Origin of the sequence: Teichococcus aestuarii, from assembly GCF_042651065.1 — a bacterium.
Lineage (GTDB): Bacteria > Pseudomonadota > Alphaproteobacteria > Acetobacterales > Acetobacteraceae > Pseudoroseomonas > Pseudoroseomonas aestuarii.
This window is the reverse complement of record NZ_JBHSCH010000015.1, coordinates 1-55,730: the sequence shown is the minus strand read 5'-3', so window position 1 is coordinate 55,730 and position 55,730 is coordinate 1. Positions and strand designations below refer to the sequence as shown.

Here is a 55,730-nt window from a genome sequence, read left to right as displayed (position 1 = left end):
TCACCAGCCCGTCGGCGATGTCCCGCGCCACCAGCGCCGGGTCGCGCGTGGCGGGGTCGCCCATGCCGCCGCCGCCGGGCAGCTTCAGCAGCAACCGCCGCCCCTTGGGGATGACCTGGAAGCCCTTGGTGCGCAGCAGCGTGCCGTCATCCAGCCCGACCCAGCCCGCCGCGCCGTCGCCGCCGCCATCGCGGCCGCGCGGGGCATTGGCCACGCGGTCGAAAATGGCGTTCACCGCGAACTCCGCCTCGCCCTTGGTGCCGATCTCCATGATCTGGCCGAAGCCGCCGCGGGTGCGGCCCGGCCCGGCGGAATCCGGCCGCAGCTCCTTCTTCCAGAACACCACGGGCGCCACGTTCTCGGTCGCTTCCACCGGCATGGTGCGCACGCCGGAGGGGAAGGCGGTGCCGTCCAGCCCGTCCCGCGCCGGGCGGGCGCCCGTGCCGCCGGAGTTGAAGGTGATGACCTCGAAATCCGGCAGCTCGGCCTCGCCGCCCGAGACCTGGGCGCCGCCGCGCAGCGGCGGGTTCCACAGGCAGGAGGAGCCCTCGGCCGTCACGCGGTCCGGCACCGCCTGGTGCAGGCAGCCCATCATCAGGTCCGGCAGGAGCTGCCCCACCACATGCCGCACACTGACCGGGAAGGGCCGCGGCGCGTTGAGGATGCAGCCCTCGGGGATCTCCATGCGGAAGGGGGCGAGGCTGGCCCAGTTGTTCGGGATCTCGGGCGCCACGACGCATTTGATGCCGAAGCAGGAATAGGCCCGGCAATAGGGCGCCGGCACGTTGATGCCGCGCCCCGAGAGGCCCGAGGTGCCGGCGAAGTCCACCGTGATGTGGTCCTCGTGCAGCGTCATCGACGCCTTCAACGTGACGGGCGCCTCGTAGCCGTCGCTGCGGATGCTGGCGGCGTAGGTGCCGCGCGGCAGCTTGGCGATCTCCGCGATGGTGGCGGCCAGCGAACTGTCAAAAATGTACTCGGCCAGCGGGTCGATGCTGTCCATGCCGAACTCGTCGAGCATCTCGACCAGGCGCTTGATGCCGGCATCGTTGCAGGCGCAGAGGGAATAGACGTCGCCCTCCAGCTCGACCGGCGTGCGGGAGCCCGCGCGGATGAAGTCGAAGAAGGTCTCGTTGGCGCGGCCCTGGTCGAAGCATTTGACGATGGGGATGTACATCCCCTCCTCGAAGACGCTGCGCCCCTCCGGCCCCATGCCGAGGCCGCCCACATCGATGACATGCGCGGTGTTGGCGAAGAGGCCGACGATCTTGCCGTTGCGGAAGGCGGGCGAGACGACGGTGAGGTCGTGCAGGTGGCCGGTGCCGAGCCAGGGGTCGTTGGTGATGTAGTGGTCGCCGGGCTTCATCGTCTCGGCCGGGAACTTGGCCAGGAAGTGGCCGACCGATTCCATCATCGAGTTCACGTGGCCCGGCGTGCCGGTCACGGCCTGGGCCAGCATCCGGCCCTTGAGGTCGAAGATACCGGCGGAGAGGTCGCCCGCCTCGCGCACCGTGGTGCTGAAGGCGGTGCGGATCATGGTCTGCGCCTGCTCCTCCACCACCGCGATCAGGCGGTTCCACTGGATCTGGCGCTGGATCTTCTCGAGGGCGTTCATCGGTTGCGCGTCCATGTCACGCGGCCTCCTTGGTTAGTTCCAGGTATCCGAGGGCATCCATGCGGCAGGTCCAGCCGGGGCCGACCAGGGTGCTGGTCTCCGCCTCGGCGACGATGCAGGGGCCGGGCAGCGTGGCGCCGGGCACCAGATGCTCGCGGTCATACACGGCCCAGTCGGAGACGGTGCCATCGGTGGTGTCGCGCACCGCCTGGGTGCGGATGGGGGCGGGTGCCGCCGCCCCGGCCACCGCGCCGGCGGGCGCCACCTCGGGCAGTACGGTGGCCACCGTCACGGCGAAGGAGAGGATCTCCACGTCGCTGCCCGGCACGGGGCGGTCGTAGAAGCGGGAATACTCGGCATCGTATTCGGCGCGGATGGCGGCGACATCGGCCTCCGTCAGGTCGCGCGCCGGCAGCGCCACCGAGATCTCGTGGCCCTGGCCGACATAGCGCATATAGGCGATGCGCGTCTCGGAGAGCGCCGCGCCGAAGCTGCCCTGCGCCACCACGCCGCGCGCCTCGGCCGACATGGCGGCGAGCAGCCCGTTCACCGCCGCCACGTCGAAGCTGCGGAAGCGCTGGTAGAGGCTCTTCACCACCTCGTAGCCGACCGGCGCGCGCAGGAAGCCGATGGCGCTGCCGACGCCAGCGCCCGAGGGCACCAGCATCCGCGTCACGCCGATCTTCTCCGCCACGCGGTAGCCATGCACCGGCCCGCCGCCGCCGAAGGCGATGATGGCGCGCCCCTCATAGCCCTTGCCGCTCTCGATGGCGTGGACACGGGCGGCGTTGGCCATGTTCTCGTCGACCATCTCGACCACGCCGAGCGCCGCCATCTCCGGCGCCAGCCCGAGCTTCTGGCCGACATGCTCCTCCAGCGCGGCGAGCGCCGGCGGCACCTGGAGTGGGAACTGCCCGCCGGCGAACAGCGCCGGCTCGTAGCGGCCGAGCGCCAGGTTGGCATCCGTCACCGCCGGGTGGCTGCCGCCGCGGCCGTAGCAGGCCGGACCGGGGTCGGCGCCGGCGCTCTCCGGCCCCACCTGGATGCGGCCGAGGCTGTCCACCTGCGCCAGGCTGCCGCCGCCGGCGCCGATCTCCACCATCTCGATGACCGGGATGCGCAGCGGCAGGCCCGAGCCCTTCTTGAAGCGGCCGACGCGCGCCACCTCGAAGCTGCGGCTGGCCTGGGGCTGGAAGCCGTCGATCAGGCAGACCTTGGCGGTGGTGCCGCCCATGTCGAAGGAGAGCACCTTCTCCAGCCCGCGCTGGCGCGCGACGTAAGCCGAGAAGATAGCGCCGCCGGCCGGGCCGGATTCCACGAGACGGATGGGGAAGCGCGCGGCGGTTTCCACCGTGGTCAGGCCACCGCCGGAGAGCATCATGAAGAAGGGGCAGGCGAAGCCGCCCTCGGCCAGCCCCTGTTGCAGACGGCCGAGATAGCTGGCCATCAGCGGCTGTACATAGGCGTTGGCGACGGTGGTGGAGAAGCGCTCCCACTCCCGCATCTCGGGCGAGACCTCGGAGGAGAGGGAGACCCGCACCTCCGGCCATTCCTCGGCCAGGATCTCGGCGGCGCGGCGCTCATGCGCCGGGTTGACGAAGGCGTGCAGGAAGCCGATGGCGACGCTCTCGATGCCCTCGGCCTTCATGAAGGCGATCCGCTCGCGCAGCGCCGCCTCGTCCAGCGGCAGCAGGACCTTGCCTTCGTTGTCCAGCCGCTCCGGCACGGGCAGGCGCCAGCGGCGCGGCACCAGCGGCTCCGGCAGGGCGATGTTCAGGTCGTACTGGTCGTAGCGGGATTCGTTGCCGAGGGCGAGCACGTCGCGGAACCCCTCGGTGGTGAGCAGCGCCGTCCGCGCGCCCTTGCGCTCGATGACGGCATTGGTGGCCAGCGTCGTGCCGTGGATGAACAGCGCCACGTCGGCGGGCTGGATCCCGGCCTTGTCCAGCACCACGCGGATGCCTTCCAGCACGCCCAGCTCCGGCGCGTGCGGGGTGGTGAGCACCTTCGCGGTCCAGCGCTCCCCGCCGCGCTCCAGCGCGAGATCCGTGAAGGTTCCTCCGATGTCGGAGGCCAAACGAGCAGAAGGCATCAGTCCAAACTCTCCCGGTCCGTGGCGGCCGGGGAGTGTTCACCGCTTCAGCGGTGGTGAAAAGCCGTCTTCGGCTTTTAATCGGGTTGGGCTGCCCGCGCCTGCCTCTCCCGCGCGCACTCTCTGGCGAAGCCTGCGGCAGCCAGACAGAAAGAAGATGGGCGCCAACATATATGTTGGCGGGGGAATTCCTTCCCCTGGCCTTGCCCCGTCAGACGGGTTCCTCGCTCCCGAAGGCGACGGGCGGCGTCCACCCCTGCCCCGGAATGGCCGCCATCAGCGCCCTCGTGTACTCGTGCGACGGCCGGGCGAAGACCTCCGCGACGGTGCCGTTCTCCACCACCTCGCCCTCGCGCATCACCGCCACATGGTCGCAGAGCTGCGCCGCCACGCGCAGGTCGTGGGTGATGAAGACGATGGAGAGGCCGAGCTGCACGCGCAGCCGCGCCAGCAGCTTGAGCACCTGGGCCTGGACGGAGACATCGAGCGCCGAGACCGGCTCGTCCGCCACCAGCACGCGCGGCCGCATGGCGAGCGCCCGCGCCAGCCCGATGCGCTGCCGCTGGCCGCCCGAGAATTCGTGCGGGAAGCGGTCCAGCGCCGCGGGGTCGAGCCCCACCAGGGCGAACAGCTCGCGCGCCCGCTCATAGGCCTCGGCCTTGGGCGTGCCGTGGATGATGGGCCCCTGCGCCACCAGTTCGCCCACCCGGCGGCGGGGGTTGAGGCTGGCATAGGGATCCTGGAACACCATCTGCACCTGCGGCGCGGCCTTGCGGAGTTCCTCCCGCGAAAGGGCCAGGCGGTCCTGCCCCTCCAGCCGGATCGCGCCGCCATCCGGGTCCAGCAGCCGGACGATGCAGCGGGCCAGCGTGGACTTGCCCGAGCCGCTCTCGCCCACGATGCCCAGCGTGCCACCACGCGGCAGGCTGAGGGAGACATCCTTCACCGCGTGGGTGACGCGCCGGTTGCGCTTCAGCCAGCCGCCCTTGCGGTAGGTCTTGGAGACGTGGTCGATCTCCAGCACCGCCTCGGCCGAGACGGGCTGCGCCGGCGGCGGCGCCAGCGGCGGCACGGCGGCGACGAGAGCGCGGGTATAGGGGTGCTGCGGCCGGTTCAGCACCTCCTCGGCCGGCCCCTGCTCCACCAGCAGGCCGCGGCGCATCACCGCCACGCGGTCGGCGATATCGGCCACCACGCCGAAATCATGGGTGATGAACAGCACGGCGGTGCCGGTGCGGCGCTGCATGTCGCGGATCAGGTGCAGGATCTGCGCCTGGGTCGTCACGTCGAGCGCGGTGGTCGGCTCGTCGCAGATGAGCAGCTTCGGCTCCAGGGCAAGGGCCATGGCGATCATGGCGCGCTGCCGCTGGCCGCCCGAGAGCTCGTGCGGATAGGCACGCGCGGCGCCCTCAGGGTCGGGGATGCGCACATCCGCCAGCAGCGCCAGCACGCGCCGGTCGATCTCGGCGCCGGAGAGCTGGGTGTGGATGCGGAACATCTCGGCGATCTGGCTGCCGATGCGGCGCAGCGGGTTCAGCGCCGTCATCGGCTCCTGGAACACCATGCCGATGCGCGCGCCGCGCAGCCGGCGCATCTCGGCCGGCGGCAGGGTCAGCAGGTCCCGCCCCTCGAACAGGATGCGCCCCGCCGTGGCGCGCACCCCCTCGGGCAGCAGCCCCATCACCGCGCCGGCGGTGAGCGACTTGCCGGAGCCGCTCTCCCCCACCACGCAGAGGATCTCGTTGGGCGCGAGGCGGAGCGAGACATCCTCCAGCGCGTGCGGGCGGTCGGCGCCCTTGGGCAGGGCGACGGTGAGGCCCTCGATCGAGAGCAGAGTGTTGTCGCTCATCGGCCCTTCAGCCTCGGGTTCAGCGCGTCGTTCAGCCCCTGGCCGACCAGCGAGACGCCGAGCACGGTGAGCAGGATCACCACGCCCGGGATGGCCGAGACATACCATTGCACGCGCAGCACGCCGCGCCCGGCGCCGATCAGGTTGCCCCAGCTCGGCACGTTGGGGTCGGAGAGGTTGAGGAAGGCCAGCGCGCTCTCCAGCAGGATGGCCACCGCCATGATGACGCTGGCATAGACGATGACCGGCGGCAGCGCGTTGGGCAGGATCTCGCGGAAGATGATCTGCGCGTCGCGCATCCCCAGTACGCGGCAGGCCTGCACGAACTCCCGGTTGCGGAGTGTCAGGAACTCGGCCCGCGTCAGCCGCGCCGAGGGCGGCCAGGAGACGATGCCGATGGCGATGGTGACGAAGGTGATGTCCGAGCCGAACACCGCCACCAGCACCAGCAGCAGGATGAAGTTGGGCAGGGTCTGGAACGCCTCGGTGACGCGCATCAGCACGTCGTCCACCCAGCCGCCGTAGAAGCCCGAGATGGCGCCGATGACGATGCCGATGGCGATGGCAATGACCGTGGCGACCAGCCCGATCAGCAGCGAGACGCGGGCGCCGTGGAAGATCTGCGCCGCGATGTCCCGCCCGGTGTTGTCGGTGCCGAGCCAGAAGCGCGGGTTGTCCATCGGCCATTGCAGCGGCCGCCCCGCCAGCGAGAGCGGGTCGCGCGGGAAGACGAAGGGCGCGGAGAGCGCCATGCCGATGACCGCCAGCACCAGCAGCAGGCCGACCACCGCCGCCGGGTTGCGCGCGTAGCGCCTCAGGAATCCGAGCATCCCCTCAGCGCCCCGACGCGATGCGTGGATCGAGCTTGGCGTACAGCATGTCTACGATGAAGTTGATGGCGATGACCAGCAGCGCCGAGACGAAGACGATGCCGAGCAGGGTGTTCACGTCGCGCTGCACCACCGATTCATAGGCCAGCCGCCCGAGGCCGGGCAGCGCGAAGACGCTCTCCACCACCACCGAGCCGCCGAGCATGGTGCCCGCCTGCAGCCCCATCAGCGTGACGCCGGGCAGCAGCGCGTTGCGCAGCACATGGCGCAGCACCACCGCCGTCTCGCCCAGCCCCTTGGCGCGGGCGGTGCGGACGAAATCCAGCGTCAGCACCTCCAGCATCGAGGCGCGCATGATGCGGAGGTAGGTGGCGAGGTAGGTGAGCGCCAGCGTCGCCACCGGCAGGATGAGATGCCAGGCGATGTCCAGCACCCGCGTCAGGCCTGTGTTGCCGCTGCCGATCTGCTCGAAGCCGCCGGCCGGCAGCCAGGCGAGGCGGATGGCGAAGACCACGATGCCCATCATGCCGAACCAGAAGGAGGGGGTGGCGTAGAACACCAGCCCCAGCGTCGAGATCAGCGTGTCCGGCCAGCGGTTAACGCGGCGCGCGGCGAGCACGCCGAGCGCCATGCCGGCGGCGAAGGCGAAGCTCAGCGCGCTCACCATCAGCAGCAACGTCACCGGCAGCCGCTCCAGGATCACCTCGGCCACCGGCTTGCCATAGATGGCGGAGAAGCCGAGGTCGAGCGTCACCAGCCGCAGCAGGTAGCGGCCGAGCTGTACCACCACCGGCGCGTCCAGCCCGTAGAAGGTGCGGAGCTGCTCGGCCATGGCCGGGTCGCCGCCGCCCATCTGGGCGATCAGCGCGTCCACCGTGTCGCCCGGGGCGAGCTGCAGCAACAGGAACAGCCCGACCAGGATCAGCAGCAGGGTCGGCAGGCTGGCCGCCAGCCGGCGCAGCGCGAGCAGCAGGATCTGCATGTCAGGCGGGCAGCAGCCAGGTGTCGTGCCAGTCGCCCGAATCCCAGCGCGGCACGTTGTGGTGGTTCTGCACCCGCTTGCTTGTCGCGGCGTAGAAGGGACGCTCGGTCATCATCCACACCGGCAGCGCGTCATTCACCTCTGCCACGAACTCGGCGTAGAGGGCCTTGCGCTTCGCCGGGTCCAGCTCCGTGGCGGCCTGGTCGATGAGCTGGTCCACCTTGTCCGACTGCCAGCCGAACTGGTTGGTCCAGGGCGAGCCCTTCGGGCTGCCGGAGCGGTACCACACGGTGGTGGAGACCGCCGGATCGCCGCGATACTGGTGCCAGCCCGTCGCGAGGTCGAAGTTCCAGTCGCGATAGACGGCCGAGAGGGCGCCGGCGATGTCGAGCTGCACGATCTCGACGCGGATGCCCACCTGCTGCAGCGACTGCTGGATGAAGGTGGCCAGCAGCGGCACGTCCTCGCCGTTCATGATCGGCACGATCTTCAGGCTGAAGCGGATGCCGCCGGCGCCGCGCCTGAAGCCGGCCTCGTCCAGCAGCTTCTCGGCGCGCGCCTTGTCGTAGGGGTAGGGCACCGGGTTGTTGGGGAAGAATTCCTTCGAGGTGGAGGGAATCGGCCCCGTCGCCCGCTTGCCCAGGCCGTAGAGGAAATTCTCCAGGAAGAAATCCACGTCGATGGCGTGGGCAATGGCCTGACGCACGCGCTTGTCGGAGAGTTCCTTGCGGCGCGTGTTGAACTCCAGCGTGTTGTTGAAGACATTGCCTTCCACGCCGCGCGTCGAGACCTCGAAGCGGTCATCCTGGCGCAGCCGGTCGAGATCGGCCAGCGGCAGGCCGTTGTAGGCGGAGAGCTGCACCGCCCCCGTCTCCAGCGCGGCGGTGGCCGCCGAGCGGTCGGTGATGAAGCGCCACACCACACGATCGAGATAGGGGAAGCCCTGGCGCCAGTAGTTCGGGTTGCGCTCGGCGATGACGTACTGGCCGCGCTGGTACTCGACGAACTTGAAGGGGCCGGTGCCGATCGGCGCCGTGTTGGCCGGGTTCTCCAGCACGTTGCTGCCCTCGAAGACGTGCTTCGGCACCACGTAGCCGAGGTCGCAGGAGGCGCGCAGCAGCAGGTCCAGCGGCATCGGGCGGGAATAGCGGAACACCGCGGTGTGCGCGTCCGGCGTCTCCACGGCATCCAGGTAGAGCTGCAGGGTGGTGCCGTAGTTCAGGTGCTTCTTCCACAGCTCCATGGCGCTGTACTGCACGTCGGCGCTGGTGAAGGGCTTGCCGTCATGCCACTGCACGCCCTCGCGCAGCCGGAAGGTGATGGTCTTGCCGTCCGGCGTCGACTCCCACGCGGTGGCCAGCACCGGCACGATCTTGCCGCCCTCGCCCAGATCGACCAGCGGCTCGATGATCTTGCTGGTGATGATGTAGACGCCGGTGGAGGCCCGCAGCGCCGGGTTCAGGATGCGCTGCTCCGAGCCGACATGCACCGTCAGCACACCGCCGCGGCGGGGCTCCTGGGCAAGGGCGGGGCCAGGCAGGCCAAGGGGCAGGCCGCCGGCCATGGCGGCGAGGCCGGCGCCGGACAGCAGCAGATGGCGGCGGGAGAGGCGCATGGTCTGAAGCTCCGTCGGCTATAATGAACGCAGAACGTCCGCAGGATTCAGGCAACCACTAACGCAAATCGTCGAATTTATCCAGGGTTCGGCGCAGCCTCGGGCTGCGCCTTTCCGCATTGCAGCGAAGGCTGGCCCGAATGATGCGGCTCCGCAAGGGGGCTGTTCCCCCCTACCCCTCAGGCGCCGATGCGGGTGAGCACAGGCTGTGCCGGGGTGGTGGACCAGCCGGCGAGGTCCTCCATCGCGGTGCGATCCAGGATATCGAGCCGGCCCTTCTGGAAGGAGGCCACGCCGTCGCGCCGCAGCGCCGCCAGCGCGCGGTTGGCGTGCTCCACCGAGAGGCCCAGCGCATCGGCCAGATGCGCCTGCTTCAGCGGCAGCGGCGCGCCGGTGCGGTCAGCCCCGCCGCGGCGGGAGAGGCGGCCATGCAGCTCCAGCAGCAGGTGCGCGACGCGCCCCATGGCATCGCGCCGGCCGAGGCTGGTCAGCCGCTCGCGCAGCCGGGCGCGGTCGCGCACCAGCCCGTCGGCATAGGACAGGGCCAGGCCGGGATCGCGGCCCATGAACTCGCAGAGCCGATCCTTGGCCAGCACGCAGAAGCTGGTATCGGTCAGGGCCGAGACCTCGGCGCCGTCCTCGCTGCGTTCCACCAGGTCGCCGGGCAGGTGGAAGTCGAGGATCTGGCGGCGGCCATCCGGCGTCGTGGTCCAGGAGAAGGCCCAGCCGGCATAGAGGGTGAAGACGGAATCGCGGATCGCCTCATTGGCGCGCACCAGCCGCACGGCGGAGCGCACCCGCGCGATCTCGCCCACACGCGCCTGCGGCACCACCCGGAACAGGGCGAAGGGCCTCACGGCACAGGCCGCGCAGGAACCGGGCAGCGGAATAGGGCTGTTCTTGGCGACCATGACGCCGGTTATACGATGCCGACGCACGCGAAACAAAGGCGGAATCGGCCATGGCCGAAGCGGCCGGGAAGCCAGGGCCGGGGAAAGCACCCGCTTCCCCCGGCCGCGCCGGCTACTTCTGCAGGGCCTGCACGATCTGCTGCGTCACCTTCTTGGCGTCGCCAAACAGCATCATGGTGTTGTCGCGGAAGAACAGCTCGTTCTCCACCCCGGCATAGCCGGAGGACATGCCGCGCTTGACGAAGAACACGGTCTTGGCCCGCTCCACGTCCAGGATCGGCATGCCGTAGATGGCGCTGGACTTGTCGGTCTTGGCGGCCGGGTTGGTCACGTCGTTGGCCCCGATCACATAGGCCACGTCGGCCTCGGCGAATTCGGGGTTGATCTCCTCCAGCTCGTGCACCTCGTCATAGGGCACGTTGGCCTCGGCCAGCAGCACGTTCATGTGGCCGGGCATGCGCCCCGCGACGGGGTGGATGGCGTAGGAGACCTCGACGCCCTCCTTCTTCAGCAGGTCGCCCATCTCGCGCAGCACCTGCTGCGCCTGCGCCACCGCCATGCCGTAGCCGGGCACGATGATGATCTTGCCGGCATTCTTCATCAGGTAGGCGGCATCCTCCGGGCTGCCGGCCTTCACCGGCCGCGCCGGCCCGCCGCCCCCCGCGGCCGAGGCCGCCGCCGGGTCGCTGCCGAAGCCGCCCAGCAGCACGTTGACGATGCTGCGGTTCATCCCCTTGCACATGATGTAGGAGAGGATGGCGCCCGAGGCGCCGACCAGCGCGCCGGTGACGATCAGCAGCAGGTTGCCCACCGTGAAGCCGATGCCCGCCGCCGCCCAGCCGGAATAGCTGTTCAGCATCGAGACGACGACCGGCATGTCCGCGCCGCCGATCGGGATGATCAGCAGGAAGCCGAGCCCCAGCGCCAGCAGCGCGATCAGCCAGAACAGCACGCCGCTGCCCGTGGCGATGAAGGCGATGACCAGCACCAGCAGCAGGATGCCGAGGCCGAGGTTCAGCCAGTGCTGCCCCTTGAAGGTGATCGGCGCGCCCGACATCAGCGCCTGCAGCTTGGCGAAGGCGATCAGCGAGCCGGAGAAGGTGATGGCGCCGATGGCCAGCCCCAGCGACATCTCGACCAGGCTGCCGGCCTTGATGTTGCCGGGCACGCCGATGCCGAAGCTCTCCGGGTTGTAGAAGGCGGCGGCCGCCACGAACACGGCGGCCAGGCCCACCAGCGAGTGGAAGGCGGCCACCAGCTGCGGCAACGCCGTCATCTGGATGCGCTGCGCCAGCACCGTGCCGATGCCGCCGCCCAGCACGATGCCGGCCAGGATCAGCACCAGCCCGCCGCCGCCCATGCCGGGCTGCGCCAGCGTCGCCACCACGGCGAGCCCCATGCCCACCATGCCGTAGAGATTGCCCCGCCGGCTGGTCTCGGGGTGGGAGAGGCCGCGCAGCGCCAGGATGAACAGGACGGAGGCGACGAGGTAGGCGAAGGTGGAGAGGGTGTGCGCCACCGGCTCAGCCCTTCTTCTTGAACATGGCGAGCATCCGCCGTGTCACCATGAAGCCGCCGAAGATGTTCACCGAGGCCAGCGTGACGGCCAGGAAGCCGAAGAACTTGGCGGCCCAGGAATCGCCGAGGCCGGTGGCCAGGATGGCCCCCACCACGATGACGGAGGAGATGGCGTTGGTGACGCCCATCAGCGGCGAGTGCAGCGCCGGCGTCACGTTCCACACCACGTAGTAGCCGACGAAGCAGGCCAGCAGGAAGATCGTCAGCAGCAGCAGGAAGGGCTCGGCCGCGGCGGCGCCGTGGGCGATGGCGGGGGCCGCGGCCTCGGCCATCTGCCGGGCCTGGGCGGCCAGCGCCAGCGCCCGCTCGGCGGTGGCGCTGGCCTGGTTGGCAAGGTCGGTCGGGTTCATCTCTCTGGTCCGTCCCTCAGGCCGCGGGCGCCGCGGCAAGCTGCGGGTGCACCACGGCCCCGCCCCGGGTGAGCGTCACGCCGCGGATGATCTCGTCCTCCTGCGGCAGCTTCGGCGCCTTCGCCTCCTTGTCCCAGAAGGTGGAGAGGAAGGTCAGCAGGTTGCGGGCGTAGAGCGCGCTGGCCGCCGCCGGGATGCGGCCGGGCCAGTTGGTGTGGCCCAGGATCTTCACGCCGCCCTCGGTCACGATGGCCTCGCCGGGCCTGGTCAGCGCGCAGTTGCCGCCGGCGTCGGCGGCGATGTCCACCACCACGCTGCCGGGCTTCATGCTCTCCACCATGGCGGCGGTGAGCAGGGTCGGCGCCTTGCGGCCCTGCACCAGCGCGGTGCAGACCACCACGTCGGCCTTGGCCACGGCGGCGGCGATGACCTCCGCCTGCTTCGCGTAGAATTCGGGCGAGAGCTGCTTGGCGTAGCCGCCGGCCGTCTGCGCGGCGCGGCTCTCCTCGTCCTCGTAGCCGACGAAGGCGGCGCCGAGGGACTTGATCTCCTCCTTCGCCGCCGGCCGCACATCGGTGGCCGAGACGCGGCCGCCCAGGCGCCGCGCCGTGGCGATGGCCTGCAGCCCCGCCACGCCCGCGCCCATGATGAACACATTGGCGGCCGGGATGGTGCCCGCCGCCGTCATCAGCATGGGGAAGCCCTTGTCGAAGGCGGCGGCGCCCTCGACCACGGCGCGGTAGCCGGCGAGGTTGGCCTGGGAGGAGAGCACGTCCATGCTCTGCGCGCGGGTGATGCGCGGCAGCAGCTCCATGCTGCACGCCTCCAGCCCGGCCTCGGCATAGGCCTGGGCGCGGGCCGGGTGGGCGACGGCCTCCAGCGTGCCGATCAGCAGGGCGCCGCGCGGGAGCAGGGCCAGCTCGTTCACCTCGCCCTCGCCCGCGCCGAGCGGCGCGCGCACCTTCAGCACGATCTTGGCGCCGGCCAGCGCGGCCGAGGCATCCTGCGCGATCTCGGCCCCGGCCTCGCGGTAGGCGGCGTCGGGGAGGCCGGATGCCAGACCCGCGCCCGTCTCCACCACCACGCCGAGCCCGAGATCGATCAGTTTACGCACGGTTTCCGGCGTGGCCGCGACGCGGGTCTCGCCCGAACGCCGTTCCTTGAGCACCGCGAGGCGCATTCCCCGCCCTCCTCACCTGTTGGGTTGGCGGCGGAGGATGCAGGGCAGGCCACGATGCCGCAAGACATCATGTCATCGGATCAGCCTATCCAACCGGGGCAGGGGACAGGAAGCCGCGCGACTTGTGCCGCTATCCGCCGTAGCGCAGCTGCACCAGGCCCGGCTCGCTCTGCACCACGCGGAGTTGCGGCCCCGCTTCCGAGCCACCCCCCTGCTGCGCCGCCAGCCAGGCCGTGTAGAGCCCCTCCAGCACGGTGGCGAACCAGCTTCCCGCCTCATCCCCCGGGGCACCCACCACCGGCGCGGCATGGTGCGAAAGGCGCAGGCTGCGGTCGGCCTCGTCCAGCGCCACGGAGACATAGCCCCAGGAGAGCTCGGCCAGGGCGGCGTTCATCCGCGCCTCCAGCTCGGCCAGGGTGGTCGCGGCCGGCAGTGGCAGTGCCTGGCCCAGGCGCCCGCCCACCGCGCGCAGGAGCCCGTTGCGGGTGTTGCGGTCGAGATTCGCGTCCAGCGTCTCCAGCAGCGCCCGCAGGAAGCCGCGCCACTGCGCGCTCACATCCCGCCTCGCAAGATAGGCCAATGCCGCCTGATCCATCTGCGTCATGCCTGTCCCTTCGAGCACACCATCTCCGGCTTGGCCCTCCCTGGCCTCACTGGTCGAGCCGATAGCGGGCATACAGCAGACCGCGCGCCTCGCTCCAATCGGCGGATTTGTCGTAACGCAGCGCCGCACCGAGGCGGAGCGCCGGTGTCAGGCTGTATTCCAGATCGCCCCGCACGCCGCCGGCGAAGCCGGTCTGCGACTGCCCGGGATAGAATGCGCTGACAGTGGCATCGGAGGCGGCCTGCGCCTCCAGCCGTGCCTGCGAGGCGGCGTCCGTGGGGAAGTAGGGCGCACGGTCCTCCCGCCAGGAGGCGATGCCGACCGTGCCGCCGATGCGGTAGTGGAAATCTCCCACGCGCGCCCGGTAATCCAGCGGCACCGAGGCACCGAGATAGGATTGCGGGCTGTAATAGCCGCCATGGCCGAGGGTGAAGAGGCGAAGGTTCTTGTCGTAGGCCTGGTAGACGAGATCCAGGCCGGTCACCAGCTCCTCATCCGGCCGGCGGAACAGGGCATGGCTGAGGCCCGCCCCGGCCTCGATGCGGGTGTTGTCGGCGACGCCATCGCCCTCCAGCGTCGAGTAGCCGCCGCCGACATAGAAGTTGGTATCGCCCACGGCGAATTCGAACTGGCCGCGCGCGGTGTTGCGCACCACGCCACCCCAGACCTGCCCGGTGCTGCGGTCCCGCATGCCGGCCCAGGAGAGCATCGTGTCGGTCATGGCGCGGCGCTCGGCCGTCACGCGCAGGCGCAGGCTGTCGGTCAGCGCCGGCGCCACCTCGACGCCGCCCAGCACGTTCTGCTTGCGGAAGCCCAGCGGCGTGGTGCCGACATCGAGCGAGAAGTTCGGCCGCGTGTAGCCCGCGGCGAAGGAGACGCCGGCGGCCGAGGTGTCGGTGGGCGTCACCGCCCGCGCCACCGCCGGGGCGACGGCAACCCCCTGCCCCGGCAGCCGCAGCGCGTTGCTGCCGTAGCGGCGCAGCGTGCCGGTGTCCTGCGCCATGCTGCCGGCATCGATGTTGACGGCCTGCGCCCGCAGCGCCACCCGCCCGCCGAGGCCCGGCATGGCGGTGGAGACCTCCGCCCCCGCGCCGAACTCGGTGAGCTGGTCGAGCCCCGCCTCGCCGGAGCGGGTGCGGAAATTGAAGCCAGGCGTGGCGATCGTCGCCGCCTCCTCCCGCACCTGGGCCAGCTCGCGCTGGATCTGCGCCAGCACCGGATCGGCCGGCGCGGCGGTGGCGAGGCCGCCGGCATAGCCGGAGGCGGCCATTCCGGAGCCGGCGAGGGCGACGCGGCGGAACGGATTCTCCGGCAGGCCGGCCGCGGCGCCGGAGGGGGCGGCGCCGCCCATCCCTGCCGCGCCGGCGGGCGCGCCGGCACCGAGGCCGAGCTGGCTGCGGCGCTGCTCGGCCGCCAGCTCCAGCGCGGCGCGGGCGCGGCGCGGATTGCCGGCGGCGCGGGCCAGCCGCGCCTCCAGCATGGTCAGGCGCGGATCGTTCGGGGCCATGGCGCGGCCATCGGTCAGCAGCGCCTCGGCGCGGGCGTTCTGGCCCAGCGCCAGGGCGGCATCGATGGCGCCGGCACGGGCATCCAGGTTGCGCGGGTCGCGCAGCAGCACCGCCTCGGCGATGCGCTGCGCCTCGCGCGGCTCGCGCGCGCCCTGGTAGAGGCGGGCGAGCGCCAGGTTGGCCTGGGCGTTCTGCGGGTCCTGCCGCAGCGCGGGCACCAGCCGGTCATAGGCGGCGGCCTGGTTGCCCTGCTCGTTCAGCTTGTCGCTGGCGCGGATGGCGACGCCGGCCTGCAGCCCGGCCAGCTGGCGGCGCTCATCGGCGGTCAGGCGCGGGTCCTGGGCGAGTTGCAGGGCCAGCTGGTTGGCGTCCGCCTCCAGTCCGCCTTCCAGCAGCGCGTTGGCCAGGGCGATGCGCCCGGAGGGCGGCGCCGCGCGGTTGACCGCGAGGGCGACGCGTGCCGCCTCCGCCGCGCCGCGCGTGTCTCCCAGCCCCGCCAGCGCCTCCACCACCAGCCGCGGCGTCTCGCCGCTGGGGTCGGGGCGGGCGGCGAGCGCCATCAGCCGGCGCCGCGCCTCCTCCGGCTGGCCGTACTGGGCCGGCTCGGCGGCGGCGGCCACCTGCTGCTGGATGCGCACGCCGCGCAGCAGGCGCGTCTGGTCGGCGCTGCGCAGCCGGTCGGGGATGCGCTCGATCAGGCGGGCGGCATCCTGCACCCGGCCTTCCTCGCCGGCGAAGAGGGCGGCGGCGTGCAGCGCCTCCGGCTTGCCGGTGGCGGCCAGCCGGTCCAGCACCGCGCGGCCCTCCAGCGGCTCCCCCTGGCGGGCCAGGGCACGGGCGAGGTCGAGGGCGATCCAGGGATTGTCCGGGGTGGCCTGCTGCGCGGCCCGCAGCAGCGCCAAGGCGGCCCCCGGGTCGCTGCTGCGGGAGGCCTCGGCGCGCAGCGATTCGGCCCGCTGCGTGGCGACCGTCGAGGCGAAGGCGCCGCCATGCTGCGCGGCGAGCTGCTCGGCCTCGGCGAAGCGGCCCTGCTGCTGCAGCGCGTCGTAGAGCCCGGCCACGGCGTTGTTCAGGTTGGGCCGGCGGGACAGGGCGGCGCGGTAGCGCTGCTCGGCGCCCTGCGGGTCGTTGCGGCGCAGCGCCAGGTCGCCCAGCAGCGCCTCGGCATCGGCGCGCTCGCCGCTCTCGCGGCGGGTGGCGGCCAGCAGCAGCGTCTCCGCCTGCTCGAGCTGGCCACGCTGGATCAGGCCGCGGGCCTGGGTCAGCTCGCTGGTGTAGTTGGCGCCGTCCAGCGCCCGGCCCCATTTGCGGCGGCCCTCCTGCGGGTCGGCGGCGATGGCGGCGGTGAGCAGGCGGCGCGCCTCGGCGGTGCGGCCCTGGCGCAGCCGCACCACGCCCAGCCCGCCGGTGGCGTCCGGGTCGCCCGGGTTCTGCGCCAGCACGCTTTCGAAGGATTGCGAGGCCTCCGCCAGGCGGCCGGCATTCAGCGCCTCGAAGCCGGCGATGCGGGCCTGCCCGACCTCGTCCACCGGCCCGGCGGGGGGGTTGCGCGCCTCCTGCAGGCGCTGGCGCAGCGCCGCGTCATTCGGGTTGGCGCGCAGGTATTCCTCGATGGCGGGGGCGGCGTCGGGGTTCGGCCCCTGCCACAGCAGCGCCTCCCGCCAGGCGGCGCGCGCCGCATCGCCGCTGTCCTGCCGCTCCGCCAGGGCCTGGAGGCGGCGGATGCCCTCGGCGCGGGAGCCCTCGCGGTAGGTCAGGATCTGCGCGTAGGCCAGGGCCAGCCGGGTGTCGTTGGGGCGGCTCTCAGCCAGGCGCTCCATGGCGTTGCGCGCCTCGGCATAGCCTTCCTGCGTGCCGGCCAGGGCCTGGTAGTACTCGACGGCGTAGGCATCGGGCGGGGTGTTGCCGCCGAACATCTGGCGGTAGCGCGCCACCGCCTGGGCCTGCTGGCCGGCCTGCGCCAGCCGCCGCGCCTCGGCCACCGCGCCGGGATCGGCGGTGGCGCCGCGCACCGAGAGGGCGGCATCCGACAGGCGCGGATCGGCGGGCGCGAGCTGGCGGATGCGCGCCAGCAGCCGGTCCGCCTCCGCGCGGTTGCCGTTCTCCGCCTGGGCGGCGGCGGCGGCGGAGAGCGCGTCCACATTGTTGGGCTCGACCGCGAGCACCCGCTCCAGCGTCTGCAGCGCGCGGTCGGGGCGGTTCTGGGCGCGCCAGAAATTGGCCTGCTCCAGCAGGACGCCGATGGCATTGTCCTGCGCGCGCGCCGGGGCAGCGGGCAGCAGGGGCAGGAATGCCGCCGTGACGACCGTGGCCAGGAGGCGGGAGCGGAATCCGGTCATGGCGTCCTGGTCCTCAGACGGCGGGCGGCCCGGCGGCGCAGCAGCCAGTAGGTCGGTATGGCAATGAGCAGGGACGCCAGCAGGGCGAGGCCTAGCAGCATGTCCGGCCGCTTGCCCAGCCAGAACTGCGGCCAGAGATGCAGCGGCAGGTCCCCCAGCGTGTAGCTGGCCGTGGTCTTGAAGGAGGTCACCCGGCCGCCGGAAAGCAGCGCCAGGTCGCCCTGGATCAGCGGCACCAGCGCCGGGTCGCGCAGCGCGCCCAGCATCGCCTCCATCCCCTGCGGGCTGGTGCCGCTGATGGCCACCACCGAGCGGCCGGCGCGCAGCGGGCTCTCGAAGCCCGCGAGCATACCCATCGCCTCGCCGGGGGAGGCCAGCACCGCCTCCATCCGCTGGCGGTCGCGCAGGCGGTCATCGCTGATGAAGAGGTTGCGGAAGCCTTCCAGCGCGCCGGGCAGCGCCATGGTGATGCGGTTGCCCTCCACACGCACCGGCCCGTCCTGCCGCAGCAGCGCAGCCAGCGCCTGCTGGCGGCCGAGCGAGCCCACCACCAGCAGGTCGCGCTCGGCCATCTGCTCCAGCGTGCCGGGGCGGGTGACCTGGATCTGGGTGGCGGCATGGCCGACATTGGCGGCCAGCCGGCCCACCAGCGCCAGGGCGGTGGAAAGCTCCAGCGTGTTGGCGCGGTCGGGCAGCACCAGGGCGGTGGTCGAGAAATCGGCCAGCCGCGTGTAGGGGTAACCGGCGCCGGCGAAGTAGGCGAGGTTCGGCATCTCGGTGAAGCGGTAGGCGCGCGAGAGATCGATGGTGCTGTCCGGGTCGATCGAGGCGCGCACGTCGCCGGGGATGGAGATGCAGTCGCCGCGGTTCAGCGGCCGCATGTCGAAGCGCAGCTGCAGCTCGTTCTGGCCGAACACCAGATAGGGCGGCAGCCCCACCTCGCCCCGGCCGCGGTCGCCGGTGGGGCCGAGGCCGGTCTGCCGCGCCAGCCAGTTCCAGGGCCAGCCCGGCTCCATCTCGCGCAGCGGGAAGGAGTGCAGGTAGAGGTTGTTCAGCGCCACGTCGAGGCGCGAGACCGCCACGTCGGTGATGGGGCCGGGCGGCGCGCGGAAGCGCAGCTCCACCGGCAGGGCGCGGTCGCGCCAGGTGTAGAGGTCGGGGGCGGTGCGGAAGGGGATGGCGATGTTGCCGGGCGCGAAGCCGTAGCTCTGCAGCTCGGACGGATCGACCAGCTCGCCGAAGCGCACGGGGCGGTTGCTGTCGATCCAGCGCGGCGCGTCATAGGGCTGGCGCGCCGCCAGCTCCGGCGGCTGCACCAGGGCGAGCTCGCCCGAGAGCGCCTGCTGGCCGACCGCCAGCGCCTGCGCCGCCGCCACCGCATCGGCGGCGGTGCGCCCGCCCACCACCAGCAGCGTGGCGCCGGGATCGGCCGGGTTCGGCACCACGGCGAGGGTTGGGCCCTCCATCCGCGGCAGGGCCAGGCCGGGCACGGTTTCCTGCCCCGCCACCATCACCATGGCGTTGCCGCGCGGCGGCACGCTGCTGCTGACGGGGAAGTTGGCGCCGCGATAATCGGCCTGCACGGCGAACCACGAGCTGGCGATGGCGGCGGCGCGCACCAGCTCGTTGCCGGCCGTGTCGGGCAGCACCACCGGCAGGGTGAGCGGCTCGCTCCGCAGGCGGCGGTCGAAGAAAGGCTCCGGCAGCCGCGCCAGGTCGCGCGCCAGCGGCAGGCGCTCGACCGTCAGGTGCAGGGTGGAGAGGTCGGAGACGGTGGACCAGAGCAGGCCGGAGAGCGGGTCGTTGCACTCCACCGCGTAGCGGCCGGTGAAGCGGAAGTTCAGCCGGTTGACGTCGGCGAAGTAGACCGGGTTCACCGGGAACTCGAGCGGCCCGAAGGAGGGGCGCGTCCGGTCGGGCGTGATGGTGCCGACGAACTGCTCGTTCAGCGTGATGGCGATCTGGCTCAGCTCGGGGATCAGCGCCGGGCTGGTGGCGCCCTGCAGCACCAGCCGCGCGCCGGTCACCACCTCGTCCGAGCGGATGCCGAACAGCACGCCCTGCAGGTCCGAGGTGCCGCGCAGCTGCATCGGCCCGCCGAGGCCGAGCTGCCGCAGCGTGCGGCTCTGGATGCGGACATTGCCCTGGTCGGGCGGGGTGGCGAAGGGCGCGCCGCCGGGCAGCGGCGCCACTGGGGCGGCCCCCTGCGGCGGGGCAAAGCCGGGCTGCTGGACGAAGCCGGGCTGCTGGACGAAGCCGGGCTGCTGGGCGGAGGCAGGCGGCGGCGCGAAGGAAGGCGCCGCCTGCGGCATGCCGGGCGGCGGCGTCGGCGGCGGTGCCTGAGGCCGCTGCGCCCCGGCCGCGGCGGGCCAGGCGAGGCCCGCGGCCAGCAGCAGCGCGGCGGCCCGGCGCGCCTTGGCCGCATCGGCCGGCCTGGCGGGGGCGCGGCTGCCCTCGGTGCGCGTCTTGGCGGCGCGGCGGTTGCGGCGGGCACGCAACGAGATCTGGCTGTCGCCACGGAACAGGCCGGTGATGCTCACCGCGACCTCCACCAGCGCACGCAGCGGGCGGTCGGGCCGCACATGGTCCCAATCCAGCCAGGCATCGGCGCGGCCGAGCACGACGCGGACAATATTGCCTTCATCCATCAGCCCTTGTGGCTCGAAGCGGGCCTGCAGCCGGCCGTCCTGCCAGCGCAGCACCTCCGCCGGCAGCAGGATGCGCTCCGGCCCGGTGTCGAATTCCAGGTGCAGCCGCGTCTCGCGGGCGATCTCCTCCTGGCTCTCCAGCATCAGCGCGGCGCCGCCCAGCGAGACATCGACGCTCTCGCCCGGCAGGCGCCGGCCATCAGACAGCACGGCGGTGACGGGCAGGCGCGCATGCACGCGGTGGCGCTCCCGCACCTGCCGCCGCTCGCGCCCCACGGCGAGGCCGGCCATGACGGTGACGAGCGACAGCACGACCCAGATGGAGTTCAGCGCGTTGGCCTGGAATTCCAGGCTGGTGAGCGGGTTCGCCGCCATGCCGTAGATGCCGGACAGCAGGCCCAGCACCAGCACGATGGCCAGCACGAAGTTGGCGGCCACGGCGCGCAGGTCGAAATAGCCCTCGTCCAGCGTGCCGCCCTTGTCGGTGACGTTGAACTTGCCCTTCTTCGGGTCGAACAGCGTGGCCAGCACCACCGGCAGCAGGTAGAGCGCCAGCACCGTCTCGTAGATCTCCGACCAGAAGCTGTGCCGCACCTTGCCCTGCAGCCGGCTGTTGGTGCCGATGGAGTGGAAGATATGCGGCCCGGCATAGGCCAGGATCGCCAGCGGCGAGGCGGCGATGATGCTCTGCCCGAACAGCAGGAAGGCCAGCGGCGCGGTGAGGAAGACGAAGCGCGGCAGCGGAAAGAGGAAGTGCCACTGCGCGTTGAGGTAGCAGAGCCGCTGGTATAGCTTCAGCCCCGGCCCCAGCAGCGGGTTGTCGACGCGGAAGATCTGCACCATGCCGCGCGCCCAGCGCATGCGCTGGCCGATATGCGCGATCAGGCGGTCCGTGGCCAGCCCGGCGGCCAGCGGCACGCGCAGATAGGCGGTGCGCCAGCCCAGCCGCTGCATCTTCAGCGAGCAGTGGCAGTCCTCCGTCACCGTCTCGGTCGGCACGCCGCCCACCTCCTCCAGGGCGGTGCGCCGCAGCACGGCGCAGGAGCCGCAGAAGAAGGTCGCGTTCCAGAGGTCGTTGCCCTGCTGCACCAAGCCGTAGAAGAGCAGCCCCTCGTTCGGGATGCTCTTGCCGGAGGCGAGGTTCCGCTCGAACGGATCGGGCGAGTAGAAATGGTGCGGCGTCTGCAGCATGCCGATGCCGCGGTCGCGCACCATCCAGCCGATGGTGAGCTGCAGGAAGGCGCGGGTCGCCACATGGTCGCAGTCGAAGATGACGATGTATTCGCCGTTCGTCTTGGCGGTGGCGTGGTTGATGTTGCCGGCCTTGGCGCCCTTGTTGTCGGGGCGGATCATGTAGCCGCAGCCGATCTCCTCGGCGAACTTGCGGAAATCCTCCCGCCGCCCGTCATCGAGGATGTAGACGTTCAGCTTGTCGCGCGGCCAGTCCATCGCCATGGCGCCGAACACGGCCGGGCGCACCACCTCGAGCGGCTCGTTGTAGCTGGGGATGAAGACGTCGACGACCGGCCACTCTGCCGGGTCCGCCGGCAGGGGCACCGGCTTGCGCTCCAGCGGCCAGAGCTGCTGGAAGTAGGAGAGCAGCAGCGCGATGACGGCATAGATCTCGGCCAGCAGCAGGCCGGTGCCGAGGAAGGTGCCGATGAAGCCGCCATAGTCCAGCGTCTCGGTCAGCCGCCAGTAGAGGTAGCGCAGCGACATCAGGGTGGAGAGCGCCACCAGGAAGAACAGCGCGCCACGCCCCGGAACGCGCGAGACCAGCAGGAACACGAGGAGCCCCGCCCCCGCCAGGGCAAGCTGCTCCATCGGCGCCAGGGGAGAGACCACGAAGATGAAACCCAGGAAGGCCCCGAGGAGCGCCATCGCGCCGCTCATCAGCGGCAGGCGCGCCATCAGCCCGCGGAAACGCCGCATCGCTTTACCACCCTCCCCGCAACAGCCCGGATAGCGGACCGGCGGCGGGAGCCGCGGGCGCCGGCTCGGGCATGACCGGCAACAGCATCTCGATCGCGCGCGCGACGTGGCGAAGATCGCCCGCCGCCGCGCAGGCCGGCGCCACCTCCTGCACCAGGCGCATCTCCGACAGCGCCTCGGCCACCGCCTCGTCGCGGCTGACGGCGCCGAGCAGGCGCGGCCCCAGGTGGCGCGCCACGACCTCCGCCGCGCTGCGCGAGAGGCGCGCGCGCAGATCGACGCCGTTCAGGATGAATTGCAGCCGCCCGGCATAGAGCGCGGCCAGGGTGCCGCCGCCCAGGAAGCGCCCGCTCTCCACCTCGTCCAGTATGGCGGCGCTGATCGCCTCGCTCTGCAGCACCGTCACGATGATGGCGGCCAGCGGCGCGACCACCGCCAGAACCTGGGAGGGGCCGGGCGGCAGGTCGGCCAGCACCAGAAGCTGCGGGTCGGCCAGCATCTCGCGCAGGGGGGCGGCCAGCAGGGCGGGCTCACGCTCCAGCAGGAGGGACTGCTCCAGCACGGCGCGCAGCTCCATGGCGCCATGCGGCAGCAGCAGCACGCCCGATGCGGTGCGGCGGACCTGCGCGCGCCAGTCAGGCCGGCGCGGCAGATCAGCCATGAAGCCGCTCGTATCGTGCAGCGGCACGCCGAAATGCAGGCGCAGCGCGTTCTGCGGGTCCAGGTCCAGGAGCAGGACGGAGCGGCCGCTGCGGCAGAGGGCATCGGCCACATTGGCAGCGAGTGTCGTCTTGCCCACCCCACCCTTGGGGGACGCAAAGGCAATCAATGGCATCGGGCAGGCATCCCTCAGCCCTGATCCGAAGGACGCAGGCCCCCCAGGATTTCCGCCAGCCGGCTGCTGCCCGGCGCCGCGGCCGGCGGGGGCGCCGGCGCCGCCAGGCTGCGCAACAGGCCCGCCAGCGAGGCGGGCGGCGGCGGCGCGGCGGTCAGCGTGGCGAAGGATCCGCCCAGCGCGGCCAGCAGCGATGGCGCGGCGGGCTGCACCGGCGGTGGCGCGGCACTGCCGACCTGCGCCAGCAAGCCGCTCCGTGGTGCCGCCCGGCCGGTTTCCGGGGCGGTGGCCTGCAGGGTGGCCAGCAGCGAAGCAGCACCTCCCAGCGGCGCCGGAGGGGAGGCCGGAGGGAAGACCGGAGCAGACATCGGCGGGAACATCGGCGGCGGCGGCGCCGGCGGCGGCGGTGTGGGAGCCGCGGCGGGCACCGGAGGGACAGGCGCGAAGAGCGGCCGCACGACCGGCGCCGCCGGGCGGGGCTGGAACGCCGCCGCGATGGCCGCCGGATTCACGCCGCCGGCCATGGGCTGCGGCTGCTGGGCCTGCCCCGGCTCCGGCGCCGCCGCAGCGGAGGCGGGGGCGGGGGCGGGCAGCACCTTGCCGAGCGGAAACGGCGTCACCGACGGTTCCGGGGCGGGCGGCACATCGGTTGACACTTCACGCAGGTCGGACATGGAAGAAGCAGGGACCGGGCTTTCTACTCTCAATTTTGTGAGTACGGTCGAAAGCCGGGCCAGGTCCAGAGCCGGTTGCACCTGCGGGGACCGCGCAACCTCTGAATTTCGCGCGGCGTGTTGCGGAAGACACGCCTCATCCGCTTTCACAGGCACAGCCAGAAGCTGTGGCAAGGGAGCCGATTCAGACTCCACGGGCGGCGCCACGGCGGCCAGAATCGCGCCGGGCCTGTCTGACCGCTCCGCGCGGACCGGCTTGTTTCCAAAGGTTTGATACCGGATTCCCGGCATGTTCAGCGCAGTTGCCACACGCGCCACATCGACATCCTGCCCCATATCCGTCCGGCTCCTCCGACCCCGCACAGAATGACCGCTTCGCCCTCCGTGTGGTAGACAGCATTCCTACATATTCAACCGGAATGGTATCGAAATTTGGCAAATTACGTTTTTGCAGACATTGTCAATATTTTTAAGACATTTGAGTAATAATCATCCTGCCGCGGCATGGTGCTGATGCCTCCGGAAGGATATCCAGCCAGCTCCCTCACCCACCGGCCGATCTCCTGCATGCCCGGCGAGGCCGGATAAGGCGCGGTACGGTTGCTGAGCAGATCCACCCAGGCGGGCGGATAGGCATGCGCCGGATCGGCCCAGAACTGGCGGGCCGCCTGCACGGGCGCCTCATCCTCCAGCCCGGCCCAGCACAGGTAGAGGGGGATACGCACCGCATCGTAGGAGAAGCGGCCCGGCCAGCGCGGCGGCAGGCCGAGCGCGCCATCGGCGCGGCGCAGGCTCAGCCAGTCCGGCGGCAGGCTCCAGCGGCCGAAGCGGGCGCGGCGGAGCAGGGCCAGCCCGTCCTGCGCCAGGCGCAGCCAGGCCGGATCGGGCACCGCGCGGGCCAGCACGCCGAGGATGGGAAAGGCATAGTAGGACGGGTTCAGGACCACATGGTCCGCCGCCTCGAAGCCATCGAGCGCGGGCAGCAGCACGGTGCCCCCCGCCACCTCGCGCAGCAGCAGGCGCAGCACGTCCCGCGCGATGGCGGCCCCCGCATCGGTATAGGCCGCCTCCCCCCAGCGCTGCCCGGCCAGCAGCAGGGATGCGGCGATGAACAGGTCGCCATCGGCGGCGTTGTTGCGGTCGGGCACGGGGTTGATGCCGCCCGGCATGTAGCGCCAGGCCAGCAGCCGGTCCTGCGGGCGGGAGAGAACCTGCCGGGTCCAGTTCCAGATGCGGTCGAAATGCACGCGGTCGTCGCAGCGCTCGGCACAATAGAGAGCCCAGCCCTGCCCTTCCGAATGCGAGACGCCCTGGTTGCCGGTGTCCACCACCCGCCCCTCCGGGCGCAGGAAGGCCCGGCGGAAGCGCTGCCAGCCTTCCAGCAGCGGGGCGGGCGGCGGCGCGCCGGGCACCGGCATGGCGGCCAGAGCACCGGCCAGGGGCGCGCCGGCCGTGGAGGCGGTGGCCAGCGCGACCATCAGGGCGCGCCGGGAGAAGGGCGACGGCATGGCCCCGAGAGTTGGGCCACGCCCCTTGCCGATTGGTTACGGCGCCGGCCGCCCCGGCGCCTCGCTGGACGCCGCGCTCAGTCGCCCACCTGCCCCCAGGCGCGTTCGCCCGGCCGCGCCGGGCAGGAGCAGGCCTGGCCGACATAGCCCGGCTGATCGAGCTGGCACATGTAGGGCCCGGCGTAGCAGGCCTGCCCCAGCCGCCCCTCGACGGCCGGCGGGGCATAGGAATAGGCGGGCGGCGGATATGGCGCCGGCACGGGAGCGTAGGGATAGGCGGGATAAGGGTCGGGGTAGGCCGGGTAGGCGGGGCCGATGCCGATCCAGACCCCGCCCCGGGCCAGGGCGGAACCGGCCGGCAGCCCCGCCAGCATCAGGCCCGCCAGGACGAGACCGAGCTTCATGCGCATGACGCAGCACCTCCGGGGCGGCACCGCGCCGTCCAGCCTTTGAGATGGCGCGCCGCCCCCCGCCCCGCCAGCCCTCCCCTTCCCTGCTCCCCCCGGCCTTGCGGGCGCGCGCCGCGTGCCGGCTCAGCCGGCGAGCCAGCCCCGCATCAGGGCCGCAGCCGCCGCGGGCTGCTCCATCGTCGGTAGGTGGCCGGATTGCGCGATGCGCTCCAGCCGCGCGCCGGGGATGCCGGCGGCGATCTCCTCGGCCAGCTCGGGCGGGGTCAGGATGTCCCGCTCCCCCACCGCGACCAGGGTGGGCAGCCGGATCTCCGGCAGCATCGGCCGGGAGTCGGGGCGCTGCAGGATGGCCAGCTGCTGCCGCAGGAAGGCCTCGCGCCCCACCCGGTCGGCCATGGCGCGCACCTCGTGGCCGAGCGGCCCCTCCACCGCGTCGGGGTGCAGCAGGCTGGGCAGCAGCCGGGGCGTGACGCCGCGGAACTGGCCGGTGCGGGTCAGCGCCATCAGGCCCCGGCGGCGGCGCGCCGCCTCCTCCGTGTCGGGGCGGGCGGAGGTGTCGAACAGCGCCAGCCGCGTCACCCGCTCCGGCGCCAGGCGCAGGATCTCGAAGGCGACGTAGCCGCCCATCGACAGCCCGGCCAGGGCGAAGCGCGGCGGCGCTGCCTCCAGCGCGCGCAGCGCCATGCCGCGCAGCGTGTCGTCCTGGGTCAGGTCGGCCACCTGGCACTCGGCCAGGTCGGCCAGGGCCGCGATCGGGTCGCGCCACAGCCGCGCGTCGCACAGCAGGCCGGGCAGCAGCAGCAGGTCGTGTCGGTTCGGCATCACGCTCCTGCTGTTACGCCCCTGGCGCCAAGCCGGCAACCACACCAAATGCGGCAGGGAATGGCTCGGCGGGCGGTGGAAAACCTTGCCAAGCCGGTGCGAGCGGCGCATATGCGGGTCTCGGAGATCCGGAGATTGGCCGCGTGGCTTTCGCGTGGCCGCCCGCACACATCCCGCCGCCTGCCGGCGAAGGAACCGACTGCCCTTGAGCGATCAGCCTGACGTGACCGCGCCCCGCGTGGCCGAAGACGAGCTTTCCGATGCCATGACCAACCCGGCCACGCCCCCCGTGCCGGCCGAAGCCGCCGTGCCGCCCGCCGAGCTGGCCGAGGCCGCTGTCTCGCCCGCCGAGCCGGAGCCGCCGCGCGCCACCTTCGAGGATCTGGGGCTGTCCGAGGCCCTGCTGCGCGGCGTGTCCGAGGCCGGCTACGTGCACCCCACGCCGATCCAGGAGCAGGCCATCCCGGTGGTGCTGATGGGCCGCGACGTGATGGGCTGCGCCCAGACGGGCACCGGCAAGACCGCCAGCTTCGTGCTGCCGATGATGGACATCCTGGCCGGCAGCCGGGCCAAGGCGCGCATGCCGCGCAGCCTGATCCTGGAGCCGACGCGCGAGCTGGCGCTGCAGGTGGCCGAGAACTTCGTCAAGTATGGCCAGCACATGAAGCTGAACCATGCCCTGCTGATCGGCGGCGAGAGCATGTCCGACCAGCGGGACGTGCTGGACAAGGGCGTGGACGTGCTGATCGCGACGCCCGGCCGCCTGCTCGACCTGTTCGACCGCGGCCGCGTCATGCTGGCCGACTGCAAGGTGCTGGTGATCGACGAGGCGGACCGCATGCTGGACATGGGGTTCATCCCCGATGTCGAGCGCATCGTCTCCATGCTGCCGCCGCTGCGCCAGACGCTGTTCTTCAGCGCCACCATGGCGCCCGAGATCCGCAGGCTGGCCGATGCCTTCCTGCAGAACCCCAAGACCATCACCGTCTCCGCCCCCGCCTCGGTGGCCACCACCATCACCGCCGGCCTCGCCCTGGTGCAGCCGCACGACAAGCGCGAGGCGCTGCGCCGGCTGATCCGCAGCGAGGACGTGCAGAACGCGCTGATCTTCTGCAATCGCAAGCGCGACGTGGACATCCTGCACAAGAGCCTGGGCAAGCACGGCTTCGCCGCCGGCGCGCTGCATGGCGACCTGCCGCAGTCCGTGCGCTTCGCGACGCTGGAGAAGTTCAAGGCGGGCGAGCTGCAGCTGCTGGTCTGCTCGGACGTGGCGGCGCGCGGCATCGACATCGGCGGCCTGTCCCACGTCTTCAACTTCGACGTGCCGTTCCGCGACGAGGACTATGTCCACCGCATCGGCCGCACCGGCCGGGCGGGCCGCGAGGGCCGCGCCTACACCATCGCCACCGCCGATGACGTGAAGCTGGTGGAAGCGATCGAGAAGCTGACCGGCAAGCCGATCCCGCGCATCGAGATCCCCGGGCTGGACCCGGTGACGGAGGAGGAGCTGGCCGAGGCCGCCGCCGCGCCGCGTGGCGGGCGTGGCCGTGGCCGGCCCGCCGGCAAGGGCGGCCGTGCCGCCGAGCCGCGCCGGGGCGAGAAGGACCGGGGCGAGAAGGACCGGGGCGAGAGGGACCGGGGCGAGAGGGACCGGGGCGAGAAGGAGCGCGGCGAAAAGGAGATCGTTCGCCGCGGCGCCAATCGCCTGCGCCCCGAGGCGGAGCCGGGCGCCGAGACGCGCGCCGAGCGCGGCCCGAGCCGCGAGGAGGCACGCCCCGCGCGCGAGCGCGAGGAGGCACGCGCTCCGCGCGAGCGGGACGAAGCCCGCATCCCCCGCGAGCGGGACGAGGCACGCATTCCGCGCGACCGGGATGAGGCACGCGCTCCGCGCGAGCGGGATGACGCGCGCGCTCCGCGCGACCGGGACGACCGCCGCCGCGAGCACCGGCGCGAGGACAACCGCCGGGAGCGGGACGATCTGGGCCCGCCGGTGCGCGGCTTCGGCGACATGGTCCCAGCCTTCATGCTCATCCCGATCCCGCGCCCGCAGCGCGATACCGGCGCCGCCGAGTCGCCGGCCGAGCTGGACAGCGAGCGGGGGGCGGAAGCCGCCTGAGACCGAACCGCGCCGCCCGGCCCTCCCGAAGCTACGGGCGGGGCGGGCGGCGGCGATTGCCGCGCGGGGACAACGGGGCCACTCTCCGCCATCGATATCGGCGTCCGGGCCCCATGCGCGCCCACACCGGCTCCAGCAGGGCCGGCACCAGCAGGAGAGAAACCCCATGAATGTCGTGACCCAAGCCGCCAAGCCGAGCTTCGTCTGGGACGACGCCCTGCTGCTGGAAGACCAGCTCTCCGAAGATGAGCGCATGATCCGCGACGCGGCGCGCGACTACTGCCAGGAGAAGCTGTTCCCGCGCGTGCTGGAGGCCAACCGCCACGAGGTCTTCCACCGGGAGATCATGAACGAGTTCGGCGAGATGGGCTTCCTGGGCGCGACACTCGACAGCCATGGCTGCGCCGGCGTCAACTACGTCTCCTACGGGCTGATCGCCCGCGAGGTGGAGCGCGTGGACAGCGGCTACCGCTCCGCCTTCTCGGTTCAGTCCTCGCTGGCGATGTTCCCGATCTGGGCCTATGGCACGGACGCGCTGAAGGACCGGCTGCTGCCGGGGATGCAGAAGGGCGAGCTGGTCGGCTGCTTCGGCCTGACCGAGCCCGATGCCGGCTCCGATCCCTCCTCCATGCGCACCCGCGCCAAGAAGGTGGATGGCGGCTACCTGGTCTCCGGCTCCAAGACCTGGATCACCAACTCCCCGATCGCCGATGTCTTCGTCGTCTGGGCGAAGGACGATGCGGGCGACGTGCGCGGCTTCGTGCTCGAGAAGGGCATGAAGGGCCTGACCGCGCCGAAGATCGAGGGCAAGTTCAGCCTGCGCGCCTCCACCACCGGCATGATCATGATGGAGGAGGTGTTCGTCCCGGAGGAGAACCGGCTGGACGTGAAGGGGCTGAAGGGCCCGTTCTCCTGCCTCAACCGCGCCCGCTACGGCATCGCCTGGGGCGCGCTGGGGGCGGCCGAGTTCTGCTGGCACGCCGCGCGCACCTACACCATGGAGCGCAAGATGTTCGGCCGCCCGCTGGCCAACACCCAGCTCGTCCAGAAGAAGCTGGCCGACATGCAGACCGAGATCACGCTGGGCCTGCAGAGCGTGCTGCGCCTCGGCCGGCTGTTCGACGAGCACCGCGTGGCGCCGGAGATGATCAGCCTCTGCAAGCGCAACAGCTGCGGCAAGGCGCTCGACATCGCCCGCGTGTCGCGTGACATGCACGGCGGCAACGGCATCGCCGACGAGTACCATGTCATCCGCCACGTCATGAACCTCGAGGCGGTGAACACCTACGAGGGCACGCATGACGTGCACGCGCTGATCCTGGGCCGTGCCCAGACCGGCCTGAACGCCTTCGGCTGAACAAAGGGGAGGTCCAGGAACCTCAGGTTCCTGGTCGGGGGTTTCCAAGGGGGGCAAAGCCCCCCTTGTTGCGTTTGAAGGGATGCTGCCGGTGCAAGTGACGATCGAGGCCCTGGGCGCCGCCGGCGATGGCGTGGCCACCGCGCCGGACGGCGCCCGCCTGTTCCTCCCCGGCGTGCTTCCTGGCGAGGTGGTGCGCCCGGAAGGCCCGGTGGTGCTCTCCCCGAGCCCCGAGCGTGTGGCGCCCCCCTGCCCGCATTTCGGCCCCTGCGGCGGCTGCGTGCTGCAGCATTGGGACATCCCCCCCTATGCCGCCTGGAAGCGGGACCGGCTGGCCGAGGCCCTCGCCCGCGCCGGCTTCGAGGATGCGCCGGTGGCCGAGACCCGCGTCACGCCCCCCGCCACCCGCCGCCGGGCCGACCTGGCGCTGCGCCGCCGCCCGGATGGCAGCGTGGTGCTGGGCTTCCACGGCCGCGGCAGCGGCGCCGTGGAGGATCTCTCCACCTGCCATGTGCTGGACCCGGCGCTGGTGGCGCTGTTCGAGCCCCTGCGGGCGCTGCTGCGCGGGCTGCAATCCTTCCGCCGCGAGGGCTCGGCGGTGCTGAACCTGCTGGACACGGGGCCGGACCTGCTGCTGCGGCTGGACGGCGCCCCCGGCGTGCAGGAGCGCACCGCGCTGGCCGCCTTCGCCGCCGCGCAGGGCATCCCGCGCATCGCCGGCGCCGGGCTGAAGGGGGGCGCCACGGAGACGCTGGCGCAGCTTGGCGGGGTGGGCATCGCCTTCGCGGGGGTGAGCGTGGCGCCGCCGCCCGGCGCCTTCCTGCAGGCCACGCCGCAGGGCGAGGCGGCCATCGTCGCGGCGGTGCTGGAGGGCCTGCCGAAGCTCACCGGCAAGGCGCGCATCGCGGAGCTGCATGCCGGGCTTGGCACCCTCTCCTTCCCGCTGGCGGAGCGCGCCCGCGTCGCCGCCTTCGAGGGGGCGCCGGAGGCCGTGGCGGCGCTGGACGCGGCGGCGCGCAAGGCGGGCGGCCGCGTCACTGCCACGCGGCGGGACCTGGCGCGGCAGCCGCTGAGCGCGAAGGAGCTGGAGAGCTTCGCGGCGCTGGTGCTGGACCCGCCCTTCGCCGGCGCGGCCGAGCAGATGCCGGCGCTCGCCCGCAGCGCCCTGCAACGGATCATCTACGTCTCGTGCAATCCCACGGCGCTGACGCGCGACGGCAAGCTGCTGCACGCCGCCGGATGGCGCGTGGCGCAGGCCACGCCGATCGACCAGTTCCTGTGGTCGGCGCAGCTGGAGGCGGTGGTGGTGTTCGAGCGGCCGCGCGCGCGGGGGAAGTAGGCGCTCAGGCGCCGATCTCGCCCCACATCCCCTCGATGTCGCGCAGCATGGCCCGCACCTCGGGCGTGCCGCGCAGATCCACCATGCCGAAGCTGGGCTGGCGCGCCCAGACCACGAACTCGGCATTGGCGAAGACCGGCGTGGTGTCGAGGGCCAGCTCCCGCAGGCGGGGATGGCCGAGGCCAGCCATGGCGCTCTTGCGGACCACGGCCCAGTCCGGCCTCGCTTCCTCCGGCAGCGCCGCCGCGCAGCCTTCCAGGATCGTGCCGAAGGAGGCGGGCGCCAGCACCGTCTCACCCGGCAGCCGGCGCTGGCGGACGAACTCGGCCGTCTCGGCCCAGGCCGCGTCCCCGGCGGGAAAGGCGCGCGGGTCGGGCGCATCCTGGCCGGTGTGCAGGGCGAGGCGGCGCTGCACATCGGCCAGCACCGCCTGCTGGGCGGGCTTCAGCGTCTCGGGCAGGGCGCAGAGGGCGGCCTCGGCCTCGGCCACGCGGGCTTCGTCCAGCAGGCGCTCCGCATGCTCCAGATGCAGGGCGGGCGCGTCGTTGCCCGCCGCCAGAGCGCGGCCCAGCAGCCACATGCCGCTCTCCGGGCCGCTCCGGCGGTCCAGCAGGCCGGCCACCGCCCGCACGTAATCCGGGCAGAGCAGGCGCCGCGCCCGGCGCTGGCGCCGCGCCGCGCCTGCATCCACCCCGCCCTGCCGCACGGCCTCCCGCAGCAGGTCCTCCACCAGCCCGGTGCTGACGGCGAAACGGATGGAATCATGCCGCGAGAAGGGCGTGGGAACGCAGGCCACCGGCCCCGCCTGCGCGATCAGCGCCGCGTGGCTGGCATCCTCGCGGAACAGGGGGTCGAAGAACAGCACGGCCTGGCCGGCGAGATCGCCGGGCACGATCTGCATCCCGTCATGCAGCTCCGGGCGGTGGAAGAGACGGGTGCGACGATGATCGAAATGCCCGACACGGCCGGGCTCGATGGAGAACTGGGGCGAGAAGGCCAGCGTCACGCCGGCCCGCAGGCGGCCGCTGTACTTCAGCGCGGCATAGGCCCCCATGCTGAAGCCATACAGGATCACGCGGCGGTAGCCGGCCAGCAGCCCCTCCAGCCGCGGGAGGATCTGCGCCATGTCCTGCTCGGGAAACCAGCTGGCATGATAATCCGTCAGCCCCAGCAGCGAGACGCCGAAGCGGCCGAGAAAGGACTGCCCCCAGATGGAAGGGCGCTCCTGCCGGGGGGCGAAGGAGACGATCAGCGTCTCGCCCGCCCGCTTCTGGTAGAGGGCCGCCACGCGCCCGGTGTCGAGAAGGATGTCCGGCCTCGCGGCGGGCTGATGCGGCAGGGTTACGCTCGTCACTGACCTCTCCACGCCCTGGCCCCGCCAGGGTCGCGTTCCATCGCGCCCGCATAGCAGAAGCTGGCAAGCGGCGATATCGGCGCCGCCCCCGCCCCTTCGCCGGGCCGGTGGCAGATGGGCTTGACCCGCGCCACGAACAACCCACCCTTCTGCCCGGTGCCCTTTCGGGCATGTGGGAGGTGAGGATGGAACTCGATCGACGCACCCTGTTGCAGGCGGCCGGCGCGCTGGCCATGGCGCCGGCGCTGCTGCGCCTCGGCATGGCCGACGCCCTGGCGCAGGGCGCCGCCGCCCCCGCTGCGGCGGGCGGCACGCAGCAGGCGCCGGGCTTCTACCGCTTCCGCCTCGGCAGCCGGGTGGTGACCGTGGTGCATGACGGCTTCGGCCGCCGGCCGAACCCCACCCAGGGCTTCGTCCGCAATGCCGAGCCCGCTGCCGTGGAGGCCGCGCTGCGCGAGGCCTTCCTGCCCACCGGCCATCTCGACATCCCCTACACCGTGACGGTGCTGGAGACGCCGGACGGCCTCGTGCTGTTCGACACCGGCACGGGCGGGCAGCTCGGCGCCACCGCCGGCAACATCCCGGCCAACATGAAGGCCGCCGGGCTGGACCCGGCCCGCGTCACGCTGATCGTGCTGACGCATTTCCATGGCGACCACATCACCGGCCTGACCGATGCCGAGGGCAAGCCGGTCTTCGCCAATGCCGAGGTCGTGCTGCCCAAGGCGGAATACGATTTCTGGATGGATGAGGGGCAGGCGAGCCGGGCGCCGGAGGCGATGAAGGGCGCCTTCGCCAATGTTCGGAAGCGGCTGGAGCCCTACAAGGCGCGCATCCGGCAGATCGACGGCGCCGGCCAGGTGGTGGCGGGGGTGCAGGCGGTGCCGAGCTTCGGCCACACGCCGGGCCACACCAGCTACCTGCTGGCCGATGGCAACGACCAGGCGATGCTGCTGGGCGACGTGACCAACCGCCCCGAGCTGAACCTGCGCAATCCGGGCTGGCACCTGATCTTCGACATGGACGCGGCGATGGCGGAGGCGACGCGCCGCCGCATGTTCGACCGCGTGGCGACGGACCGCATCCGCTGCATCGGCTACCACTTCCCCTTCCCCGCCAATGGTTACGTGGCGAAGGAGGGAGAGGGCTACCGCTTCGTGCCGGCCACCTGGTCCAGCACGGTGTGACGCCGCCGGGCGGGGAGCAACCGCTCCCCCGCCCGGCGCCAGCCTCAGACGACTTCCAGCGCGACGTCGATATTGCCGCGCGTGGCCTTGGAATAGGGGCACATCTGGTGCGCCGCCTCGACCAGCTCCTGCGCCTGCGCCTTCTCCAGCGCCGGCAGCTTCACCTTGAGCTTCGCGGAAAGCTGGAAGCCGCCTTCCACCTTGTCGATGCCGACATCGCAGGTGACGGTGGCGCCGGTGGTGTCCAGCTTCTTCTGCCGCCCCACCGCATCCACGGCGCTGCCGAAGCAGGCGGCGTAGCCGGCGGCGAAAAGCTGCTCCGGGTTGGTGGCGCCCGCCTTGCCCGGCCCGCCCATCTCCTTGGGGATGGAAAGGTCGTGGCTGATCAGCCCGTCACTGCTGTCCACGTGGCCGTTGCGGCCACCGGTTGCCGTCGCGCTGCCGGTATAGAGAGCCATGCTGTTCCTCCGTTGTCGGTTTCAGCCAGGCCCGCAGATGGGGCGCCGGCTCAGACGTGGAAACTCTCCCCGCACCCACAACGTCCCTTCTCATTCGGATTTGTGAAGGTGAAGCCGGCGGACATCGCCTTCACCTCGTAATCCATGGTGGTGCCGAGCAGGAACAGCGTCGCCTTGCGGTCGACCAGCACGGTCACGCCCTTGTCGGTCACGACCTCGTCGCCGGGGCCGGGCGCATCGGTCCAGCCCAGATCGTAGGCCATGCCGGAGCAGCCCTTGGTCTTGACCGCGATGCGCAGCAGGCGGCCCTGCTGGCCCTTCTCGTAGAGGCCGCGCAGCCGCTCCGCCGCCGTGTCGGAAAGCTGCATCAGCGGCGGCAGGGCACGGCGCGGGCGGGGCTCGGTGGTGGTGCTCATGCCTCGATCCTTCTCGCGCTCAGTACATGTTCAGGGCCAGCCGGGCGTCCTCGCTCATGCGCGAGGGGTCCCAGGGCGGGTCCCAGACGATCTCCACCGCCACATCGGTCACGCCGGGGATGGTGCGGACCATCTCCTCCACCTGCCCCGGCAGCTCCTGCGCCGAGGGGCAGGAAGGGGTGGTCAGCGTCATCTCGACCTTGACGGCGCCGGCCTCGCTCAGCTCGACGGCGTAGATCAGGCCCAGCTCGTAGATGTTGACCGGGATCTCCGGGTCATAGACCTGGGCGATGGCGTTGATCACCGCGTCCTCGGAGACGCGCGGCGCGGTCTCGCCCTCCGGCGTCCAGGCCGCGTGCGCTTCCGTGGTGGCTTCGGGTGCGGGGGTACCGTCACTCACTGCTCGCCTCCTTGTCCGCATTGTCCAGCGCGGCGTTCAGCGTGTGCCAGGCGAGCGTTGCGCACTTTACCCGGCTCGGGAATTCGTGCACGCCGCCCAGCGCCTGCAACCGCTCCATCTCGTCCTCCAGCGCGCCGCCGCAATCGGGGCAGGTGCCGGTCATCGCCAGTTCGCGGAACTTCTCCGCCAGCGCCCGCGCCTCCTCCTGCGTCTTGCCGCGCACCGTCTCGGTCATCAGGCTGGCGCTGGCCATCGAGATGGCGCAGCCTTTGCCCTGGAAGGCGACATCGGCGAGCCGCCCATCGGGGGCCAGCTTCACCCAGAGCTGCATGCGGTCGCCGCACATCGGGTTGTCGCCGCGGCCCTCGCGGTCGGCCTCCTCCAGCCGGCGGAAGTTCCGCGGCTTGCGGCCATGGTCCAGGATGACTTCCTGGTAGAGATCGCGCAGATCGTCGAACATCAGCGGAAGAACTCCCGCGCCTTGCCCAGCGCCTCGGCGAGGTAATCGACCTCTCCCTCGGTGGTGTAGAGACCGAAGGAAGCGCGGCAGGTGCTTTCCACGTTAAATCGTGCGTGCAGCGGCTCGGCGCAATGGCGGCCCGAGCGCACCGCGATCCCCACGCGGTCCAGCAATGTCGCCAGGTCATGGGCGTGCGCGTTGTCGAGCGCGAAGGCGAAGACGCCGCCGCGGTCCTGCGCGTGGCCGATCAGCGTCAGCCCCTCCACCGCCGAGAGGCGGGTCATGGCGCGGTCCACCAGATGGCGCTCATGCGCCTCGATGGCCTCCATGCCGATGCCCTGCACATAATCGATCGCCGCGTGCAGCCCGACCGCCTCGATGATCGGCGGCGTGCCCGCCTCGAACTTGGCCGGCACCGGCGCGGGCAGGAAGCCTTCCAGCGTGACCTCGCTGATCATGTCGCCGCCGCCGAGGAAGGGCGGCATGGCCTCCAGCAGTTCCATCCGCCCCCACAGCACGCCGATCCCGGTGGGGCCGTAGAGCTTGTGGCCGGTGAAGACGTAGAAGTCGCAGCCCAGCGCCTGCACGTCCACGCGCCGGTGCACGGCGGCCTGGGAGCCGTCCAGCAGCAGCTTCGCGCCATGGGCATGCGCCATCTCGGCCAGCCGCGCGGCGGGCGTCACCGTGCCCAGCACGTTGGACATGTGGGTGACGGCCATCAGCCCCACCTTGCTATCGGCCAGCTTGGCCGCGACATCCTCGAGATCCAGCTCGCCCGCATCCGTCACGCGCGCCACGCGCAGCTCGGTGCCATGCGCGGCCTTGAGCATCTGCCAGGGCACTAGGTTGGCGTGGTGCTCCATCTCGGAGATCAGCACCGCCTGCCCCGCCTTCAGCACGCCGCGCCCGTAGCTGTGCGCCACGAGGTTGATGGCGGCGGTGGAGGAGCCGGTGAAGACGATCTCCCGCTCATCCGCCGCGTTCAGGAAGCCGGCGACGGCGCGGCGCGCGCCCTCATAGGCCTCGGTGGCGCTCTCCGAGAGGTGGTAGGCACCGCGATGGACGTTGGCATAGGCCTTCTCCATCATCCGCGTCATGGCCTGGATGACCGCGCGCGGCTTCTGGGCGGAGGCGCCGGAATCGAGGAACACCAGATCCTTGCCGCGCACCTTCTCCGACAGGATCGGGAAATCCTGCCGGATGCGGGCCACGTCGAACGCACCCTGGCCCCTGGGCGCCACCACCCCGTCCATCACGCCGCGTTCCTTTCCCACCAGCCGGCGACCGCCTCGGAGAGCGCGGCCTGCGCGGACTCCTCGGTCACGCCGTCGATCGCCTCCTGCAGGAAGGCCTCGATCAGCATGGAGCGGGCCACGGCGGCGGGGATGCCGCGGGCGCGCAGGTAGAAGAGCTGGTCCTCGTCCAGCTCGCCCACCGTGGCGCCGTGGCTGCACTTCACGTCGTCGGCATAGATCTCGAGCTGCGGCTTGCTGTCGATCTCCGCCTGGTCGGAGAGCAGCAGGGCCTGGTTCATCTGGTAGCCATCGGTGCGCTGGGCGACCTGATGGACGTGGATCTTGCCCTGGAACACGCCGCGCGACCGGCCGGCCAGCACCGTCTTCACCGTCTGGCGGCTCGGGCAGTCCGGCGCCGCGTGGTCGAGGAAGGTGGTGCAGTCACCATGCTGGCCATCGCCCAGCAGCTGCGCGCCGTTCAGGTGCGCCGCCGCCTTCGGCCCCACCAGCGCCACATGCGCCTCGGAGCGGGAGAGGCGGGCGCCGGCATGCAGCAGGAAGCTGTCATAGGTGCCGCCCGCCGCCACGCGGGCGAAGACGGTGGAGAGGTGCAGCCCGGCACGCGCCTCCTGCTGGATGCGCGCATGGGTGATGTGCGCGCCCTCGGCCACCTCGACCTCGAAGACCGGGCTGTGCAGGTAGCGGCTCTCGCCATGGCCCCAGCTGCGCTCGATCAGCACCAGCTTGGCGCCCTCCGCCAGCCGCACCAGGTGGCGCGGATGCGAGGTCACCGGCCGGTCGGCGCGGGTGACGGAAAGCAGCTCGATGACGCCGCCATCCTCGCCCGGCGCCAGCTCGATCAGCGCGCCATCCTCGAACAGGGCGGTGTTCAGCGCCACCAGCGGCAGGTCATCGACCCTCGCCAGGGTGCCGAGGCGCCCCTCCAGCTCCGGCAGGTGCCGGGCCAGGCTGCGCACCGGCACATCCGTGTCCGACAGCTCGGGGCTGAAGCGGCCATCGACGAACACCACCCGCTTCGGCGCGGCGTGGCGCGGCAGCGGCAGGGCGCTCTCCACCGGCGTCAGCGGCTCGCCGAAGCCGGCCTGGGTGAGCGGGGCGAGGTCGGTGTACTTCCACGCCTCCACCCGGCGGGTGGGGAAGCCCTGGGCGCGGAAGGCCTCGGCCGCACCGTCGCGCAGCGCGGCGAGCCAGGGCAGGCCGATGCCGGGCAGGCGGGCGCGCAGCCCCTCATAGCGGTGCAGGAAGCCGGCGGCGCCCGCCTCGCTCAGGCTGTTTTCGACAGAGGCGTTCATGCCGCCTGCACCGAGCCGTAGCCGCTCGCCTCCAGCTGGTGCGCCAGCTCCGGCCCGCCCGTCTGCACGATGCGGCCGCCCATCAGCACATGCACCTTGTCGGGCACGATGTAGTCCAGCAGGCGCTGGTAGTGGGTGATGACCAGCGCCGAGAATTCCGGCCCGCGCATGGCGTTCACGCCATCGGCCACGATCTTGAGCGCGTCGATGTCGAGGCCGGAATCGGTCTCGTCGAGGATGGCGATCTTCGGCTGCAGCAGGGCCATCTGCAGCACCTCGTTGCGCTTCTTCTCGCCGCCGGAGAAGCCGACATTGACGCCGCGCTTCAGCATGTCCTCCGGCATCGACAGCTCCTTCATCCGCGCGCGGGCGGTCTTGAGGAACTGCATCGCGTCCAGCTCCGGCTCGCCCTTGGTGCGGCGCTGCGCGTTCAGCGCGGTGCGCAGGAAGTTGGCGTTGCCGACGCCCGGCAGCTCGACCGGGTACTGGAAGGCCAGGAACAGGCCCGTGGCGGCACGCTCCTCCGGCTCCATGGCCAGCAGGTCCTGGCCGTTGAAGGTGGCGGTGCCGCCGGTGATCTCGTAGCCCTCGCGCCCGGCCAGCACATAGGAGAGGGTGGACTTGCCGGAGCCGTTCGGCCCCATGATGGCGTGCACCTCGCCCTGCGGCACCTCGAGGTCGATCCCCTTCAGGATCTCCTTGCCCTCGATCTCGGCGGTCAGCCCTTCAATCTTCAACATGCTTCTTCCAGTTCCGTCCTCGGCGGGCGGTGGGGAGCCGCCCGTGATATTCCCGCTTGGCGCGCCGCGCCGGATTCCCGTGTGGCCTCAGCCGACCGAGCCCTCGAGGCTGATCTGCAGCAGCTTCTGCGCTTCCACCGCGAACTCCATCGGCAGTTCCTTCAACACCTCGCGGCAGAAGCCATTGACGATGAGCCCGACCGCATCCTCCTCCGACAGGCCGCGCTGGCGGCAGTAGAAGAGCTGGTCCTCGGCGATGCGGCTGGTGGTGGCCTCGTGCTCGGTCTTCGCCGTCATGCAGCGATTCTCGATGTAGGGCACGGTGTGGGCGCCGCACTGGTCGCCGATCAGCAGGCTGTCGCACTGGGTGAAGTTGCGCGCGCCGCTGGCCTTCGGGCTGATCTTCACCAGGCCGCGATAGGTGTTCTGGCCGTAGCCGGCGCTGATGCCCTTCGAGATGATGGTCGAGCGCGTGTTCTTGCCGATATGGAACATCTTGGTGCCCGTATCGGCCTGCTGGCGGTTGTTGGTGATGGCGACGCTGTAGAACTCGCCCACCGAATCATCGCCCTGCAGGATGCAGGAGGGGTACTTCCAGGTGATGGCCGAGCCGGTCTCCACCTGCGTCCAGGAGATCTTGGAGCGCGCGCCGCGGCAGGCGCCGCGCTTGGTGACGAAGTTGTAGATGCCGCCCCGGCCCTCGGCGTCGCCCGGATACCAGTTCTGCACCGTGCTGTACTTGATGGTGGCGTCGTCCATCGCCACCAGCTCGACCACGGCGGCGTGCAGCTGGTTCTCGTCGCGCATCGGCGCCGTGCAGCCCTCGAGGTAGCTCACATGGCTGCCCGCCTCGGCGATGATCAGCGTGCGCTCGAACTGGCCGGTGCTCTTGGCGTTGATGCGGAAATAGGTGGACAGCTCCATCGGGCAGCGCACGCCCTTCGGGATGTAGACGAAGCTGCCATCGGTGAAGACCGCCGAGTTCAGCGCGGCGAAGAAGTTGTCGCCCTGCGGCACCACGGAGCCGAGATACTGCCGCACCAGCTCGGGGTGCTCGCGCACCGCCTCGGAGATGGAGCAGAAGATGATGCCTTCCTTGCCCAGCCGCTCCTTGTAGGAGGTGGCCACCGAGACGCTGTCGAACACCGCGTCCACCGCGATCGGCAGGCGGCCGCCTTCGGCGGGGGTGTCTCCCGCGCCCTCGACGCCGGCCAGGATCGCCTGCTCCTTCAGCGGGATGCCGAGCTTCTCATAGGTGCGCAGCAGCTCGGGATCGACCTCGTCGAGCGACTTCGGCCCGTCCTTCTTCACCGGGGCTGCGTAGTAATAGGCGTCCTGGTAGTCGATCGGCGGGTAGCTCACCGCCGGCCAGCGCGGCTCAACCATGGTCTTCCACAGCGCGAAGGCCTTCAGGCGCCATTCCAGCAGCCATTCCGGCTCTTCCTTCTTGGCCGAGATGAAGCGGACGATGTCCTCGTTCAGCCCCTTCGGGGCGAACTCCATGTCGATCTCGGTCTCGAAGCCGTACTTGTAGGTGCCCTGGGTGACGGAGGCGACGGCGTCGATGGTCTCGGTAACGGCTGGCATGGTCTGGACCCCTTACTCGGCAGGCGGATGGGCAGGCAGGCGGGCCGGCGATGCCGGCGGGGATTTTCGGCCGGTATCCACCGGCGGGAATTTACGGCCGGCTTCGTCCGGCGGGGATTTTCGGCCGGCATCCGCCGGCGGGGATTTTTGACGCGCGACGGTCCGGGGCGCCGCCAGCTCGGCCATAGAGATGGCGGAGAGCGCGGCGCGGATCGCCTCGTTCACCGGGTCCCAGCGGCCGCGCACGGGGCAGATCGTCTCCGTCTCGCAGCAGCCGCTGGCGCCATCGACGCAGGCGGTGAGCGCGATCGGCCCGTCGATGGCGCAGATCACGTCAGAGAGCGGGATGGCGCAGAGCGGGCGGCCCAGGCGGTAGCCGCCGCGCGCGCCGCGCAATCCTTCCACCAGCCCGGCATGGCCCAGCGCCTTCAGCACCTTGGCCACCGTGGGCTCGGCGATGCCGGTGGCGGTGGCGAGGCCGGGCGCGGTCTGCACCCCGCCCTCGGCTTCCAGCCGGGCCAGCACCACGACGGCGTAATCGGTCAGCTTCGACAGCCGCAACACGCGGACCTTCTCCTAAAGCGGACCTGTGTTGTCCGCTTTCGGGCAGATGCGCCCGCGACCCCCGCTTGTCAAGAAGGCGTCATACCGGCCGGTGCCGCCCCTCTTTTCCGCCCGCGCCGGGAGTGCCACGCTGCGGCCCATGACCACCTCCGCCACCCCCTCCCCGCCGCCCGCGGCGCCGCCCGGGCGCCCCGCCCATCCCCGCCACGCCGCCAGCCTGATCCTGTGGCGGCAGGCCGGCGGCGCCGCGCGGGAGGGCACGGTGGAGGTGCTGATGGGCATGCGCGCCGCCGGCCACCGCTTCATGCCCAACCGCCTGGTCTTCCCCGGCGGCCGGGTGGATCTGGCCGACCGCACCGCCCCCGCCGCCACCGAGCTGCGCCCCGACACCCGCGCCGCGCTGGAGCGCCGCGCGCCACCGCGCCTGGCGCGCGCCCTGGCGATCGCCGCCGCGCGCGAACTGGAGGAGGAGACGGGGCTGCGCCTGGGCGGGCCGCTGCCGACGCTGGACCGGCTGCACTATCTCTGCCGCGCCGTGACGCCGGCCCGCAGCCCGATCCGCTTCAACGCCCGCTTCCTGGTGGCGCCGGCCGAGGCGGCGGAGGGCACGCTCTCCGGCTCGGGCGAGCTGGAGCAGCTGGCCTGGCTGCCGCTGGAGGGGGTGCTGGCGCTGCCGGTGGCGCCGATCACCGCGCGGGTGCTGGGCGAGTTCCGCGATTGGCTGGCGATGCCGGAGGCGGCGCGCGCCACCCGGCCGCTGATCTGGTTCCAGGGGCGGGAGAACCGCCGCCTGGAGGTGGCGGCCTGAGAGGGGCCGCCAGCAAGGGCCGAACCCGGCCCGGTGCTCAGAGCGCCGCGAGCACCGCCTCGCCGCTCGACACCTCGAAGGCGCCGGGCTGCTCGACGCCGAGATAGGCCACCTTGCCCTCCTTGGCGACGAGGGCAAAGCGCTGGCAGCGCACCCCGAGGCCGCGCGCCGTCAGGTCCAGTTCCAGGCCGAGCGCCTTGGTGAAGGCAGCTGAGCCATCGGCCAGCATCACCACCGCCTCGCCCACGTCCTGGTCCTTGGCCCAGGCCTGCATCACGAAGGGGTCGTTCACCGCCATGCAGGCGATGGTGTCGACGCCCTTGGCCTTCAGCGCCTCGGCATTCTGCAGGAAGCTCGGCATGTGCTTGGCCGAGCAGGTGGGGGTGAAGGCGCCGGGCACGCCGAACAGCACCACGGTCTTGCCGCCGAACAGGGCCTCGGTGGTCAGCTCGCGGGGGCCTTCCACGGTGGCCTGGGTCAGCGTCAGCGCGGGAATCGACTCACCAACTTGGATCGACATCGGACCGTTCTCCTCTGGGTCTGCGGGCATTTCACGCCGGCGCACCCGCTGTCAACCAAGCCTTCCTCGCCCCGCCTGCGCCGCCACGCCATTCCGTTCGGCCCTGCGCATCGCGATCCTTGCGCGCGCCGCCCCCCGCCGCCATCTTGTTTTCACGATGGCAAGACGTGCACGCGAGGACGAATTCCCGGAAGCTTCCCGCCGGCCCACCACGGGCTGGGGGCGCCCTGGTGGCCTGCAGGCGGAATACCTGGGCGGCCAGCTCCTGGTGGCCATGCCGAGCATGCAGGACCCGCGCTTCGCGCGCGCGGTCATCTGCCTCTGTGCCCACTCGGCCGATGGCGCCATGGGCATCGTGCTGAACAAGCCCCTCGAGAATCTGAGCTTCGAGGAGCTGCTGAAGCAGCTGGAGGTCGAGCCCCTGCCGCCGCACCGGCAGATCCGCCTGCTGGCCGGCGGGCCGGTCGAGGGCGGCCGCGGCTTCGTCCTGCACACCACGGACTGGTCGAGCGAGGGCAGCCTGAAGGTGACCGGCGATCTGGCCCTGACCGCCAGCGTCGATATCCTCAAGGCCATCGCGGGCGGCGGCGGGCCGCGTCAGGGGCTGCTGGCGCTGGGCTATGCCGGCTGGGGACCTGGCCAGCTGGAGGACGAGATCCAGCGCAATGCCTGGCTGAACGTGACGCCCGACGAGACCCTGCTCTTCGAGGGCATGCCGGACGAGAAATGGCGCCAGGCCCTGGCCAAGCTGCGCATCGATCCCCTGCTTCTTTCCGGCACCGCCGGCCACGCCTGAGGTGCCGGCGGCCCGCCCTGCCGCTGGGCGGAATGGCACAGCGTCCGATTGGGTTCCGTCCGCCGGCTGAGCCGTCTTTCCGCGGGGAAAGGCGGTGGCGGCCGCCTCTTCCCGGCTTCCGGCCCTTTCAGCCACGCAGCGCGAGGGGCAAGCTCGAGCCTGGCAATTATTCCTGAGAAGAAATATTTTGTGCGGGGCAAAAATCCCTAACAGCCCCGGAAGATATCGTGTATAAATAAATCACATACTTGTGATCGAAGGGCGCCTCGATGGCCTCCCAGTTCCACCGCACTCCCTCGCGTGCGATCCGCCTGAAGCAGCATGATTGCTTATCCCAAAAGCTCCTGAGCGCTTTTCATCAGGCCTGTGACGAAGGCGATCCTTATTGCGGCCTGATCCTGCTGGAACTCCTGGAAATGGAGTTGCAGGGCATGGCGCCGGGCGAAGCCCGCAACCGTGCGCTGGAAGGCCTCATCATGGCCTATGAGAAGCTGTGGCAGCTCTGCCCCACCGCCCTTCCCTTCGCTGTCCGGAACACCGTTTGCGGCGTGGCCCACTAGGTCGCTTCCCGTCCGCACTGGCTCACGGAATACGCCCCGGATCGTTGTTTTTGCGAGCATCTTCGCCCGGCCTGACGATCCTGTCCGGCCGGGTGAAGATGCTCTAGCCATCCGGCCCCACCTCTTCCGGGCGCCTTGCCCGCGCGGCGATAGCGCGGCAGGAGGTGCGGAGCAGGCGAGCACCCTGCGTGGCTTCCCCGCCCCGTAACAAGCGGCCAAGCCCACTCTCTTCAGCCATGCCTTCCTGTTCCCGGAGAGGCGAGAGCCTGTCCTGGAGAGGCAAGAGGGCGGATCTTCCTGCCCAGGGCCGCGGCATTTGGCCCGGCCCCCGGCCTTCCGGCGCCACCGCACCGGCGGCCTCCTGCTCCCGCCGCGCCATGCTGCCGTCGGGAAGCAGGGCCTGCCGCCAGGACATCCTGGAGGAAGAAGGCCAGCGTCCTGCGCCGTGTCGCGGCCCAGGGCATCAGCCTTTTCCATCCCGTAGCGGACGGCCGACATGAAGGCCCCGGATCAGCAACTTCACCGCCCGAAATGAAGTTCTTAAGAATGGATGATTAACTTAATTTAATCATCGTTTCTTCAATAGAAATTTATGTTTTGTCGCCGATTTTTTGACGATTTACTATAAATTTAAATAAAGACTCTGATGTTTTGCAGAAACACCTTAGAAAAAGGTCTCCTTGGAATTCTTTTCCTAACACTTCACTAAAAGAATTTTCATGTTATACACAGATGGCTGCTGCCAGGAGGAATGTGTTGCCCCTTTCAGCGATTTTGTGGATCAGCTTTCTTGGGTCCGCGCTCGCGCGCCCGCTGGCGCTGCGGCTGGGGCAGCGCGCCGGCTGGGTTCTGGCGATCCTGCCCGCCAGCCTCTTCGGTCTCCTCTGGATCGCCGGCAGCGGCCTTGAAGGCGCCGGGGCCATCGTCGAGGAGGTGGCCTGGGTGCCCAGCCTCGGCATCACGCTCGACCTGCGGCTGGATGGCTTCTCGCGCCTGTTCGGCCTGATGATCACCGGCATCGGCACGCTGGTGACGATCTATGCCGGCGCCTATTTCGCCGACAAGCCGCCCCACAAGGGCGCCAGCTTCCTCGCCCTGATCCTGCTGTTCATGTCCGCCATGCTGGGCACGGTGCTCTCCGACAGCCTGATCGGGCTGTATGTGTTCTGGGAGCTGACCAGCCTCGTCTCCTTCCTGCTGATCGGCTTCGACTCTTACAAGGCCTCGGCCCGCAAGGCGGCGCTGCAGTCGCTCATCGTCACCGCCGGCGGCGGGCTGGCGCTGTTCGCCGGCATCCTGCTGATCGGCATGGAGCTGGGCAGCTTCTCGCTCAGCAACGCCATGCAGAACAGCGCGGCGCTCGCGGCCTCGCCCTGGTGCGGCACCATCATGGTGCTGGTGCTGCTCGGCGCCTTCACCAAGTCGGCGCAGGTGCCCTTCCACTTCTGGCTGCCCAACGCCATGGAGGCGCCGACGCCCGCCTCCGCCTACCTGCACTCCGCCACCATGGTGAAGCTCGGCGTCTATCTGCTGGCACGGTTCGACCTGGCCTTCGCGCAGGTGCCGGCCTTCGGCACGGCGCTGATCGTCTTCGGCGGGCTGACGGTGCTGGTGGCCTCGGTGCGGGCGCTGTCGCGCACCGGCTACAAGGCCGTGCTGGCGCAGTCCACCGTCTCCTCGCTCGGCGTGCTGGTGCTGCTGATCGGGCTGGAGGGGCCGGTGCCGGCCACCGCCACGGTGGGCTTCATGCTGGCCCATGCGCTCTACAAGGCCACGCTGTTCTTCTGCGCCGGCACCGCCATCCACGCCACCGGCCGCACCAGCCTGGTGGAGATCAACGGGCTGCGCCGCGCCCTGCCCGTCACCGCCGTGGCCGCCGCCCTGGCCGCCGTGGCCATGGCAGGCCTGCCCCCCACCTTCAGCTTCATCGCCAAGGAATACCTGTTCGAGGCGCAGCTCGAATCCGGCAGCGGCTGGTTCGCACTCGTCGCGCTGGTGCTGGGCAGCGCGGTGTTCGTCGCCATCGCCGGCATCGTCTCGCTGCGCCCCTTCTTCCTCGGCCGCAGCCGCGAGGGCGCCGTGCACCATGGCGAGACGCCGGGGCTGTTCCTCGGCCCCGCGGTGCTGGCCACGCTGGGGCTGCTGCTGGGCCTGCTGCCCGGCCTCGCCGTGGCGCCGCTGCTGGGGCCGGCGGCCAGCGCGCTCGTCGGCCAGGCGCTGCCCGTCTCCCCCGCCCTCTGGCATGGCCTGACGCCGATGCTGGGGCTGAGCGCGCTCGCCGTGCTGCTCGGCCTCGCGCTCTACCTGCTGTGGCCGCGCCTGCTGGCCCGCCTCGCGCATCTGGATTGGCTGGACCGGCTGCTGGGCGATGCCGGCTACAACCACGCCTTCGAGGGCGTGCTGGCCCTGGCCCGGCGCTGCACCCTGGTGCTGCAGAATGGCGACCAGCGCCGCTACACCGCCACCGTGGTCGGCGCCACGCTGCTCGTCACCGCCGTGGGGCTGGTGCTGGCCGCGCCGCCGCTGGCCATCGACCTCTCGCTGGAAGGGCTGCGCCTGGCGCCGGCGGTGGTGGTGGGGCTGATGGTGGCGGCCGGCTTCGCCGCCACGCGGATGCGCTCGCTGCCGGCGGCGCTGGTGGCGGTCGGCATCGTCGGCTTCGGCTCGGCGCTGCTGTTCCTGCTGAACGGCGCGCCGGACCTCGCCATGACGCAGTTCTCGGTGGAGGCGCTGCTGGTCGTCATCCTGGCGGCGCTGCTGCTGCAACTGCCGATCCGGCCGCCCTCCACCCGCAGCGCCGGGGAGCGGCGGGTGGACGCGCTGCTGGCCGGCGGCTTCGGCCTCGTCACCTTCGCCGCCCTCGCCGCGATGACGGCCGCCCCGCTCGACCTGCGCCTGACCGAGTTCTTCGCCGCGCGCAGCTATCCGGAAGCCTTCGGCCGCAACGTGGTGAACGTCATCCTGGTCGATTTCCGCGCCATCGACACGCTGGGCGAGATCGCCGTCGTCGCCTTCGCCGCCATGGCGGTGTGGGGGCTGCTGGCGCGCCGCGCGAAGGGCAAGGAGCCGACATGAACTCGCTCATCCTCTCCGCCTTCTCGCGCTTCCTGTTCGCGCTGATGCTGGTGGTCTCGCTCTACATCCTCTACCGCGGCCACAACGACCCGGGCGGCGGCTTCGTCGGCGGGCTGATGGCGGCGGCGGGCTTCGCCATCCTGGCGATGGCCGACGGGGTGCAGGCGGCGCGCCGCATGGTGCGCGTCCATCCCGTGGCGCTGATGGGCGCGGGGCTGGTGCTGGCGCTGCTCAGCGGCCTGCCGGGGCTGGTCAACCGCGGCTCCTTCCTGGCGCATTGGTGGTTCCACGCTGGCGACTTCCACAGCGGCACGGCGCTGGCCTTCGACATCGGCGTCTATCTGGCGGTGCTGGGCGGCATCCTCGCCCTGATCCTGCGCTTCTACGAGGAACAGCCCGAGGCATGAACCTGATCTATGCTCTGGCCATCGCGCTGCTGACCGGCTGCGGGGTCCACATGCTGCTCTCGCGGCATGTGGTGCGCATCATCCTCGGCGTCTCGCTGCTCTCGGCGGCGGTGAACCTGGTGATCTTCTATTCGGGCCGCATCTCCTCCACCGTGCCGCCGGTCATCGAGCCGGGCAGCAGCGCATTGTCCGAGGCGGCCGCCAACCCGCTGCCGCAGGCGCTGATCCTCACCGCCATCGTCATCGGCTTCGCGCTCATCGCCTTCGCCGCGGCGCTGGCGCTGCAGGCGCAGCGCTCGATCGGCACGCTGGACAATGCCGGGCTGGACGTCGCCGAATCCCTCGGCACGCCCTTCGACGGGCCGGAGAAGCGCCGGTGAGCGGCATGCTCCTGGCGCAGGCCGTGCTGTGGCCGGTGGCCATCCCGCTGGCCACGGCGGCGCTGGCGGCCTGCTGCTGGCAGCGGCTGGCCGCGCAGCGCGCCATCTCCGCCGCCGGCGTGCTGCTGATGTTCGCCGCCACCCTGCTGCTGCTGTGGCAGGTGCGGGCGGAGGGGGTGCAGGCCGTGCAGTTCGGCGGCTGGGCGGCGCCCTTCGGCGTCAGCTTCGTGGCCGACCGCTTCAGCGCCGCCATGGCCGCCATCACCGGGCTGATGGCCTTCGCCACATGGCTGTTCGGCCAGGCCGACATCCGCCGGCGCGAGGAGCGGGCGGGCTTCCACCCGCTGTTCCACGGCATGCTGGCCGGCGTGAACGGCGCCTTCCTCACCGGCGACATCTTCAACCTCTATGTCTGGTTCGAGGTGATGCTGATCACCGCGATGGGGCTGCTGGTCATCGGCCGCACCCGCGCGCAGCTCGACGGCGTGCTGAAGTACGCCGTCCTCAACCTGTTCTCGACGCTGATCTTCCTGATGGCCGTGGCGCTGCTCTACGGCGTCGCCGGCACGCTCAACATGGCCGACCTCGCGGTGGTGCTGCCGCAGGCCGGGCCGTCGCTGACGCTCACCATCTCGGCGCTGCTGCTGCTCTGCGGCTTCGGCATCAAGGCGGGCTACTTCCCGCTGTTCTTCTGGCTGCCCGCCTCCTACCACACCGCCTCGATCACGGTGGCCGCGATCTTCGCCGGGCTGCTGACCAAGGTCGGCGTCTATGCCTGCTTCCGCGTCTTCACCCTGATCTTCACGGTGGAGGGCAGCGGCCTGCGCGAGATCCTGGCGGTGATGGCGGCCTGCACCATGCTGTTCGGCGTGTTCGGCGCGGCGGTGCAGTGGGATGTGCGCCGCATCCTGTCGTTCCACATCGTCAGCCAGATCGGCTACATGCTGCTGGGGCTGGCGGTGGCGACGCCGGCGGCGCTGGCGGGCGGCATCTTCTACATCATCCACCACATCGTGGTGAAGGCGAACCTGTTCCTGCTGGCGGGCGCCATCCACCGCGCCTCCGGCACCTTCGACCTGCGCCAGAGCGGCGGGCTGATGCGGCGCAGCCCGCTGCTGGCGGCGCTGTTCCTGGTGCCCGCCCTCTCGCTCGGCGGCATCCCGCCGCTCTCCGGCTTCTGGGCCAAGTTCATGGTGATCGACGCCAGCTTCCGCGGCGGCCAGGGCTGGCTGGCGGCCGTGGCGCTGGTGACCGGCATCCTGACCCTCTACTCCATGACCAAGATCTGGATGGAAGCCTTCTGGAAGGACCCGCTGATGCCGCGCCCCACCGCCCGCGCCGTGCCGGCGCCGATGCTGGCGGCCATCGCGCTGCTGGCGGCGGTGACGGTGGCGATCGGCCTGCAGGCGGAGCCCTTCGTGGCCTATGCCCAGTCCGCCGCACAGGCGCTGGTCGAGCCGTCCGACTACATCGCCGCCGTGCTGGGCGCGGTGCCGGCGGAGGGCGGCGCGATGGCGGAGCCGCGCCCATGAGCCTGCGCCTGCTCTCCCCGCCCCGCTTGGCCGGCATGGCGGTGCTCGCGGTGGTGTTCCTGGCGGAGCTGGTGAAGTCCTCAGTCTTCGTCGCCCGGCTCGCCTTCGCGCGCGACCCGCGGATGCGCTCCGGCATCATCGCCTACCCCATCGCGCTGCGGACGGAGTTCGGCACAGCCATGCTGGCCAACCTCATCACGCTGACGCCCGGCACCTGCTCGCTGCATGTCAGCGAGGACCGCCGCACCCTCTATATCCACGCTCTGGACATCACGGCGCCGGAGGAGATCATCGCCGGCATCCGCACCGCCTTTGAAGACAGGATCCGGAGGATCGAAGGATGATGGCCACGCTCTCCTCCCTGTTCGACTGGCTCTCGACGGCGCTCATCCTGCTGCTGATGGTCCCGCTCGGCATGACCTGCGCCCGAATGCTGAACGGCCCCGGCTATGCCGACCGCTTCGTGGCGCTCGACATGCTGACCGGCCTGGCCGTGGCCATCGCCGCGCTGGTCGCCTCCGTCACGCTGCGGCGCGAATTCCTGGACGTGGCCTTCGGCATCTCGCTGATCAGCTTCGTCGCCACCTGCGCCCTGGCCGCCTTCCTGGAGCGCAAGAAGGGGCCACGCGGATGACCACCCTGCTGCTTCTCCTGGCGCTGGCCGCCAAGTTCCTGGGCGTGGTGTTCCTCTTCGCCGCCGCCCTCGGCGTGCTGCGCTTCGCCGACCCGTTCCAGCGCATGCACGCGGCCACCAAGGCCGGCACGCTCGGCGCCGGCTTCGTGATCCTGGGCGTGGTGCTGGAATTGCAGCGGACGGACGCCACGCTGGTCGGGCTCTGCGCCATCCTCTTCCTGCTGCTGACCATCCCCATCTCGGGGCATCTGCTCGGGCGCGCCGCCTTCGTCTCGGGCGCCCTGGCGCCCGGCCTCGACGATGACGGGGCGCTGGCGGCCGAGATCGGCCGGGCCAAGAAGCCGCTGGAGCAGCGTGCCCGCCGCAAGCCCTGACCGCCGGCGCCGCGCCGCTCAGAAGGGCCGGCTGTAGCGCACATAGGGCAGGAGCGCGGCATCGTCCTGCCCGCGGTAGGGCCGGTACCGCCAGGGATCGGTCTCCCCGCCGACCAGGATGCCGTCCCGGTCCGGCTCCTCCGTCATCTCCAGCTCTCCCGAGGCGGCGCAGCCGCCGAGGAGCAGCAGGAGGGCGAGGCATCGAAAGCGTGGCATGGCATCTCGCGATGATGATCCGCGAGGATGTTACGGCGAGGAGCGCGGCGCGTCGGTAACAATAGGTAAGAGGGCCGAGGGATAAGCATATCCATGGCCCCGCCTGTCCGGACTTACCCTTCCCTCTGCGCTCGCACGCAGGCCCAGAAGAGGATGGGCGCAGTCGGAGGCCGGCAAGGCGAGAGATGCTGGCGGGGGGGGGAATGGCGGAGAGGGTGGGATTCGAACCCACGGTACCCTTGCAGGTACTTCGGTTTTCGAGACCGACGCGATCGACCACTCTGCCACCTCTCCGCGGCGCCTCGGTCGTCAGGCGGGCGGGGTATAGAGGGGCTTCACGCCGGACGCAACGCAGACTTGCGGGGAAATTCGTCGAATCCGCCCCGCCGCGTTGACTCCCCCGACCCCCCGGGGCTATACGCCCCTCCTCCCGGCGAGGCCTCGTGTCGCGCCGATGGCCGTTTCTCGGCCGACCATCGTTTCAGATCAGGCCAGTACGGCAGAGCTTTTTCAGGGCGCCCCATGACCTACGCAGTGATCCGCACCGGCGGCAAGCAGTACCGCGTCACCCCGGACGCCGTGCTGATCGTCGAGAAGCTGGAGGCCGAACCCGGCCAGACCATCACCTTCCAGGATGTCCTGGCCATCTCCGGCGAGGCCGGGCTGACGATCGGCGCGCCCATCGTGGCTGGCGCCAGCGTCACCGCCACGGTTGTCGAGCACAAGCGCGGTGACAAGGTCATCATCTTCAAGAAGCGCCGCCGGCAGAACAGCCGCCGCAAGAACGGCCACCGCCAGCACCAGACCGTGCTGCGCATCGCCGGCATCGCCGCGGCCTGAACAGACAGTCTTAGGAGACACCAACCATGGCGCACAAAAAGGCCGGCGGCTCCTCCCGCAACGGGCGCGACTCTGCAGGTAAGCGGCTTGGCGTGAAGAAGTTCGGCGGCGAGCACGTGCTGGCCGGCAACATCATCGTCACCCAGCGCGGCACGAAGATGGTCCCGGGCACCAACGTGCTCGTCGGCCGCACCCACTCGATCCACGCCGCCATCGAGGGCAAGGTGAAGTTCACCCGCCGCGCCGAGGGCCGCGTTCACGTCTCCGTCGAGCCGCTGCCGCAGGCCGCCGAGTAACACGCGCGCCTCCGCGAGCCGGATAGACCGCGAACGGGGGCCGCAAGGCCCCCGTTTTTCGTTGCAAGACCGCATTCCCTCCCCCGGACCACCTCCCCATGAAATTCCTCGACGAAGCCAAGATCTGGGTGAAGGCCGGTGACGGCGGCGATGGCGTCATCGCCTTCCGCCGCGAGAAGTACATCGAGTTCGGCGGCCCCGATGGCGGCAATGGCGGCAAGGGCGGCGACATCATCGTCGAGGCAGTGCCCGGCCTGAACACCCTCATCGACTACCGCTACGCCCAGCACTTCAAGGCCCGCAAGGGCGGCAACGGCGCGGGCTCCGACCGCACCGGCGCGGGCTCCGAGGATGTGGTGCTGAAGGTGCCGGTGGGCACCGTCGTGCTCGACGAGGACAAGGAGACGGTGCTGGCCGACCTGACCGTCGCCGGCCAGCGCGCCACCATCTGCGTGGGCGGCGATGGCGGCCACGGCAACGCGCACTTCAAGACCAGCACCAACCGCGCCCCCCGCCGCGCCGACAAGGGCTACCCCGGCGAGGAGCGCTGGCTCTGGCTGCGGCTGAAGCTGATCGCCGATGCCGGGCTGGTCGGCCTGCCCAATGCCGGCAAGTCCACCTTCCTGTCGGTGGCCAGCGCGGCGCGGCCCAAGATCGCCGACTATCCCTTCACCACGCTAACGCCGCAGCTCGGCGTGGTGCGGCTGAACGCCACCGAGGAATTCGTGCTGGCCGACATCCCCGGCCTGATCGAGGGCGCGCATGAGGGCGCCGGGCTCGGTACCCGCTTCCTTGGCCATGTCGAGCGCTGCGCCGTGCTGCTGCACCTGATCGACGGCAGCCAGCCCGACCCCGTGCGGGCCTACGAGACGGTGCGCGCCGAGCTGGAGGGCTATGGCGGCGGCCTCTCGGAGAAGCCCGAGATCATCGCGCTGAACAAGACCGACGCCATGACGCCGCAGGCCCGCGCCAGCCGCGTGAAGGCGCTGGAGCGCGCCACCGGCCGCCCCGTGCGGCTGATCAGCGGCGCCACCCAGGAGGGCGTGCCCGAGACTCTGCGCGCCCTGGCCGACACCATCTACCGCCACCGCGAGAGCCAGCCCGGATGATTCCCTCCCTCGCCACCGCCCGCCGCGTTGTCGTCAAGATCGGCTCCGCCCTGGTGGTGGACGAGGCGACGGCGGCGCCGCGCGAGGGCTGGATCGCCTCCGTCGCGGCCGATGTGGCGGCGCTGCGCGCGCGCGGCGTCGAGGTGGTGCTGGTCTCCTCCGGCGCCATCGCGCTCGCCCGCCGGGCGCTGGGGCTGACGCGCCGCAAGCTGCGCCTCGAGGAGAAGCAGGCCGCCGCCGCGGTGGGGCAGATCCGCCTGGCCGGCGCCTGGCAGGCCGCCCTCTCGCAGCACGGGCTGAACGCCGCGCAGCTGCTGCTGACGCTGGAGGACAGCGAGGACCGCCGCCGCTACCTCAACGCCCGCGCCACGCTGGGCACGCTGCTCGACCTCGGCTGCGTCCCCGTCATCAACGAGAACGACACGGTGGCCACCGCCGAGATCCGCTTCGGCGACAATGACCGCCTCGCCGCGCGCGTCGCCGAGATGATCCACGCTGACGCGCTGGTGCTGCTCTCCGACATCGACGGCCTCTACACCGCCGACCCGCGCAACGACCCTGCCGCCCGTCACCTGCCCGTGGTGGAGCGCGTGACGGACGAGATCATGGCCATGGGGGGCGAGCCGCCGCCGGGCTATTCTTCGGGCGGCATGCGGACCAAGCTGATCGCGGCGCGCATCGCCAATGGCGCGGGCTGCGCCATGGCCATCGCGCTGGGCAAGCGGGACAACCCGCTGCGCGCGCTGGAGGAAGGGGCGCGCTGCTCCTGGTTCCTGCCTGCGCCGGAGGGGCGCTCGGCGCGCAAGCAGTGGATCGCCGGCAGCCTGGCGCCGCTCGGCGTGCTGCGGGTCGATGCGGGGGCGGCGCGTGCGCTGCGCGCCGGCTCCTCGCTGCTGCCGGCCGGGGTGCGTGGCGTGGAGGGCGAGTTCGGCCGTGGCGACCCGCTCTCCGTGCGGGACGAGGCCGGGCTGGAGCTGGCGCGCGGCCTCTCGGCCTACGACGCCGAGGCGGCCCGCCAGATCGCCGGCTGCCGCTCGGAGGAGATCGAGGCCATCCTGGGCTGGCGCGGGCGGGACGAGATCATCCACCGCGACGACCTGGTCCTTCTCTGACAGAAAAAAGATGAGGGGGTCCGGGGGAGAATTTATTCTCCCCTGGCCTTCCGAGCCCCAAGGAACGCATGACCGTGGACGCGATGACGAACCCGATCCTCCCTGTCGCCCAGGCGGCCCGCGCGGCCGCCACCCGGCTGGCGCGGGCGGACCGACCGTCGAAGGACGCGGCGCTGCGCGCCGCCGCCGCCGCCCTGCGCGCCCGACTGACAGACATCCTGGCCGCCAACGCCGCCGACCTCGCCGCCGCGCCCGACCTCGCCAGTTCCTTCCGCGACCGGCTGACGCTGAACCCGGCGCGGGTGGAGGCGATGGCCCAGGGGCTGGAGGAGATCGCCGCCCTGCCCGACCCGGCGGGCCGCGTGCTGGCCGAGTGGACGCGCCCCAACGGCCTCGTCATCCGCCGCGTGGCGCAGCCGCTCGGCGTCATCGGCATGATCTACGAGAGCCGCCCGAACGTGACGGCCGATGCCGCCGGGCTCTGCCTGAAGGCCGGCTCGGCGGTGCTGCTGCGCGGCGGCAGCGAGGGCGCGCGCTCGGCCGCCGCCATCCATGCCTGCATCGTGGAGGGGCTGCGCGCGGCCGGGCTGCCCGAGGCCGCGGTGCAGATGGCCCCCACCCAGGACCGCGCCTTCGTCGGCGCCATGCTCGGCGCGGCGGGGCTGATCGACCTCATCATCCCGCGCGGCGGCAAGGGGCTGGTGACGCGGGTGATGCAGGAGGCGCGGGTGCCGGTGCTGGCCCATGCCGAGGGGCTGAACCACACCTACATCCACGCCGCCGCCGACCCCACCATGGCGCGCGCCGTGCTGGCCAATGCCAAGATGCGCCGCACCGGCGTCTGCGGCGCCACCGAGACGCTGCTGATCGACGCCGCCATCGCCCCTTCCCTGCTGCCGCTGCTGGTGGAGGATTTGCGCGCGCTGGGCTGCGACTTCCGCGCCGATGAGCGCGCCCGCGCCATCCTCCCCGGCCTGCCACCCGCCACCGAGGCCGATTTCGGCACCGAGTGGCTGGACGCCATCCTCTCCATCGCCGTGGTGGACGGGGTGGAGGACGCGCTGGCGCATATCCGCCGGCATGGCAGCGAGCACACCGAGGCCATCATCACCGAGGATGCGGCGGTGGCCACCCGGTTCCTCGACGGCCTCGACTCCGCCGTCGGCCTCTGGAACGCCTCCACCCAGTTCTGCGACGGCGGCGAGTTCGGCTTCGGCGCCGAGATTGGCATCGCCACGGGGCGGATGCATGCACGCGGGCCGGTCGGGCTGGAGCAGCTCTGCACCTACCGCTACCAGGTGCTGGGCACAGGGCAGACCCGGCCCTGAACCGGCTTCCCTCTCCCGCCGGCCTCGCCGCGCCGGGGCCGCATGGCGACGGGCGGCGGCGGCGCATCGGCCTGCTGGGCGGCAGCTTCAACCCGGCGCATGACGGCCACCGCCACGTGGCCGAGCAGGCGCGCCGCGCGCTGCGGCTGGACCAGGTGTGGCTGCTGGTCTCGCCCGGCAACCCGCTGAAGCCGCGCGCCGGCATGGCGCCCTTCGCGCGGCGGCTGGCCTCGGCCGAGGCCATCGCCGACGGGGTGCGGGTCGTCGCCACCGGGCTGGAGGCGGCGATCGGCCAGCGCTACAGCGCGCGAACCCTGGCCCGGCTGCAACGGTTGTTCCCGCGTGTGCGCTTCGTCTGGATCATCGGCGCGGACAATCTCTGGCAGTTGCCGCGCTGGCGGCGCTGGCGCGCCCTGGCGGCGCGGACGCCGATCGCGGTGCTGCCGCGACCGGGCTGGACGGACCGGGCGCCGAGCGTCGCCGCCGCCAGCACGCTGCGGCGGCACCGCCGGCTGCCAGGGGCGCTGCTGGCGCCAGGCGGCCATCCGCATGCGGGCTGGAGCCTGGTGCCGGCCCGCGAACACCCCGCCAGCGCGACGGCCCTCCGCCGCGCCGGCCACGACATCACAGGGACGGGCTGACAGCCCTCCCGACGGACGGATTGCTGGCCCCCGATGGGGGCCAAGCCCTACAAGACGCGACAAAGCACGACAGGAGGCCGCCATAGCCCGCACCCCGAAGAGCCCGGACGAGACCCGCCGCAAGACCGGCACGGCCTCGCGCACCGGCAGCACCAGCCGCCCCGCCGCCAAGGGCGCCACCCGCAAGCCCGCCCCGGCCAAGGCAGCCGACAGGCCGGCCCGCTCCGGCACGGCTTCGGCGAAGCCCGCCCGTTCCGCCCCGGCCGGCGCCACGCCCGCCCGCGCCAGCAGGTC

General features: G+C 71.5%; 50 protein-coding genes and 1 tRNA gene (1 of these 51 running past the window's edge). 20 read left to right on the top strand and 31 right to left on the bottom strand.

Translation table 11 applies throughout. The annotated features are described in order from the left end of the window. The 18 genes from ACFOY6_RS08685 to ACFOY6_RS08600 all read right to left on the bottom strand — a co-directional run. Window positions 1–1,630, bottom strand: partial view of a hydantoinase B/oxoprolinase family protein gene (locus ACFOY6_RS08685; RefSeq protein ID WP_379635313.1) — the 5' portion only. It extends 14 nt beyond the left edge of the window; only the first 1,630 of its 1,644 coding nucleotides appear in the window; the start codon lies at window positions 1,628–1,630; its stop codon lies off the left edge, out of view. 1 nt (window position 1,631) lies between these two features. Then, complete coding sequence (locus ACFOY6_RS08680; RefSeq protein ID WP_379635315.1) at window positions 1,632–3,707, bottom strand: hydantoinase/oxoprolinase family protein; 2,076 nt, start codon at window positions 3,705–3,707, stop codon at window positions 1,632–1,634. A 211-nt stretch (window positions 3,708–3,918) separates the two neighbouring features. After that, on the bottom strand, window positions 3,919–5,556 hold the full coding sequence (locus ACFOY6_RS08675; RefSeq protein WP_379635316.1) for an ABC transporter ATP-binding protein: 1,638 nt from the start codon (window positions 5,554–5,556) through the stop codon (window positions 3,919–3,921). Further along, complete coding sequence (locus ACFOY6_RS08670; protein ID WP_379635317.1) at window positions 5,553–6,386, bottom strand: ABC transporter permease; 834 nt, start codon at window positions 6,384–6,386, stop codon at window positions 5,553–5,555. The genes ACFOY6_RS08675 and ACFOY6_RS08670 overlap by 4 nt, the downstream gene beginning before the upstream one ends. A 4-nt stretch (window positions 6,387–6,390) precedes the next feature. Beyond that, entirely contained in the window at window positions 6,391–7,368 is a 978-nt protein-coding gene (locus ACFOY6_RS08665; RefSeq protein ID WP_109516697.1) for an ABC transporter permease, read from the bottom strand. A gap of 1 nt (window position 7,369) precedes the next feature. Then, on the bottom strand, window positions 7,370–8,983 hold the full coding sequence (locus ACFOY6_RS08660; RefSeq protein WP_379650155.1) for an ABC transporter substrate-binding protein: 1,614 nt from the start codon (window positions 8,981–8,983) through the stop codon (window positions 7,370–7,372). A gap of 179 nt (window positions 8,984–9,162) precedes the next feature. Continuing rightward, window positions 9,163–9,840, bottom strand: a complete 678-nt coding sequence (locus ACFOY6_RS08655) for a Crp/Fnr family transcriptional regulator (protein WP_181378074.1) — start codon at window positions 9,838–9,840, stop codon at window positions 9,163–9,165. 166 nt (window positions 9,841–10,006) lie between these two features. Continuing rightward, entirely contained in the window at window positions 10,007–11,413 is a 1,407-nt protein-coding gene (locus ACFOY6_RS08650; RefSeq protein WP_109516694.1) for an NAD(P)(+) transhydrogenase (Re/Si-specific) subunit beta, read from the bottom strand. A 4-nt stretch (window positions 11,414–11,417) separates the two neighbouring features. After that, complete coding sequence (locus tag ACFOY6_RS08645; protein ID WP_109516693.1) at window positions 11,418–11,822, bottom strand: NAD(P) transhydrogenase subunit alpha; 405 nt, start codon at window positions 11,820–11,822, stop codon at window positions 11,418–11,420. Between the two features lie 16 nt (window positions 11,823–11,838). After that, window positions 11,839–13,002, bottom strand: coding sequence for a Re/Si-specific NAD(P)(+) transhydrogenase subunit alpha (locus ACFOY6_RS08640; protein WP_109516692.1), 1,164 nt, complete (start codon window positions 13,000–13,002; stop codon window positions 11,839–11,841). Window positions 13,003–13,132: 130 nt separating this feature from the next. Beyond that, complete coding sequence (gene bcsD, locus ACFOY6_RS08635; RefSeq protein ID WP_379650152.1) at window positions 13,133–13,606, bottom strand: cellulose biosynthesis protein BcsD; 474 nt, start codon at window positions 13,604–13,606, stop codon at window positions 13,133–13,135. Window positions 13,607–13,652: 46 nt separating this feature from the next. After that, complete coding sequence (locus ACFOY6_RS08630; RefSeq protein ID WP_379650150.1) at window positions 13,653–17,453, bottom strand: cellulose biosynthesis protein BcsC; 3,801 nt, start codon at window positions 17,451–17,453, stop codon at window positions 13,653–13,655. Then, a complete protein-coding gene (gene bcsA / locus ACFOY6_RS08625; protein WP_379650148.1) occupies window positions 17,450–22,033 on the bottom strand; it encodes a UDP-forming cellulose synthase catalytic subunit in 4,584 nt (1,527 codons plus the stop codon). Before bcsA ends, ACFOY6_RS08630 begins: the two co-directional genes overlap by 4 nt. A gap of 4 nt (window positions 22,034–22,037) precedes the next feature. Continuing rightward, window positions 22,038–22,868: a cellulose synthase operon protein YhjQ/BcsQ gene (locus ACFOY6_RS08620; RefSeq protein WP_109516688.1), complete on the bottom strand. Its 831-nt coding sequence runs from the start codon at window positions 22,866–22,868 to the stop codon at window positions 22,038–22,040. Between the two features lie 14 nt (window positions 22,869–22,882). Beyond that, the gene (locus ACFOY6_RS08615; protein WP_379650145.1) at window positions 22,883–23,878 is read right to left on the bottom strand and encodes a hypothetical protein; all 996 of its coding nucleotides are present in this window, start codon (window positions 23,876–23,878) and stop codon (window positions 22,883–22,885) included. Window positions 23,879–23,982: 104 nt separating this feature from the next. Further along, window positions 23,983–25,020, bottom strand: a complete 1,038-nt coding sequence (locus ACFOY6_RS08610) for a glycosyl hydrolase family 8 (protein ID WP_379650143.1) — start codon at window positions 25,018–25,020, stop codon at window positions 23,983–23,985. Between the two features lie 107 nt (window positions 25,021–25,127). Beyond that, window positions 25,128–25,460: a hypothetical protein gene (locus tag ACFOY6_RS08605; protein WP_109516685.1), complete on the bottom strand. Its 333-nt coding sequence runs from the start codon at window positions 25,458–25,460 to the stop codon at window positions 25,128–25,130. A gap of 123 nt (window positions 25,461–25,583) precedes the next feature. Next, complete coding sequence (locus ACFOY6_RS08600; RefSeq protein ID WP_379650140.1) at window positions 25,584–26,282, bottom strand: alpha/beta fold hydrolase; 699 nt, start codon at window positions 26,280–26,282, stop codon at window positions 25,584–25,586. A gap of 265 nt (window positions 26,283–26,547) precedes the next feature. Between ACFOY6_RS08600 and ACFOY6_RS08595 the strand changes: the two genes are divergently transcribed. The 3 genes from ACFOY6_RS08595 to ACFOY6_RS08585 all read left to right on the top strand — a co-directional run bounded on the left by ACFOY6_RS08595 (window position 26,548) and on the right by ACFOY6_RS08585 (window position 31,094). Then, complete coding sequence (locus ACFOY6_RS08595; protein WP_379650186.1) at window positions 26,548–28,398, top strand: DEAD/DEAH box helicase; 1,851 nt, start codon at window positions 26,548–26,550, stop codon at window positions 28,396–28,398. A 166-nt stretch (window positions 28,399–28,564) separates the two neighbouring features. Further along, entirely contained in the window at window positions 28,565–29,755 is a 1,191-nt protein-coding gene (locus ACFOY6_RS08590) for an acyl-CoA dehydrogenase (RefSeq protein ID WP_109516683.1), read from the top strand. Window positions 29,756–29,837: 82 nt separating this feature from the next. Beyond that, the gene (locus ACFOY6_RS08585) at window positions 29,838–31,094 is read left to right on the top strand and encodes a class I SAM-dependent RNA methyltransferase (protein ID WP_379650137.1); all 1,257 of its coding nucleotides are present in this window, start codon (window positions 29,838–29,840) and stop codon (window positions 31,092–31,094) included. A 4-nt stretch (window positions 31,095–31,098) separates the two neighbouring features. Here ACFOY6_RS08585 and ACFOY6_RS08580 read toward each other — a convergent pair whose 3' ends face one another. Further along, on the bottom strand, window positions 31,099–32,448 hold the full coding sequence (locus ACFOY6_RS08580; RefSeq protein WP_379650135.1) for a hypothetical protein: 1,350 nt from the start codon (window positions 32,446–32,448) through the stop codon (window positions 31,099–31,101). Between the two features lie 185 nt (window positions 32,449–32,633). Here ACFOY6_RS08580 and ACFOY6_RS08575 point away from each other — a divergent pair, with 185 nt between their 5' ends. Further along, a complete protein-coding gene (locus ACFOY6_RS08575) occupies window positions 32,634–33,635 on the top strand; it encodes an MBL fold metallo-hydrolase (RefSeq protein WP_379650133.1) in 1,002 nt (333 codons plus the stop codon). A gap of 44 nt (window positions 33,636–33,679) precedes the next feature. Here the strand turns inward: ACFOY6_RS08575 and ACFOY6_RS08570 are convergent, their stop codons facing one another. The 9 genes from ACFOY6_RS08570 to ACFOY6_RS08530 all read right to left on the bottom strand — a co-directional run bounded on the left by ACFOY6_RS08570 (window position 33,680) and on the right by ACFOY6_RS08530 (window position 40,808). Next, window positions 33,680–34,093 carry an organic hydroperoxide resistance protein gene (locus ACFOY6_RS08570; protein ID WP_109516679.1) on the bottom strand — a complete coding sequence of 138 codons (414 nt, stop codon included), beginning with the start codon at window positions 34,091–34,093 and terminating at the stop codon, window positions 33,680–33,682. Window positions 34,094–34,143: 50 nt separating this feature from the next. Then, window positions 34,144–34,509 carry a HesB/IscA family protein gene (locus ACFOY6_RS08565; RefSeq protein WP_109516678.1) on the bottom strand — a complete coding sequence of 122 codons (366 nt, stop codon included), beginning with the start codon at window positions 34,507–34,509 and terminating at the stop codon, window positions 34,144–34,146. Window positions 34,510–34,528: 19 nt separating this feature from the next. After that, complete coding sequence (locus ACFOY6_RS08560; protein WP_109516739.1) at window positions 34,529–34,930, bottom strand: SUF system Fe-S cluster assembly protein; 402 nt, start codon at window positions 34,928–34,930, stop codon at window positions 34,529–34,531. Continuing rightward, on the bottom strand, window positions 34,902–35,369 hold the full coding sequence (gene sufU, locus ACFOY6_RS08555; protein WP_109516677.1) for a Fe-S cluster assembly sulfur transfer protein SufU: 468 nt from the start codon (window positions 35,367–35,369) through the stop codon (window positions 34,902–34,904). Before sufU ends, ACFOY6_RS08560 begins: the two co-directional genes overlap by 29 nt. Continuing rightward, complete coding sequence (locus ACFOY6_RS08550) at window positions 35,369–36,622, bottom strand: aminotransferase class V-fold PLP-dependent enzyme (protein ID WP_379636145.1); 1,254 nt, start codon at window positions 36,620–36,622, stop codon at window positions 35,369–35,371. Before ACFOY6_RS08550 ends, sufU begins: the two co-directional genes overlap by 1 nt. Further along, entirely contained in the window at window positions 36,622–37,917 is a 1,296-nt protein-coding gene (sufD, locus tag ACFOY6_RS08545; protein WP_379635351.1) for a Fe-S cluster assembly protein SufD, read from the bottom strand. The genes ACFOY6_RS08550 and sufD overlap by 1 nt, the downstream gene beginning before the upstream one ends. Next, window positions 37,914–38,657, bottom strand: coding sequence for a Fe-S cluster assembly ATPase SufC (gene sufC, locus ACFOY6_RS08540; RefSeq protein ID WP_109516674.1), 744 nt, complete (start codon window positions 38,655–38,657; stop codon window positions 37,914–37,916). Before sufC ends, sufD begins: the two co-directional genes overlap by 4 nt. An 87-nt stretch (window positions 38,658–38,744) precedes the next feature. Continuing rightward, window positions 38,745–40,244, bottom strand: coding sequence for a Fe-S cluster assembly protein SufB (sufB, locus tag ACFOY6_RS08535; protein WP_379635354.1), 1,500 nt, complete (start codon window positions 40,242–40,244; stop codon window positions 38,745–38,747). A 12-nt stretch (window positions 40,245–40,256) separates the two neighbouring features. Next, complete coding sequence (locus tag ACFOY6_RS08530) at window positions 40,257–40,808, bottom strand: SUF system Fe-S cluster assembly regulator (RefSeq protein ID WP_379635356.1); 552 nt, start codon at window positions 40,806–40,808, stop codon at window positions 40,257–40,259. Window positions 40,809–40,947: 139 nt separating this feature from the next. On the opposite strand from ACFOY6_RS08530, the gene ACFOY6_RS08525 reads away from it, so the two are divergent. Continuing rightward, entirely contained in the window at window positions 40,948–41,616 is a 669-nt protein-coding gene (locus tag ACFOY6_RS08525) for an NUDIX domain-containing protein (RefSeq protein WP_109516671.1), read from the top strand. Window positions 41,617–41,653: 37 nt separating this feature from the next. Here the strand turns inward: ACFOY6_RS08525 and ACFOY6_RS08520 are convergent, their stop codons facing one another. Continuing rightward, the gene (locus tag ACFOY6_RS08520; protein WP_379635358.1) at window positions 41,654–42,136 is read right to left on the bottom strand and encodes a peroxiredoxin; all 483 of its coding nucleotides are present in this window, start codon (window positions 42,134–42,136) and stop codon (window positions 41,654–41,656) included. A 157-nt stretch (window positions 42,137–42,293) separates the two neighbouring features. On the opposite strand from ACFOY6_RS08520, the gene ACFOY6_RS08515 reads away from it, so the two are divergent. The 9 genes from ACFOY6_RS08515 to mnhG all read left to right on the top strand — a co-directional run bounded on the left by ACFOY6_RS08515 (window position 42,294) and on the right by mnhG (window position 49,894). Next, on the top strand, window positions 42,294–42,932 hold the full coding sequence (locus ACFOY6_RS08515; protein ID WP_109516669.1) for a YqgE/AlgH family protein: 639 nt from the start codon (window positions 42,294–42,296) through the stop codon (window positions 42,930–42,932). 269 nt (window positions 42,933–43,201) lie between these two features. Continuing rightward, window positions 43,202–43,492, top strand: coding sequence for a hypothetical protein (locus ACFOY6_RS08510; RefSeq protein ID WP_146201862.1), 291 nt, complete (start codon window positions 43,202–43,204; stop codon window positions 43,490–43,492). Window positions 43,493–44,248: 756 nt separating this feature from the next. Continuing rightward, window positions 44,249–46,567 carry a hydrogen gas-evolving membrane-bound hydrogenase subunit E gene (gene mbhE, locus ACFOY6_RS08505; protein WP_379650130.1) on the top strand — a complete coding sequence of 773 codons (2,319 nt, stop codon included), beginning with the start codon at window positions 44,249–44,251 and terminating at the stop codon, window positions 46,565–46,567. After that, a complete protein-coding gene (locus tag ACFOY6_RS08500) occupies window positions 46,564–46,974 on the top strand; it encodes an MnhB domain-containing protein (RefSeq protein WP_109516667.1) in 411 nt (136 codons plus the stop codon). The genes mbhE and ACFOY6_RS08500 overlap by 4 nt, the downstream gene beginning before the upstream one ends. Continuing rightward, window positions 46,971–47,354, top strand: a complete 384-nt coding sequence (locus ACFOY6_RS08495; protein WP_109516666.1) for an NADH-quinone oxidoreductase subunit K — start codon at window positions 46,971–46,973, stop codon at window positions 47,352–47,354. The genes ACFOY6_RS08500 and ACFOY6_RS08495 overlap by 4 nt, the downstream gene beginning before the upstream one ends. Window positions 47,355–47,359: 5 nt before the next feature. Continuing rightward, entirely contained in the window at window positions 47,360–48,886 is a 1,527-nt protein-coding gene (locus ACFOY6_RS08490) for a Na+/H+ antiporter subunit D (protein ID WP_379636151.1), read from the top strand. Beyond that, entirely contained in the window at window positions 48,883–49,230 is a 348-nt protein-coding gene (locus ACFOY6_RS08485; RefSeq protein ID WP_109516664.1) for a Na+/H+ antiporter subunit E, read from the top strand. The genes ACFOY6_RS08490 and ACFOY6_RS08485 overlap by 4 nt, the downstream gene beginning before the upstream one ends. Then, the gene (locus ACFOY6_RS08480) at window positions 49,227–49,520 is read left to right on the top strand and encodes a monovalent cation/H+ antiporter complex subunit F (protein WP_379650128.1); all 294 of its coding nucleotides are present in this window, start codon (window positions 49,227–49,229) and stop codon (window positions 49,518–49,520) included. Before ACFOY6_RS08485 ends, ACFOY6_RS08480 begins: the two co-directional genes overlap by 4 nt. Further along, window positions 49,517–49,894: a monovalent cation/H(+) antiporter subunit G gene (gene mnhG, locus ACFOY6_RS08475; RefSeq protein ID WP_109516663.1), complete on the top strand. Its 378-nt coding sequence runs from the start codon at window positions 49,517–49,519 to the stop codon at window positions 49,892–49,894. The genes ACFOY6_RS08480 and mnhG overlap by 4 nt, the downstream gene beginning before the upstream one ends. 18 nt (window positions 49,895–49,912) lie before the next feature. Here mnhG and ACFOY6_RS08470 read toward each other — a convergent pair whose 3' ends face one another. Both ACFOY6_RS08470 and ACFOY6_RS08465 read right to left on the bottom strand, forming a co-directional pair. Next, a complete protein-coding gene (locus ACFOY6_RS08470) occupies window positions 49,913–50,110 on the bottom strand; it encodes a hypothetical protein (protein ID WP_146201861.1) in 198 nt (65 codons plus the stop codon). Window positions 50,111–50,314: 204 nt separating this feature from the next. Continuing rightward, window positions 50,315–50,404, bottom strand: a tRNA-Ser gene (locus ACFOY6_RS08465). Between the two features lie 228 nt (window positions 50,405–50,632). On the opposite strand from ACFOY6_RS08465, the gene rplU reads away from it, so the two are divergent. From rplU to ACFOY6_RS08435, 6 genes are all read left to right on the top strand, one after another. Further along, on the top strand, window positions 50,633–50,950 hold the full coding sequence (rplU, locus tag ACFOY6_RS08460; protein WP_109516662.1) for a 50S ribosomal protein L21: 318 nt from the start codon (window positions 50,633–50,635) through the stop codon (window positions 50,948–50,950). Between the two features lie 26 nt (window positions 50,951–50,976). Then, window positions 50,977–51,246, top strand: a complete 270-nt coding sequence (gene rpmA / locus ACFOY6_RS08455; RefSeq protein ID WP_109516661.1) for a 50S ribosomal protein L27 — start codon at window positions 50,977–50,979, stop codon at window positions 51,244–51,246. Window positions 51,247–51,344: 98 nt separating this feature from the next. Next, window positions 51,345–52,355, top strand: a complete 1,011-nt coding sequence (gene obgE / locus ACFOY6_RS08450; RefSeq protein WP_379650126.1) for a GTPase ObgE — start codon at window positions 51,345–51,347, stop codon at window positions 52,353–52,355. Further along, window positions 52,352–53,467: a glutamate 5-kinase gene (gene proB, locus ACFOY6_RS08445; RefSeq protein ID WP_379650124.1), complete on the top strand. Its 1,116-nt coding sequence runs from the start codon at window positions 52,352–52,354 to the stop codon at window positions 53,465–53,467. The genes obgE and proB overlap by 4 nt, the downstream gene beginning before the upstream one ends. A gap of 68 nt (window positions 53,468–53,535) precedes the next feature. Continuing rightward, window positions 53,536–54,795 (top strand): glutamate-5-semialdehyde dehydrogenase, encoded by a 1,260-nt coding sequence (locus tag ACFOY6_RS08440; RefSeq protein ID WP_379635370.1) that lies wholly within the window; start codon window positions 53,536–53,538, stop codon window positions 54,793–54,795. Continuing rightward, window positions 54,792–55,436, top strand: coding sequence for a nicotinate-nucleotide adenylyltransferase (locus ACFOY6_RS08435; RefSeq protein WP_379650184.1), 645 nt, complete (start codon window positions 54,792–54,794; stop codon window positions 55,434–55,436). Before ACFOY6_RS08440 ends, ACFOY6_RS08435 begins: the two co-directional genes overlap by 4 nt. The last annotated feature ends 294 nt before the right edge of the window (window positions 55,437–55,730 follow it).

Coding starts and splice junctions, on each gene's coding strand:
- ACFOY6_RS08620 (WP_109516688.1), bottom strand. CDS start 22,868: ATGCCATTGATTGCCTTTGCGTCCCCCAAGGGTGGGGTGGGCAAGACG.
- sufD (WP_379635351.1), bottom strand. CDS start 37,917: ATGAACGCCTCTGTCGAAAACAGCCTGAGCGAGGCGGGCGCCGCCGGC.
- ACFOY6_RS08630 (WP_379650150.1), bottom strand. CDS start 17,453: ATGACCGGATTCCGCTCCCGCCTCCTGGCCACGGTCGTCACGGCGGCA.
- ACFOY6_RS08470 (WP_146201861.1), bottom strand. CDS start 50,110: ATGCCACGCTTTCGATGCCTCGCCCTCCTGCTGCTCCTCGGCGGCTGC.
- ACFOY6_RS08495 (WP_109516666.1), top strand. CDS start 46,971: ATGAACCTGATCTATGCTCTGGCCATCGCGCTGCTGACCGGCTGCGGG.
- ACFOY6_RS08600 (WP_379650140.1), bottom strand. CDS start 26,282: ATGCCGAACCGACACGACCTGCTGCTGCTGCCCGGCCTGCTGTGCGAC.
- ACFOY6_RS08480 (WP_379650128.1), top strand. CDS start 49,227: ATGATGGCCACGCTCTCCTCCCTGTTCGACTGGCTCTCGACGGCGCTC.
- ACFOY6_RS08550 (WP_379636145.1), bottom strand. CDS start 36,622: ATGGACGGGGTGGTGGCGCCCAGGGGCCAGGGTGCGTTCGACGTGGCC.
- bcsD (WP_379650152.1), bottom strand. CDS start 13,606: ATGACGCAGATGGATCAGGCGGCATTGGCCTATCTTGCGAGGCGGGAT.
- ACFOY6_RS08500 (WP_109516667.1), top strand. CDS start 46,564: ATGAACTCGCTCATCCTCTCCGCCTTCTCGCGCTTCCTGTTCGCGCTG.
- rplU (WP_109516662.1), top strand. CDS start 50,633: ATGACCTACGCAGTGATCCGCACCGGCGGCAAGCAGTACCGCGTCACC.
- ACFOY6_RS08575 (WP_379650133.1), top strand. CDS start 32,634: ATGGAACTCGATCGACGCACCCTGTTGCAGGCGGCCGGCGCGCTGGCC.
- ACFOY6_RS08590 (WP_109516683.1), top strand. CDS start 28,565: ATGAATGTCGTGACCCAAGCCGCCAAGCCGAGCTTCGTCTGGGACGAC.
- ACFOY6_RS08485 (WP_109516664.1), top strand. CDS start 48,883: ATGAGCCTGCGCCTGCTCTCCCCGCCCCGCTTGGCCGGCATGGCGGTG.
- bcsA (WP_379650148.1), bottom strand. CDS start 22,033: ATGCGGCGTTTCCGCGGGCTGATGGCGCGCCTGCCGCTGATGAGCGGC.
- ACFOY6_RS08515 (WP_109516669.1), top strand. CDS start 42,294: ATGGCAAGACGTGCACGCGAGGACGAATTCCCGGAAGCTTCCCGCCGG.
- ACFOY6_RS08615 (WP_379650145.1), bottom strand. CDS start 23,878: ATGGGGCAGGATGTCGATGTGGCGCGTGTGGCAACTGCGCTGAACATG.
- ACFOY6_RS08665 (WP_109516697.1), bottom strand. CDS start 7,368: ATGCAGATCCTGCTGCTCGCGCTGCGCCGGCTGGCGGCCAGCCTGCCG.
- ACFOY6_RS08520 (WP_379635358.1), bottom strand. CDS start 42,136: ATGTCGATCCAAGTTGGTGAGTCGATTCCCGCGCTGACGCTGACCCAG.
- ACFOY6_RS08595 (WP_379650186.1), top strand. CDS start 26,548: ATGACCAACCCGGCCACGCCCCCCGTGCCGGCCGAAGCCGCCGTGCCG.
- ACFOY6_RS08645 (WP_109516693.1), bottom strand. CDS start 11,822: ATGAACCCGACCGACCTTGCCAACCAGGCCAGCGCCACCGCCGAGCGG.
- rpmA (WP_109516661.1), top strand. CDS start 50,977: ATGGCGCACAAAAAGGCCGGCGGCTCCTCCCGCAACGGGCGCGACTCT.
- ACFOY6_RS08660 (WP_379650155.1), bottom strand. CDS start 8,983: ATGCGCCTCTCCCGCCGCCATCTGCTGCTGTCCGGCGCCGGCCTCGCC.
- ACFOY6_RS08610 (WP_379650143.1), bottom strand. CDS start 25,020: ATGGTCGCGCTGGCCACCGCCTCCACGGCCGGCGCGCCCCTGGCCGGT.
- ACFOY6_RS08570 (WP_109516679.1), bottom strand. CDS start 34,093: ATGGCTCTCTATACCGGCAGCGCGACGGCAACCGGTGGCCGCAACGGC.
- sufB (WP_379635354.1), bottom strand. CDS start 40,244: ATGCCAGCCGTTACCGAGACCATCGACGCCGTCGCCTCCGTCACCCAG.
- ACFOY6_RS08680 (WP_379635315.1), bottom strand. CDS start 3,707: ATGCCTTCTGCTCGTTTGGCCTCCGACATCGGAGGAACCTTCACGGAT.
- obgE (WP_379650126.1), top strand. CDS start 51,345: ATGAAATTCCTCGACGAAGCCAAGATCTGGGTGAAGGCCGGTGACGGC.
- ACFOY6_RS08510 (WP_146201862.1), top strand. CDS start 43,202: ATGGCCTCCCAGTTCCACCGCACTCCCTCGCGTGCGATCCGCCTGAAG.
- ACFOY6_RS08440 (WP_379635370.1), top strand. CDS start 53,536: ATGACCGTGGACGCGATGACGAACCCGATCCTCCCTGTCGCCCAGGCG.
- ACFOY6_RS08640 (WP_109516692.1), bottom strand. CDS start 13,002: ATGCGCCTCGCGGTGCTCAAGGAACGGCGTTCGGGCGAGACCCGCGTC.
- ACFOY6_RS08525 (WP_109516671.1), top strand. CDS start 40,948: ATGACCACCTCCGCCACCCCCTCCCCGCCGCCCGCGGCGCCGCCCGGG.
- ACFOY6_RS08585 (WP_379650137.1), top strand. CDS start 29,838: ATGCTGCCGGTGCAAGTGACGATCGAGGCCCTGGGCGCCGCCGGCGAT.
- ACFOY6_RS08670 (WP_379635317.1), bottom strand. CDS start 6,386: ATGCTCGGATTCCTGAGGCGCTACGCGCGCAACCCGGCGGCGGTGGTC.
- ACFOY6_RS08560 (WP_109516739.1), bottom strand. CDS start 34,930: ATGCGGACAAGGAGGCGAGCAGTGAGTGACGGTACCCCCGCACCCGAA.
- ACFOY6_RS08490 (WP_379636151.1), top strand. CDS start 47,360: ATGCTCCTGGCGCAGGCCGTGCTGTGGCCGGTGGCCATCCCGCTGGCC.
- proB (WP_379650124.1), top strand. CDS start 52,352: ATGATTCCCTCCCTCGCCACCGCCCGCCGCGTTGTCGTCAAGATCGGC.
- ACFOY6_RS08605 (WP_109516685.1), bottom strand. CDS start 25,460: ATGCGCATGAAGCTCGGTCTCGTCCTGGCGGGCCTGATGCTGGCGGGG.
- mnhG (WP_109516663.1), top strand. CDS start 49,517: ATGACCACCCTGCTGCTTCTCCTGGCGCTGGCCGCCAAGTTCCTGGGC.
- sufU (WP_109516677.1), bottom strand. CDS start 35,369: ATGTTCGACGATCTGCGCGATCTCTACCAGGAAGTCATCCTGGACCAT.
- sufC (WP_109516674.1), bottom strand. CDS start 38,657: ATGTTGAAGATTGAAGGGCTGACCGCCGAGATCGAGGGCAAGGAGATC.
- ACFOY6_RS08675 (WP_379635316.1), bottom strand. CDS start 5,556: ATGAGCGACAACACTCTGCTCTCGATCGAGGGCCTCACCGTCGCCCTG.
- ACFOY6_RS08565 (WP_109516678.1), bottom strand. CDS start 34,509: ATGAGCACCACCACCGAGCCCCGCCCGCGCCGTGCCCTGCCGCCGCTG.